The organism is Thalassolituus sp. UBA675, from assembly GCF_002297765.1.
Lineage (GTDB): Bacteria > Pseudomonadota > Gammaproteobacteria > Pseudomonadales > Oceanobacteraceae > Thalassolituus.
In genome coordinates this window covers 1-57,671 of record NZ_DBNJ01000024.1, presented here as the reverse complement: position 1 = coordinate 57,671, position 57,671 = coordinate 1, and the positions used below count along the sequence as shown (strand labels likewise).

47 protein-coding genes, 6 tRNA genes and 2 pseudogenes (1 of these 55 running past the window's edge) are annotated in these 57,671 nt (G+C 51.7%); 36 read left to right on the top strand and 19 right to left on the bottom strand.

What is annotated here, in order from left to right; translation table 11 throughout:
* The 5 genes from B3007_RS09860 to B3007_RS09840 all read left to right on the top strand — a co-directional run.
* Positions 1–1,944: the 3' portion of a bifunctional diguanylate cyclase/phosphodiesterase gene (locus B3007_RS09860; RefSeq protein WP_301378134.1), read on the top strand. It extends 435 nt beyond the left edge of the window; only the last 1,944 of its 2,379 coding nucleotides appear in the window; its start codon lies beyond the left edge, outside the window; its stop codon occupies positions 1,942–1,944.
* A complete protein-coding gene (locus B3007_RS09855) occupies positions 1,941–2,789 on the top strand; it encodes a DUF3034 family protein (protein ID WP_301378133.1) in 849 nt (282 codons plus the stop codon). Before B3007_RS09860 ends, B3007_RS09855 begins: the two co-directional genes overlap by 4 nt.
* A gap of 9 nt (positions 2,790–2,798) precedes the next feature.
* The gene (locus tag B3007_RS09850) at positions 2,799–3,221 is read left to right on the top strand and encodes a group I truncated hemoglobin (RefSeq protein WP_301378132.1); all 423 of its coding nucleotides are present in this window, start codon (positions 2,799–2,801) and stop codon (positions 3,219–3,221) included.
* A gap of 122 nt (positions 3,222–3,343) precedes the next feature.
* The gene (tpx, locus tag B3007_RS09845) at positions 3,344–3,838 is read left to right on the top strand and encodes a thiol peroxidase (protein ID WP_068435157.1); all 495 of its coding nucleotides are present in this window, start codon (positions 3,344–3,346) and stop codon (positions 3,836–3,838) included.
* 98 nt (positions 3,839–3,936) lie between these two features.
* On the top strand, positions 3,937–4,812 hold the full coding sequence (locus B3007_RS09840; protein WP_068435159.1) for an alpha/beta hydrolase: 876 nt from the start codon (positions 3,937–3,939) through the stop codon (positions 4,810–4,812).
* Between the two features lie 71 nt (positions 4,813–4,883).
* Here B3007_RS09840 and B3007_RS09835 read toward each other — a convergent pair whose 3' ends face one another.
* The gene (locus B3007_RS09835) at positions 4,884–6,662 is read right to left on the bottom strand and encodes a sodium:solute symporter family protein (RefSeq protein WP_068435161.1); all 1,779 of its coding nucleotides are present in this window, start codon (positions 6,660–6,662) and stop codon (positions 4,884–4,886) included.
* A gap of 12 nt (positions 6,663–6,674) precedes the next feature.
* Entirely contained in the window at positions 6,675–6,944 is a 270-nt protein-coding gene (locus tag B3007_RS09830; protein WP_068435164.1) for a DUF4212 domain-containing protein, read from the bottom strand.
* A 162-nt stretch (positions 6,945–7,106) separates the two neighbouring features.
* Between B3007_RS09830 and B3007_RS09825 the strand changes: the two genes are divergently transcribed.
* Positions 7,107–7,748, top strand: coding sequence for a MarC family protein (locus B3007_RS09825; protein ID WP_068435166.1), 642 nt, complete (start codon positions 7,107–7,109; stop codon positions 7,746–7,748).
* Here the strand turns inward: B3007_RS09825 and B3007_RS09820 are convergent.
* Positions 7,668–10,001: an efflux RND transporter permease subunit gene (locus B3007_RS09820; protein ID WP_068435168.1), complete on the bottom strand. Its 2,334-nt coding sequence runs from the start codon at positions 9,999–10,001 to the stop codon at positions 7,668–7,670. The two genes, B3007_RS09825 and B3007_RS09820, sit on opposite strands and share 81 nt — an antisense overlap.
* 125 nt (positions 10,002–10,126) lie before the next feature.
* Here B3007_RS09820 and B3007_RS09815 point away from each other — a divergent pair, with 125 nt between their 5' ends.
* Complete coding sequence (locus B3007_RS09815) at positions 10,127–11,506, top strand: deoxyguanosinetriphosphate triphosphohydrolase (RefSeq protein ID WP_301378131.1); 1,380 nt, start codon at positions 10,127–10,129, stop codon at positions 11,504–11,506.
* Here B3007_RS09815 and B3007_RS09810 read toward each other — a convergent pair.
* Positions 11,494–12,510 (bottom strand): alpha/beta fold hydrolase, encoded by a 1,017-nt coding sequence (locus B3007_RS09810; RefSeq protein WP_068435170.1) that lies wholly within the window; start codon positions 12,508–12,510, stop codon positions 11,494–11,496. The two genes, B3007_RS09815 and B3007_RS09810, sit on opposite strands and share 13 nt — an antisense overlap.
* A gap of 180 nt (positions 12,511–12,690) precedes the next feature.
* On the opposite strand from B3007_RS09810, the gene lepB reads away from it, so the two are divergent.
* The 5 genes from lepB (at position 12,691) to B3007_RS09785 (ending at position 17,529) form a co-directional block, all read left to right on the top strand.
* The gene (lepB, locus tag B3007_RS09805; protein ID WP_068442025.1) at positions 12,691–13,521 is read left to right on the top strand and encodes a signal peptidase I; all 831 of its coding nucleotides are present in this window, start codon (positions 12,691–12,693) and stop codon (positions 13,519–13,521) included.
* A 274-nt stretch (positions 13,522–13,795) separates the two neighbouring features.
* On the top strand, positions 13,796–14,191 hold the full coding sequence (locus B3007_RS09800) for a glutaredoxin family protein (RefSeq protein ID WP_068442029.1): 396 nt from the start codon (positions 13,796–13,798) through the stop codon (positions 14,189–14,191).
* Between the two features lie 143 nt (positions 14,192–14,334).
* Entirely contained in the window at positions 14,335–16,386 is a 2,052-nt protein-coding gene (locus tag B3007_RS09795) for a M6 family metalloprotease domain-containing protein (protein WP_301378130.1), read from the top strand.
* Positions 16,387–16,415: 29 nt separating this feature from the next.
* On the top strand, positions 16,416–17,012 hold the full coding sequence (rrtA, locus tag B3007_RS09790) for a rhombosortase (RefSeq protein ID WP_068442035.1): 597 nt from the start codon (positions 16,416–16,418) through the stop codon (positions 17,010–17,012).
* Positions 16,984–17,529 carry an NUDIX domain-containing protein gene (locus B3007_RS09785; RefSeq protein WP_068442038.1) on the top strand — a complete coding sequence of 182 codons (546 nt, stop codon included), beginning with the start codon at positions 16,984–16,986 and terminating at the stop codon, positions 17,527–17,529. Before rrtA ends, B3007_RS09785 begins: the two co-directional genes overlap by 29 nt.
* Positions 17,530–17,587: 58 nt before the next feature.
* Here B3007_RS09785 and B3007_RS09780 read toward each other — a convergent pair whose 3' ends face one another.
* Positions 17,588–18,733, bottom strand: a complete 1,146-nt coding sequence (locus B3007_RS09780) for an AraC family transcriptional regulator (RefSeq protein ID WP_068442040.1) — start codon at positions 18,731–18,733, stop codon at positions 17,588–17,590.
* Between the two features lie 133 nt (positions 18,734–18,866).
* Positions 18,867–19,565 carry a hypothetical protein gene (locus B3007_RS09775; protein ID WP_068442042.1) on the bottom strand — a complete coding sequence of 233 codons (699 nt, stop codon included), beginning with the start codon at positions 19,563–19,565 and terminating at the stop codon, positions 18,867–18,869.
* A gap of 253 nt (positions 19,566–19,818) precedes the next feature.
* Between B3007_RS09775 and B3007_RS09770 the strand changes: the two genes are divergently transcribed.
* Entirely contained in the window at positions 19,819–20,226 is a 408-nt protein-coding gene (locus tag B3007_RS09770) for an STAS/SEC14 domain-containing protein (protein WP_076514102.1), read from the top strand.
* Positions 20,227–20,277: 51 nt separating this feature from the next.
* Here the strand turns inward: B3007_RS09770 and B3007_RS09765 are convergent, their stop codons facing one another.
* Positions 20,278–21,153 (bottom strand): MaoC family dehydratase, encoded by an 876-nt coding sequence (locus B3007_RS09765; RefSeq protein ID WP_068442048.1) that lies wholly within the window; start codon positions 21,151–21,153, stop codon positions 20,278–20,280.
* Positions 21,154–21,331: 178 nt separating this feature from the next.
* Between B3007_RS09765 and B3007_RS09760 the strand changes: the two genes are divergently transcribed.
* From B3007_RS09760 to B3007_RS09745, 4 genes are all read left to right on the top strand, one after another.
* A complete protein-coding gene (locus B3007_RS09760) occupies positions 21,332–22,351 on the top strand; it encodes an AraC family transcriptional regulator (protein ID WP_245820023.1) in 1,020 nt (339 codons plus the stop codon).
* A gap of 131 nt (positions 22,352–22,482) precedes the next feature.
* Positions 22,483–23,583, top strand: coding sequence for a DUF5610 domain-containing protein (locus B3007_RS09755; RefSeq protein ID WP_068442055.1), 1,101 nt, complete (start codon positions 22,483–22,485; stop codon positions 23,581–23,583).
* A gap of 103 nt (positions 23,584–23,686) precedes the next feature.
* A complete protein-coding gene (locus B3007_RS09750) occupies positions 23,687–23,941 on the top strand; it encodes a glutaredoxin family protein (protein WP_068442127.1) in 255 nt (84 codons plus the stop codon).
* Positions 23,938–24,651 carry a hypothetical protein gene (locus B3007_RS09745; protein WP_068442058.1) on the top strand — a complete coding sequence of 238 codons (714 nt, stop codon included), beginning with the start codon at positions 23,938–23,940 and terminating at the stop codon, positions 24,649–24,651. Before B3007_RS09750 ends, B3007_RS09745 begins: the two co-directional genes overlap by 4 nt.
* Positions 24,652–24,734: 83 nt before the next feature.
* Here B3007_RS09745 and B3007_RS09740 read toward each other — a convergent pair whose 3' ends face one another.
* Both B3007_RS09740 and topA read right to left on the bottom strand, forming a co-directional pair.
* On the bottom strand, positions 24,735–25,004 hold the full coding sequence (locus B3007_RS09740; RefSeq protein WP_068440315.1) for a ComEA family DNA-binding protein: 270 nt from the start codon (positions 25,002–25,004) through the stop codon (positions 24,735–24,737).
* 197 nt (positions 25,005–25,201) lie between these two features.
* Positions 25,202–27,931 (bottom strand): type I DNA topoisomerase, encoded by a 2,730-nt coding sequence (gene topA / locus B3007_RS09735; protein ID WP_297530611.1) that lies wholly within the window; start codon positions 27,929–27,931, stop codon positions 25,202–25,204.
* Positions 27,932–28,191: 260 nt separating this feature from the next.
* Here topA and B3007_RS09730 point away from each other — a divergent pair, with 260 nt between their 5' ends.
* Positions 28,192–28,980, top strand: a complete 789-nt coding sequence (locus tag B3007_RS09730) for a hypothetical protein (protein WP_301378129.1) — start codon at positions 28,192–28,194, stop codon at positions 28,978–28,980.
* A gap of 102 nt (positions 28,981–29,082) precedes the next feature.
* Positions 29,083–29,985 carry a pyridoxal-phosphate dependent enzyme gene (locus B3007_RS09725; protein WP_301378128.1) on the top strand — a complete coding sequence of 301 codons (903 nt, stop codon included), beginning with the start codon at positions 29,083–29,085 and terminating at the stop codon, positions 29,983–29,985.
* Between the two features lie 15 nt (positions 29,986–30,000).
* On the opposite strand, the gene B3007_RS09720 is transcribed toward B3007_RS09725, so the two are convergent.
* The gene (locus B3007_RS09720; protein ID WP_301378127.1) at positions 30,001–30,843 is read right to left on the bottom strand and encodes a DUF1853 family protein; all 843 of its coding nucleotides are present in this window, start codon (positions 30,841–30,843) and stop codon (positions 30,001–30,003) included.
* A 97-nt stretch (positions 30,844–30,940) separates the two neighbouring features.
* Between B3007_RS09720 and B3007_RS09715 the strand changes: the two genes are divergently transcribed.
* The 11 genes from B3007_RS09715 (at position 30,941) to B3007_RS09665 (ending at position 44,553) form a co-directional block, all read left to right on the top strand.
* Positions 30,941–31,825, top strand: coding sequence for an NAD(+) kinase (locus B3007_RS09715; RefSeq protein WP_068442071.1), 885 nt, complete (start codon positions 30,941–30,943; stop codon positions 31,823–31,825).
* A gap of 2 nt (positions 31,826–31,827) precedes the next feature.
* Entirely contained in the window at positions 31,828–32,784 is a 957-nt protein-coding gene (locus tag B3007_RS09710) for a metallophosphoesterase (RefSeq protein WP_297530528.1), read from the top strand.
* Positions 32,784–33,620, top strand: coding sequence for a rhomboid family intramembrane serine protease (locus tag B3007_RS09705; protein WP_301378126.1), 837 nt, complete (start codon positions 32,784–32,786; stop codon positions 33,618–33,620). The genes B3007_RS09710 and B3007_RS09705 overlap by 1 nt, the downstream gene beginning before the upstream one ends.
* Entirely contained in the window at positions 33,610–33,855 is a 246-nt protein-coding gene (locus tag B3007_RS09700; protein WP_068442083.1) for a YeaC family protein, read from the top strand. Before B3007_RS09705 ends, B3007_RS09700 begins: the two co-directional genes overlap by 11 nt.
* Positions 33,852–34,694 (top strand): DUF2797 domain-containing protein, encoded by an 843-nt coding sequence (locus B3007_RS09695; RefSeq protein WP_297530533.1) that lies wholly within the window; start codon positions 33,852–33,854, stop codon positions 34,692–34,694. Before B3007_RS09700 ends, B3007_RS09695 begins: the two co-directional genes overlap by 4 nt.
* 1 nt (position 34,695) lies before the next feature.
* On the top strand, positions 34,696–37,311 hold the full coding sequence (gene pepN / locus B3007_RS09690) for an aminopeptidase N (protein ID WP_301378125.1): 2,616 nt from the start codon (positions 34,696–34,698) through the stop codon (positions 37,309–37,311).
* Between the two features lie 14 nt (positions 37,312–37,325).
* Positions 37,326–38,735, top strand: coding sequence for a DUF1329 domain-containing protein (locus B3007_RS09685; RefSeq protein WP_301378124.1), 1,410 nt, complete (start codon positions 37,326–37,328; stop codon positions 38,733–38,735).
* 297 nt (positions 38,736–39,032) lie between these two features.
* Positions 39,033–40,109 carry a YCF48-related protein gene (locus B3007_RS09680; RefSeq protein WP_068442090.1) on the top strand — a complete coding sequence of 359 codons (1,077 nt, stop codon included), beginning with the start codon at positions 39,033–39,035 and terminating at the stop codon, positions 40,107–40,109.
* Between the two features lie 112 nt (positions 40,110–40,221).
* Entirely contained in the window at positions 40,222–42,585 is a 2,364-nt protein-coding gene (locus B3007_RS09675) for an efflux RND transporter permease subunit (protein ID WP_414716222.1), read from the top strand.
* Between the two features lie 87 nt (positions 42,586–42,672).
* On the top strand, positions 42,673–43,530 hold the full coding sequence (locus tag B3007_RS09670; RefSeq protein WP_301378122.1) for a hypothetical protein: 858 nt from the start codon (positions 42,673–42,675) through the stop codon (positions 43,528–43,530).
* 6 nt (positions 43,531–43,536) lie between these two features.
* Entirely contained in the window at positions 43,537–44,553 is a 1,017-nt protein-coding gene (locus B3007_RS09665) for an AraC family transcriptional regulator (protein ID WP_297530539.1), read from the top strand.
* Between the two features lie 440 nt (positions 44,554–44,993).
* Here the strand turns inward: B3007_RS09665 and B3007_RS09660 are convergent.
* The 8 genes from B3007_RS09660 to B3007_RS09625 form a co-directional block, all read right to left on the bottom strand.
* A tRNA-Asp gene (locus B3007_RS09660) sits at positions 44,994–45,070 on the bottom strand.
* 28 nt (positions 45,071–45,098) lie between these two features.
* Positions 45,099–45,174: transfer RNA gene (locus B3007_RS09655), tRNA-Val, on the bottom strand.
* A 190-nt stretch (positions 45,175–45,364) separates the two neighbouring features.
* Positions 45,365–45,441 (bottom strand) — tRNA-Asp (locus tag B3007_RS09650).
* Between the two features lie 5 nt (positions 45,442–45,446).
* Positions 45,447–45,522: transfer RNA gene (locus B3007_RS09645), tRNA-Val, on the bottom strand.
* A gap of 173 nt (positions 45,523–45,695) precedes the next feature.
* Positions 45,696–45,772 (bottom strand) — tRNA-Asp (locus tag B3007_RS09640).
* 42 nt (positions 45,773–45,814) lie between these two features.
* A tRNA-Val gene (locus B3007_RS09635) sits at positions 45,815–45,890 on the bottom strand.
* 76 nt (positions 45,891–45,966) lie between these two features.
* Positions 45,967–49,104, bottom strand: coding sequence for an efflux RND transporter permease subunit (locus B3007_RS09630; protein WP_301376698.1), 3,138 nt, complete (start codon positions 49,102–49,104; stop codon positions 45,967–45,969).
* Positions 49,101–50,258, bottom strand: coding sequence for an efflux RND transporter periplasmic adaptor subunit (locus B3007_RS09625; RefSeq protein ID WP_301376697.1), 1,158 nt, complete (start codon positions 50,256–50,258; stop codon positions 49,101–49,103). The genes B3007_RS09630 and B3007_RS09625 overlap by 4 nt, the downstream gene beginning before the upstream one ends.
* Positions 50,259–50,551: 293 nt before the next feature.
* On the opposite strand from B3007_RS09625, the pseudogene B3007_RS15655 reads away from it, so the two are divergent.
* From B3007_RS15655 to B3007_RS09615, 4 genes and pseudogenes are all read left to right on the top strand, one after another.
* A pseudogene (locus B3007_RS15655) lies at positions 50,552–51,421 on the top strand (ATP-binding cassette domain-containing protein); the annotation flags it as partial.
* Positions 51,410–51,934, top strand: a pseudogene (locus B3007_RS15650) (ATP-binding cassette domain-containing protein); the annotation flags it as partial. The pseudogenes B3007_RS15655 and B3007_RS15650, both read left to right, overlap by 12 nt.
* The gene (locus tag B3007_RS15645; RefSeq protein ID WP_414716221.1) at positions 51,929–52,483 is read left to right on the top strand and encodes a hypothetical protein; all 555 of its coding nucleotides are present in this window, start codon (positions 51,929–51,931) and stop codon (positions 52,481–52,483) included. The pseudogene B3007_RS15650 and the gene B3007_RS15645, both read left to right, overlap by 6 nt.
* On the top strand, positions 52,480–52,974 hold the full coding sequence (locus B3007_RS09615; protein WP_301376695.1) for a hypothetical protein: 495 nt from the start codon (positions 52,480–52,482) through the stop codon (positions 52,972–52,974). Before B3007_RS15645 ends, B3007_RS09615 begins: the two co-directional genes overlap by 4 nt.
* Here B3007_RS09615 and B3007_RS09610 read toward each other — a convergent pair.
* The gene (locus B3007_RS09610) at positions 52,965–53,720 is read right to left on the bottom strand and encodes a hypothetical protein (protein ID WP_301376694.1); all 756 of its coding nucleotides are present in this window, start codon (positions 53,718–53,720) and stop codon (positions 52,965–52,967) included. The genes B3007_RS09615 and B3007_RS09610 overlap by 10 nt on opposite strands.
* Positions 53,721–54,053: 333 nt before the next feature.
* Here B3007_RS09610 and fadB point away from each other — a divergent pair, with 333 nt between their 5' ends.
* Positions 54,054–56,201: a fatty acid oxidation complex subunit alpha FadB gene (gene fadB / locus B3007_RS09605; RefSeq protein ID WP_301376693.1), complete on the top strand. Its 2,148-nt coding sequence runs from the start codon at positions 54,054–54,056 to the stop codon at positions 56,199–56,201.
* A 25-nt stretch (positions 56,202–56,226) separates the two neighbouring features.
* Positions 56,227–57,405 carry an acetyl-CoA C-acyltransferase FadA gene (gene fadA, locus B3007_RS09600; protein WP_301376692.1) on the top strand — a complete coding sequence of 393 codons (1,179 nt, stop codon included), beginning with the start codon at positions 56,227–56,229 and terminating at the stop codon, positions 57,403–57,405.
* Positions 57,406–57,671: the final 266 nt, after the last annotated feature.

Genomic DNA, 57,671 nt, shown 5'->3' with positions numbered 1-57,671 from the left:
ACATTTGCAGACTTTCTGGTCGTTGGCGACGCCATTTATCACATGGCAATAGTGCCCGTACGGGCCCCACGTCTGACCGCGATGGCAGGTATCGGTACCAGAGTGCGCCCGGAAGATATCCGTAAATGGATCGCACAATCGACTATTCACCTGACCTTTACCAACGGGCTTCCCGGTCAACAGGCCAATTGGGTCGTGGAAACGTCTTTGCCAGATCTGAGTTCTGTGGTGGAGGCGATCCGTGCACCAGACAACCTGACGAGTCTCGTGCGTTTGCCATTCCAGCGTGTACAGAAGTATTCCAGTCGGGAGGTCGATCTTTCCACTGACGATAGTTCCGTCAGAGTATTTATGACAGAGGATCTGTCGTCGTACTTTAGATCCTACGAATTCATCAGAAATCAGATTCTTGCGATCGCAGTTCTCGTACTCATCATTGCCGTGATCGGTAGTTTTGTTATCAGCCAACGACTGACGAAACCTTTAGTAATCCTTACTGGAAAAGCGCGTGAAATAGCTCGTGGTGTATACAGCGACATGTCTGAGATACCCGTGACGAGTTCGGATGTTGGTAGTCTGACCCGTGCCTTCCGGCGCATGAAAGTTGATCTGGCCGAGCGTGAAGAGCGCATTCTTTATCAGGCATCGCATGACTCACTTACGGGTTTATTGAATCGTGATGCCATGATTGAAGCCGTCTCGGGAATTGCTGAGCGTGGTGATAGGTTTATTCTCCTCGGCTTAAATCTGGTCGGTTTTAAAACCATCAACGACACACTGGGTATAGAGATTGGTGACGAATGTCTGGTCACCGTTGCTAAGCGTTTACAAAAGGTTGCTTTTGAGGGCATAGCCTCAAGACACTCGGCAGACGAGTTTTCAATGCTGCTGCCAGTAACTGAGGATCAGGAAACGACGGCGCAGAAAATTCTTTCCTGTCAGCGAGTGTTGAACGACCTGGCTGCACCTATGCAAATAGATGATATCAGTCTGACGGTAGACTATCGCGCGGGATTTATTGTTTACCCTGATCAGGCGGAATCGCCGTCACAGCTTCTACGCCGAGGCAAGGTCGCACTAGAGCATGCGATCACCACAGCGACTCCGCTTTATTACTTCCGTGAAGGTCAGGATAAAGTTCACCTGAAAAAGGTGAAAATTCTTAAATACCTGAAAGAAACACTCCAGAACGACGACGACCAGTTGCAGATGTATTACCAGCCGAAATACAACGTGCGTACCGGGGAAGTTGATAAAGCCGAAGCTCTGATCCGTTGGTTTCATCCGGATGAGGGATTTATCCCACCTGATATGTTTATCGAGCTCGCAGAACAGACGGGACTCATTGGCCTGGTCACGTCCTGGGTAATAGGCCGGGTATTGGACGATCAGGCAGATATGAAGCGAGCCGGAATTTCATTGCAGTTATCGATCAATATGTCAGCTCAGGATCTGAGCAACGATAACTTGCGGGTGCTGATTGATCAGAAGCTAATTGAAAATAATCTGGATGCTGCAGATATCTGTCTGGAAGTCACCGAGCGGGACATGATGACGGATGTCGACAAATCATTGGATCTTCTCAATTACTATCGTAGTCGCGGTTTCAGGTTATCCATCGATGACTACGGCGTTGGATATTCAGCACTGTCGAAACTAGCGATGATGCCCGTGCATGAACTGAAGATCGATAAGTGCTTCATTCTGAGATTAGCGAGCCGTGCAGATGATCAGATTATTGTTCGTTCGACAATTTCTATGGCCCATGAGCTGGGGCTGTCAGTAATTGCTGAGGGCGTCGAGGACAAAGAATCGCTCGATTTCCTGGCTACGCTCGGATGCGACTATATTCAGGGATACTTTTTTGCTAAACCCATGTCCCGGGATGCACTGGGGCAATGGTTGCAGGAATTTAATCCAGACCGTCTGGTGGAGGAAAAATGAAGACTAAACTAATCACATTAACAGCGGTAGCCATATCCACTCTGGCCGTCGCTGATGTCAATGCGGGTTCACGCTTGTTAGCGACATCTGGCGTCACTCAGCTTGAGGGTGGAGCTGGCGGTGGTCTGACTCCATGGGCGGTCATCAGCGGCTATGCCGATGAAGGCGAATATTCCATTGGTGCATTTCACACGTCGACCGACGTGCAAGATTTCCGCCTGAAGGTAAATGGGGTTTCAGCCAGTTACGACAATCGGTTTGAAATCAGTGCTGCTCTGCAAAGCTTCGAAATTAAAGGCGTAGCAGGAGATCTGAGGCAGGAAATTTACGGAGCTAAATACCGGATTTATGGGGATGCTATTTATAGTGCTCTACCACAGGTTGCAGCAGGTATTCAGTATAAACGGCTTCTCGATGGCGATATTGCAGACGCGGTAGGAGCCGAAGATAGCGATTCAGGCATTGATTACTACGTATCTGCGACCAAAGTTCATCTGGCGGCTGTCGCAGGCTATCACTTTTTATGGAATGCCACATTGCGGGCAACGCAGGCAAATCAGATGGGACTGTTAGGATACGGTGGCGACGAAGAGTCGGGCTACACATTACAGCCTGAAGTATCCGCTCTGGTACTGCTGAGAGATGACCTGGCTATTGGAGCTGAATACCGGAAAAAGCCCGATAACCTGAGTGCATTCGATGAAGACAGTTTCAGTGATGTATTCATCGCCTGGTTCCCGAACAAAAACGTCAACCTGACTCTTGCCTATGCCGAACTTGGTAGTATTGCCGGTAGTGAAGATCAGGATGGCTTCTATTTTTCGATTTCAAGCTGGTTTAAATAAGGACGTATCATGATTAAAAAGTTGATTTATATTGCTGCCTTGTTTTCAGGCCTGACCTGTTTCAATGTCGCTCAGGCGGATGGTTACTATCAGGAGCTCGGTGGCAAAGAAGGCGTTGAGAAGATTGTTGATAATTTTATTAATGAAATATCTTTCGACCAGAACATCGTAAAGTTCTTCGAAGGCACGGATATCACCCGACTTCGAGAAAAGCTCATTGAGCAGTTCTGTCATGAAAGTGGTGGGCCGTGTGAGTATACCGGTGACTCCATGAAAGACGTTCATGCCGGCATGAAGATAACAAAGGCGGAGTTTAATCGGGTAGTCGAGCTGCTACAGGCAGCTATGGATGATGCAGGAACGCCTCAGACTGCTCAGAACCGACTGATACGCTCGCTGGCGCCTATGCGCCCCGATATCATTCATCAATGAGTTTGTTCCCGATGGTGAAAGAACTGTTTTGTCGCCATCGGGATTTTCTTTACTAAGAATGATTGAAAGACCTATCGAGCCATAGCATAGTAATCGTCCATTTCATCGATGTGAGACGACTCATGGCAACTGTTACTTTGCAAGGCAATCCTTTTTCAACGGCTGGTGAGCTGCCACCAGTAGGTTCAAAAGCGCCTGGTTTTACTCTTGCAGCCGCAGATCTCAGTGATCTGACTCTTGATAGCCTGTCGGGGAAGCGGGTTATTCTGAACATCTTCCCGTCTGTTGATACGCCTACCTGCGCTACTTCTGTGCGTAAGTTTAATGAGAAAGCCGCGTCGCTGGATAACGTTGTTGTTGTCTGTATCTCTGCTGATCTGCCCTTTGCGATGGCGAGATTCTGTGGCGCCGAGGGCATTGATAACGTACTCGTTGGTTCCACTTTCCGCTCCAGTTTTGGCGATAACTACGGCGTAACCTTCGTTGAAGGGCCGCTGACCGGGCTGCTATCACGCTCTGTTGTGGTTGTTGATACGGATGGCTCTGTGCTGCATATCGAACAAGTGGGTGAAACTGCCGATGAGCCGGATTACGACGCCGCTCTGGCCGTTCTTTGATTTACCAATAAGCTGAAAGCTGGCTGCTTACGAGGGCCGGCTTTTTGTATTTCTGATCTGGTTGATGTCGGATCTTTTACTCCTCAGGTTCAGAGTTAATGAAAAAATTGATCTGGCTCCCCATAGCCTCGATCTTAAGTGCATGTAGCCCATTGGGCCTCGTGAACGGAATTTCGAACGTTTACAACGCAGATCTTCGTAAAGACATCGCTTACGGTGAGCATGAACGCCACAAGCTCGATCTGTACCTTCCTGAGAAAAAAGAACGTCGTCCACCGGAAGAGAAGACACCAGTTATTCTCTTTTTTTATGGCGGCAGCTGGAATAGTGGCTCGCGCAGTGACTACCGTTTTGTCGGCCGGCGACTGGCCAGTGAAGGCTATATTGTCGCCGTTGCTGACTACCGTCTCTATCCGGAAGTGCGTTACCCCGAGTTTCTGTACGACAGCGCGGGAGCCGTCCGTAAGTTATCCGAAATAATCCGTTCCGGAGATCTTCAGGCATACAACCCTGACTCTAGAATGACTTTGGTTGGGCACAGTGCCGGAGCCTACAATGCGGCCATGATGGCACTGGATAAGACCTGGCTTGGGCGTGAGAATCTTGATCGTTCAGACGTCTTAAATGGCTGGGTAGGCATTGCCGGACCATACGATCTTTATCCGATCAAAATCGAAGAGGTGAAGCCTGTATTCTTTCATCCGGATTATCCGCCAGACTCAAATCCGATAGAGTTTGCTTCCGAGGCTGTCGTTCCCGCGCTGCTTCTGGTTCCAGAAGATGATGACCTGGTTGACCCGCAAAGAAACAGCTTTGCCATGGCAGACAAGCTTCAGGAAGCTGGTAAAGATGTCGCTATTCAGCAACTGGAAGGTACGTCCCACGTGACGATTATCGGTACCATGTCACCACTGTTGTTTTTTAAGGCAAGCAGTGCTGAGCCTGTTATCGAATTTGTCGAAACGCTGCGCTAACAGGCGATTGAAGATCCAAAAAAAAGCCCCGGCACTGCCGGGGCTTTTTTTGTGTAGAACCACTGCTTTAATCAGTGATCCTGAGCGCCTCCTGCACCTTTCGGTACGCGGATGTCTTCAACCATCTTACGGATATCGTCAGGCACAGGTGCCGTCATGTTCGATACCACAAAGGCCACGATGAAATTGAGCAGGGCACCAAGTGCACCAAACGCCTCTGGAGCAATACCAAGGAACCAGTTATCCGGAGTATTCGCCAGCAGTTCAGTGCCAGGAATAAACAGGAAGCCCTTGTAGCTGAAGATGTAGAGCAGTGTGCTCAGCAGGCCTGTCAGCATACCGGCGATTGCACCTTGCTTGTTCACCTTCGTCGAGAAGATACCCATCATCAGCACTGGGAAGATCGAGGAAGCAGCCAGACCGAAGGCCAGAGCCACTACCTGTGCTGCGAAACCCGGAGGGTTCAGGCCAAGGTAGCCCGCCACCAGAATTGCACCGGCCATCGCGATACGCGCTGATAAGAGCTCGCTCTTCTCACTGATGCCTGTCATAAAGGTACGCTTCAGCAGGTCATGAGAGATCGCTGTTGAGATCGCCAGAAGCAGGCCGGCAGCGGTCGACAGTGCAGCGGCAAGACCACCGGCAGCGACGAGAGCAATCACCCAGTTCGGCAGCTTCGCGATTTCAGGGTTGGCCAGTACCATGATGTCACGGTCGACTTTCACCATCTCGTTACCTTTCCAGCCGTACTCAGCTTCTGCTTTTGCAGCAAACTCAGCATTGCCATCGTTGTAGTACTGAATACGACCATCACCGTTCTTATCTTCGAACTGCAGCAGGCCGGTATTTTCCCAGTTCTTGAACCAGTCAGGACGTTCTTCATACACCAGGTTGCCTTGTGGGTCACCGACTTCACCATGTTGAATAGTGTTGGTCAGGTTCAGACGAGCCATAGAACCTACCGCAGGCGCAGTGGTATACAGGATCGCAATGAACAGCAGAGCCCAGCCAGCAGAGGTACGTGCGTCGCTCACTTTAGGTACAGTGAAGAAACGAATGATGACGTGTGGCAGACCGGCTGTACCCAGCATCAGAGACAGCGTATACATCATCATATTGAAGGTACCACCTTTCTGAGCCGTGTATTCCGCAAAACCCAGGTCAACCAGCGTCTGGTCGAGTTTCAGCAGCAGCGGTGTACCGTCAGCCGTGTCACCGATCAGGCCCAGCTGAGGCAGAGGGTTACCGGTCAGGTTCAGTGAGATAAAGACCGCAGGGACGGTGTAAGCGAAAATCAGTACACAGTATTGCGCGATCTGTGTATAGGTAACACCTTTCATACCACCGAGTACGGCGTAGAAGAATACGATTGCCATACCTGAATACAGGCCGGTCGCGTAGTCCACGTCGAGGAAGCGGGAGAAGGCCACACCGATACCTTTCATTTGACCAATTACGTAGGTCAGCGAAGCGACGATCAGACAGATCACTGCCACGATACGGGCGGTGCTTGAATAGAAACGGTCACCGATAAAGTCAGGCACAGTGAACTTACCGAACTTACGCAGGTAAGGTGCAAGGCAGAGTGCCAACAGCACATAACCACCGGTCCAGCCCATCAGAAAGATAGAGGCGTCGTAGCCTTTAAAGGCAATCAGACCCGCCATGGAGATAAATGACGCGGCTGACATCCAGTCCGCGGCCGTTGCCATACCGTTGGCGACCGGGTGAATACCGCGGCCAGCCGCATAGTACTCACCTGTCGTTCCGGCGCGAGCCCAGATAGCGATACCGATGTAGAGTGAGAACGTCAGTCCCACTACGATATAGGTTAAGGTTTGCAGATCCATATCAGGCTCCTCTTATTCGTCATCATCAACGCCGAACTCACGGTCGAGTTCGCGCATTTTTTTGGCGTAGAAAAACACAATGCCAAGGAACACATAGATGGACCCCTGTTGTGCGAACCAGAAGCCAAGGCCAACGCCACCGACTGGAATTGCGTCCAGCACAGGGCGTAACAGAATGCCGAATCCGTATGAAACGACTGCCCAGATCACCAGCAGTACGAACATCAGATTCAGGTTTTTACGCCAATAGGCCTTTTTGTCTTCATCAGATCGGAAAGCCATAACCCACTCCTCGTTTTTATTGGTACTTCACCAAACTAGCCTTGAGGGATGTCGCAGAACAGCTAGACCTTGGTATTAACGCCCGGATTACGGGCATTCACTGGAGTCGACTTTGGGGGAGTGCTAGAGTCAAAGTTGAACAGGATAAAACAAGGTTGAGTTGTGCTAGAAATCGCTGCAATCACACTGGCCACGCTGTTTGCGACGGTCAGTCCGATTGATATTTCCGCTATTTTTGCGGCGTTAACATCTGAATATTCGGATCAGAAACGTAAGAAAACGGCGATCCGGTCTGTTGTGGTTGCGACTATAGTCTTACTCATTTTCGCCATCCTGGGTGAGGCCTTGTTGTCCGTTCTGGGAATTTCGATGGCCTCATTACGTACTGCCGGTGGCATTATTTTGCTGTTGATTGGCATCGAAATGGTGTTTGCGAGGACTTCGGGGGCCAGCAGTACAACCGAACTTGAGGACGAAGAAACACAGGAGCGTCAGGATGTTTCTGTGTTCCCCATGGCATTGCCTCTGATTGCCGGGCCCGGAAGTATGGGGGCCGTTATGCTGATGATGGCCCACGCCAGCGATATTTATCAGCAAGCCACCGTGGTTGTGTGCATTCTGGCCATTATGATTCTGACGTTGATCTGTCTGTTTGCTGCAACTCCGATTACCCGCTTGCTGGGGGTAACCGGAATGCATGTGATTATGCGGGTAATGGGGGTATTACTGTGCGCTCTGGCCGTTCAGTTTATCTTTGACGGCATCATCGAGAGTGGATTGCTGGCGCCGGTCCACCAGGAGTAGCAGTGGCGGCAACAGCAGAAAGTCGATGATCAGTGCAACGGCAATAGTCAGTGCCAGTAAGAGTCCCATCGCCCGGCTTGGCTGGAAGTGTGAAAACTCCATAACGGTGAAACCACCGACCAGAATTGCTGACGTGATTAGCAAGGCGACGCCGACTGTCTGGAAGGCATACCGAATCGCATCCTCGACATTCCGACCCAGAGTCACGCGCGCGTAGTTGTACTTACTCAGAAAATGCACGGTATCGTCGACGACGATCCCCAAAGAGAGGCAGGCAACCACTGAGGTGGCGGTGTCGACGTGTCCCACCAGAATACCCCAGAGCCCATAGGCCATCAGAGCAGGGAAAACATTCGGCACCATGCTGATGACGCCAAGACGGAACGAGCGCAGCGCGGCAACCATCAATAACGAAATCAATACCAATGCCAGTGCCGTTCCTTCCAGCATCGACGATACATTACGGTGTGTCAGGTTGGCGAACACCACATCCAGACCCGTTGTCTCGGTAATATTAAGCAGTGGCGCATGTGTCTTTGCCCACTCGACCGCGCGTGCTTCCAGCTCCCGGATACTCGCTGAGTCAGTGCGCTCAAGCGTCGCGCTGAGTCGAGTCGCACTGCGGTTACTGGTCATGGTCGTTTCAAGTCCCAGCCCCATTGGTAAAGACAGCTCATACAGCAGAAGGTACTGTGCCGCAGCTTCGGATGATTCAGGTATCCGAAACCACTCATCATTATTCTGATGCAGATTTTTATTCAGGCGTTTGATGGTGTCAGTCAACGAGCTGACATGGACGACACCGGGTTGTTGTTCCAGCCATTGATCAAATCCATCCAGCTGATGTAAAAAATCGACTTGATTAATACCATCATTTTTCTGTGAGTCGGCGACAAAGTAGAGAGCATGAAGCCCCTTCAGTGACTTATCGATATTGTCGACGGTCCGCCGGACTTCGAATGATTCATCAAAAAATTCATGCCAGCGCTCGGTAATAATATTGCGGTTGGCCATAGTGGCACAGCCAGCGACGACCGCCAGCATGACAATGAAGAGTACTTTGTGATGGCGTATAACTCTGTCAGCGAAGGTATCCATCCAACGGTGCTGGCCCTTTGATTTAAAGCGGTCTGGCGCCGGCAGTATCGTTAACGCTGCGGGTAAAAATGTAATGGTCAGGGCCCAGGCGACCATGACGCCGACGGCGATCATATTCCCCATATCGCGGTAGGGGGGAGAATCGCTGGTGTTCAGAGCGAGGACGCCGACCATGGTGGTAATGCTGGTAATAAATACCGGCGCAAAATTAATCCGTAAGCTATTCAGCAGCGCCTCACGTTTTTCTTCACCTTCACGTAAGTGAAAGTAATACGACACCAGAATATGAATGGTATCTGCGACGGCGATGGTCATGATGGCAGTAGGCACAAAACCCGTAGGGGGAGTGAGTGTATATCCCGCCCAGCCGAATAAACCCATAGTGATCAGGACCGACATGCCAATAAGCGCCGTGACCAGAACGACGCCTGAAATGGTTCTGAGCATAACCAGCATAATGACCAGCATCACAGCAAAAGATATGACCAGTAGCGAGCTGATGTCCTGACCGATGGCTTCACCCATAGTCACATTGGACGTTGCAGAGCCGCCTAGCTCGATCAGAAACCCTGGGTAATCCGGGCGTGTAGAATCGAGAAGTTGCCGTGCGGCGTCGACGGCGTCCAGTGAGGCTTGTGAGGATTCTCCATCCGGTAAAAAGAGCGTAAGGTTTATTCCGGTAACTTCACCGTTTTCACTGATGGTTTTTAGTACCAGGTCGGAGTGATTGATGGCTTTTTGTTGAAGCTCAGATAAGTTTTCTGGCAACTCATCCATGCGGTAAAAATTATCGATAATCAGTTCATCGCCATCGACATCCGTATTCTGAAAATTATGAAGTGAATCGACACGCTGTACGTGCGGCAGCGTCCAGGCCTCCTCTGTAAGTAGTTCAATAAGGCTCAGACCTTCTTCTGAAAACAGAGATTGATCGACAGAAGACACGAGAATATAAAGATTATCCTGTCGGGAAAATCGTTTCTCCATAGCTTCAAAGGCGCGTAATTCAGGGTTTTTTTCGCTGAAATACGCGCGAAAGTCGCTGGTGAATGTCAGCTCTTTAACGCCACTGCCAGTAGCAATAAGAGCCAACAGAACAGTAAACAGAGTAATAAGGGGGTTACGAAGTATCAGTTCAAAGTAACGATTCAGCATGTCGCCTGCTTAAAGAATATAGAATTTTTTCTGAGCATAACGGTGATCAGTGCATGAGCAAGGTGATTAAGGGACATATAACTGCAAGCCAGCGCTGAGTGACGTTATACTCCGGAGTACAAGCCATGTCAGTGAAGTTGTTTATGGAATCTCAGGAAAAATCGCAATCGGGCCAGAGAATGAGCTGGGAACGCCTGTTCTCTCCGATCCGCTTTGGTGAACATCAGGGCAGCCTGGCGCTTGAGAGTGGCCGGACGCCATTCCATAAAGATTACGACCGAATAATCTTTTCTTCAGCTTTCCGTCGTCTCGACAGAAAAACTCAGGTGCATCCGCTGAGTGAGAATGATCATGTTCATACGCGACTGACACACAGCCTGGAAGTTGGTTGTGTAGGGCGTTCGCTGGGTATCCGAGTAGGGCAGATGCTGGGTAAGCAGTTGCCCGGTCATGTGGATGCCAGTGACGTCGGTGCTATGGTTCAGGCCGCGTGTCTGGCTCACGATATCGGTAACCCTCCGTACGGACATACGGGGGAAGATGCTATCCGGCATTTTTTTGTCGATCCCCGTAATGCGCATTTTCTTGAGGGGCTCAGCCCTGATGAAGCTGCTGATCTGCAGACCTATGAAGGTAATGCTCAGGGCTTCCGTATTGTTACTCAGGTGGAGTACCACAGATTTGAGGGAGGTATGCGTCTGACTTACGGGACACTTGGCGCTTTTCTCAAATATCCGTGGACGGTCGACTATGTTGTGCGCGGCGAGGAAAAGAAATTCGGCTGTTTTAATACGGAGCTGCCGGTTCTGAAAGAGGTCGCTTCCAGTCTGGGGTTGTTGCCGACAGGTAAAAACGCCTGGTGCCGCCATCCCCTGGTGTATCTGCTCGAAGCAGCCGACGACATCTGCTACGGCCTGATTGACCTTGAGGACGGTATTGAGCTTGGCTTGCTGCGGTATGAGGAAGTGGAGAACCTGATTCAGCCACTTCTGATTGAGCAGTGGGAGGTAATCCTCGATGACCTTGAGAAAGCAGATAACCCTCGTCGTCGCCTGCAGATGTTACGTGGTCAGGCGATGGAGGCCATGGTTAATGCTGTGGCAAGCGCGTTCATCCGCCAACAGGAGGCTTTGCTGACGGGAACACTGGAGGGCAGCATTATTGATTATTGCCCGGACGAGGTCCGGAATCTGGTTGGCGGAGCCAAGCAGATGGCGCGGGAGCGAATTTTTAACGACAGTCGCAAGCTTGCGATCGAGGTCGGGTCCTATGCCACTCTGTCTGTGTTACTGGAAAACTTTCTGGGTGCTGTGCGCGAGAATGTTCAGACAGGCAAGGCGACATTCCGTAACCGGCGGATCATTGAGCTGATGGGACGGTCAGCCCCGGGCGCTGACTGGACCTTGTATGAAGCCTACATGCGGGCACTCGACTACATCTCAGGCATGACCGACAACTACGCCGCAGAAATGGCGCGTCAGTTCAGTGGATATCAGCCGGACTGATCCGGCTTATCCAGTGGCTCGAGCCATTCCATCGGGTCACTGCTGTCTTCATTGGCTGCCTTCTTCGAGGGAATTTCAGTACGCTTTTTCTTCTTCAGCTTTTGCTGCCACTCCGTGTTTGCACGGTTCAGGTGCTTGATCAGTAAGCGACTCAGTTTTGGCACCAGAGCCTCAGGAAAGTCGTGCCCCATGCCAGTAATCACCCTTAGTTTGGCTTTGGATATCAGCGAGGCTGTTTCGATGCCCATGGTGACCGGAATCAGTGGGTCATCAGCACCATGAATCACCAGGGTGCGTGCTTTTATCTTCTGCAGCAGGCGTCGGCGGTCACCGGCGTGAGTGATTGCTACGAGCTGGCGTTTAAAGCCCAGAGGGCTCGATGTCCGCTCCCAGCTGGTTTCTGCCAGACGTTGTATTTCTGCTTCTGACATGGGGTAGCCGGGGCTGCCTATCACCTCGCTCATCCGGGTGATGTATCGGAAGTGCTCATCTCTGTTGCGCTGTAAAGGCCGTCGGGCGAGTTTAAGCATTACCTGTAATTGGCTTACTGGCACTTTTGGCGCTGACGCTGACGACATGATGGAGGTCAGGCTTCGGACCCGTTTGCGTTTCTTCGCTGCCAGAATCTGCGCAATCATACCGCCCATCGAGGCGCCGATGAGATGAGCGCTGGGCAGTCCAAGTTCATCCATCAGGGCTACCACATCGCGGGACATATCCTTGAGGGTATACGGGACGCGCGGCTTACGGTTCAGACGGCGTCCCAGCCACACCCGGATAAGACTTGGGTTGCCGTGCTCGTCGAGAGAGGTCGATGCTCCTGTGTCACGGTTATCGAAGCGGATGACGCGAAAACCGGCGTCGACTATACGCTGACACAGTGAGGTTGGCCATACGTGCATCTGCGCTCCCAGTCCCATAATCAGGATGACGGGCGGCGCATCTTCTGGCCCCATGGATTCGTAGGCCAGCTCTATACCATCTCGAGTACATATTCGGGTCATTAGGACGTTACCTGGCCTGAGCGTGTTTCAGGCCTTATTCGGGTGGCTATCAATTACACCGCCAGTTAGAATGCCAGACCTAACAGCGGACAGACACGCCTGCAAATCTGCGTCCTCAGCAGTGTTGCATGGGCCGACCTCTAGTCTAGCGTAAGCCTGCAGCAGGAATATGACACTTTTATGGAACTTGATTTACCCCTGATTCTCATGGTGGCCACGGGCCTGACGGGTCTTGTCGTATTGGTTGATCGACTTTTTCTTCGCCGTAAACGTCAGCAGCGTGTTGATGCGCTGGAGCAAAGCGGTGCATCTCAGCAGAATATCCTCGAAGCAACGAAAGAGCCGTTTCTGATTGACCAGTCCCGGCAGTTCTTTCCTGTGCTGGCACTGGTCTTTGTCTTGCGTTCGTTTGCGTTTGAGCCCTTTCAGATACCTTCAGGCTCCATGGAGCCCGGCCTTCAGGTCGGTGATTTTATTCTGGTCAGTAAGTTCAGCTATGGCCTGCGGGTGCCGGGGAACGGGTCTACTATTATTCCTGTAGATCAACCTCAGCGTGGTGACGTTATGGTGTTTTTCCCACCGGAAGACTCGCGTTACTTCATTAAACGCGTTATCGGTTTGCCGGGTGACCACATCGTTTACAAGGATCTGCGTTTGACTATCAACGGTGAGCCTGTGCCGACAGAAGTATTGGGCGGCAAACCTGCCTATGCGCCGACCATGGTGCTCGGTGAAGAGACCATGGACAACGCGACCCCTGTGGTTAAGTGGCTGCCCGGGCGTGATCGGGAGACAGGGCAGGCTGCACTCTGGGGTGGTCCTGAAGGTGAGTGGACGGTTCCTGATGGCCACTACTTTATGATGGGCGATAATCGCGGCAACAGCGGAGACAGCCGTATGTGGGGCTTCGTACCGGAGAAGAACATTGTGGGTAAGGCGGTGGCTGTCTGGATGCACTGGGAATCCTGGACGAGCCTGCCATCGTTCGACCGTGTCAAAGTGATTGAGTAATGGCGAAAAAGAAACCATGCAAGTTCTGCCAGCGGTCGCGCTGGCTTCTTGTGGTCACTATGTTGGCCATGATGCTCGGTGTGGTTTTAGTTAATCATTCGACCTTCGGCGCATAATTGACCGAAATTGAATAAATATTTTCCTCAAGGGGTAGTAATCCTTACGCCCATGAATAGAATGCCCGCAGTTGGTGAGCAAAGATGCTTACCGGCACAGGGTTGGCCAGCAGAGCCCTGTTTTTTCAGAATCAGACCATAGGTCCCATGACGCAGTTATGAATCTGACGAGACATATCAAAGGCAAAACACTCGGTCTGGTAGACCGATTCCTTCCGGTTAAGCCGATCGAGCGACCTGCAGAAGAACAGACTCTGCTGAATCGCGAATCCCGCAGAATGCACCTTTACTATTCCAGGCAGTGCCCATCGTCGATATCGGTTAAGCGCTATTTAGAGAGAGCCGGGCTGCATCCAGTGACCAAAGAAGTCGAACGCGCTGATGCCTATCGCAATGAATTGGTGAAAGGCGGCGGTGAGAGCCGGGTTCCCTGTCTGAGAATATGTACCCGAAGTGGCGATCGTTGGATATACAGCCCTGAAGCCATTATTAACTACCTCGAAAAACGTCTGGGAAAACTGGGTACATGTCAGTCCCCGAAGGCGCCTCTATAAGTAAATGATCAATTGTTCAGTTAACGCAATCTGTTAAGTGTTGTGGTCTGGTACCGCAATTGTGTGAAACTGTTACACCCGCCTGAAAAAGTGGCCTGACACGTCTAGAGTTAAAGCGAAGACGTTTTTACCGGGCCTTCTCAATGATTCGAATCATTTTCCTCAGTCTGTTCCTCACTGGGTGGCAGCTGGGGCATGCTCAGACTCCGCCTGCTCTGGAGTGGGCGGATCTGCACTTGCTGAACGGCGATAGCCACAGGGTTATGCTGTTAGGCTCTCGTTCCGCGCCTTACATGATGCTTGAGGACGGGCGTTATCTTGTCGAACAGCAGGGTATTTATTATCTTGCGCGTCTGCAGAACAATCGTTACGCCACAAGTACAGGGGAAGAATTCGGCCGGTCAGCATCCTATCAGGAGCCTGAGGAGAAGGAAGCACGCCAGGCGAGCAGTACTGTCAGCGCTCAAGCCAATCCTCCTGTGCGAACGCCATACCGCTACGAGGGAGGTGCCTTCGAACAGCCGCTGGTTGTTATTCGTGTGGCTTTTTCGGATCAGGGTTTTGAATACAGTGATGCTGAGATATCGGCACGAATTTTCGGTTCCAGCGACAGCGTTTCATCGTATTTCTTTGAAGGATCAGGGCAGCAGTTCCGCATAGTGCCTGCGAGTGAGTCAGACGGTACCAGCGGCGATGGCATAGTTCGTATGACACTCAGTAGCGCACACCCTGACTTCGGTTCTTCCTACGGAACACAAAGCCGTAATCTGGTCACGTCGGCGGTCCAGGCATTGGGCGGCAAAATTAATCTCAGCTCGTATGATCGTAACGGTGATTCCTGGCTGGATCCATCGGAGCTGGGTGTCATTGTACTTGCGGCCGGTTTCGAGCAGGCGTACGCGAGTTCGGCTACAACCCATCCTAGAGTCTGGGCCCACAAGTCTTCGGTGCCTGCAGTAAACACCGGCGGTGTCTGGATTTCTGAATACACCATGTTTGGCGAGCAGCACGAGCAACATATGGCGACGATTGGTCTGATGGCTCATGAACTCGGTCACCTGCTGTTTGATCTGCCTGACCTATACGAGAGCATCGGCCTCGGAGAGTCGATCGGTCGCTGGGGATTGATGAGCTTCGGTATCTGGAACTCTGGCGGTGGCAAAGCAGGAGATAAGCCGGCGCACCTGATAGGTTGGTCACGAGAGTTTCTGGGGTTTACTGACAGTGTGTCGGATACGGGGGGGATTTTCCTCAATTCAGCCAGTGACGGTGGTGAAGTGCTGCGTATTGATCTTGATGAGTATCGTCATGGCAAGCGCCTGATGGTCGAGAACCGAACTCGTCAGGGCTTTGACAGTGGCTTGCCTTCACCAGGTTTGATGATTACAAAGATAGATGATTGGCGAGGGTTCGGGTCATTGTCCAGCCTGACTGCGCGACACTCCCAACGTCTGGTGATCGCCGAAACCACGCATACCGGCTCGAATATAGTGACCGACAGTAGCGGCATCATGATAGAAAGCGCCTCTTCTGTAACTCTGGCTGATGGCAGGGTGACTTTGACGGCCGTCGCCTCAGGCGATCGTGCTCAGTTGAACGTGCAGTCCAGTATCAAACCAAAAGGCTTTGCTATTGGCTATGACGAACTTCCGGCGAACGCAACCTGGGGTGCCTATGGTGGTGACGGTTATGCGCTGGTAACTGTGCCTGTGAGTAGTGATGTACTGAGTATTGATGGCATCGACTTTTACGCTCATGGTTCTGGTACCGTTGAATTCGGCCTCTACACCAGCGCTTCGCGGTATTCGGGTGAAGGACGTCTGGTGGAGAAGACGAGCAGTGTCCAGGAGGGCTGGAATCGTCTGCTGTTTGATTCTCCGCCTGAAATTCCGGTCGATACTATTTACCTTCAGATCATTAGTGAGCCTTCGGGTCAACATGCCCCCTTCCTGGTTGATATTCAGGGGACTCCCAGTGGAAAAACCAAAGTCAAAGAAAGGCTGGATTATGCCTTCGCGGACGCTAGCTTTGACCTGAGCGTGAAGCTGCTCGTCAGTAGCAGCGATCAGCCAATTGAGCGCGCCCCTGCGACGGCCAGTTCTTCCTCGTCTTCGTCATCTGGTGGCGGTGGCTCAATGGGCTTGTTGTGTCTGGTACTTAGTATCGGGCTGCTGAGAAGACGACCTGTTCGGTGATACACTGCCTCTTTTTCAGAGGCTTTTTCGTGCGAAACTATCTGGCCTGGTCCGTATGGATAGGTATCGGGCTTATATCCGTTATTGTCTTTGGTGCTGGTGTCTCAGCCACTGAACACCTGCGTTTTGACCGTGTAGCGATTGAAGCGGGAGAGTGGTGGCGACTGCTTTCTGCTCACTTTGTGCATCTTTCTTCCGGTCATCTCTTCCTCAATCTCGCGGCACTCGCCCTCGCTGCTTATGTCACTTCACCCTCGGCATCACTGCGTCTGCAGCTTCTCGCGTGGGGTTGGCTGTGTCTGGTGACTGGTGTCGGCTTATTTATCTTTGCTGACGACCTTTACTACTACGTTGGCCTCTCCGGTGCTCTTCACGGTGCTATGTTGGTCGCGATTGCTCCATCGCCGTATTATTCACCGAAAGTTCGCCTGATTGTCGTTCTGGTTATTGTTGTCAAAGTGATCTGGGAACAGACTGGCTTCTACGATGACATGGCAAACTCAGAGATGGTGGGTGGAAGAACCGAAGCAAGGTCGCATATGTTTGGTGCAATTGCAGGCCTTGTTTGGATTGCAGTATCACAGAGTTGGAAATACTATGAGCGAAGAAAATCCCTGGAAAACTAAGTCTGTTACAACGACTTATGAAAACCCCTGGATTAAGGTGGAGCATCATGACGTTCTGAATCCCGCTGGTAATCCGGGGATATACGGAACAGTGAGCTTTAAGAACAGAGCCGTAGGCGTTGTTCCTATCGCCGACAACGGCGACACCTGGCTGGTGGGGCAATACCGGTTTCCTCTGCAGGAATATCATTGGGAGATCCCGATGGGCGGCGCTCCTAAGGGAGAGTCCGCCGAGGATTGCGCACTCAGAGAGCTTCGTGAAGAAAGTGGACTCATTGCAGAGTCACTTACGCCAATCGGGCGAGTGCACTTAAGTAACTGCATCACAGATGAAGAAGGTCTGCTGTTTGTCGCACGCGGGCTCACCGAAGGGCCGAGTGACACGGAAGAAACCGAAGTGCTGACGGTGCGACGCCTGCCGTTTGAGGAGGCGTTTCAGATGGCACAGGATGGTCGTATCACGGATGTGCTGTCAGTGCTGGCTCTTACGCGCATCCGTCTGGCTGGAATCGCCTGATCGCGACGAATGATCAGGCGGTACAACTCACTGATAAGGGACCGTCGCCAACCCTTTATCAGTGGACGAGTGCGACTTTCTGGCGGAATCTCTGTCGATATTGAGCCGGTGACATATTCATCTCTTTGATGAATATCCGGTCCAGAGTTCTGCGTCCTGAGAGACCGATATTGAGAGCAATCTGCTCAATTGGATCTTCCGAGTCGGTCAGCATCTTCTTCGCCATTTCCAGGCGAACCTGAGTAACGATCTGTTTCAGCGAGGTATCCTCGCGGTGCAGGTGTCGGTTCAGAGTCCGGGCGCTGATATGAAAGTATCCCGCTACTTCCTGTTGGTTGGCGTTCAGACGAACCTTCTCTTGCAACAGGGCTTTGCGAATGCGGTCAGCCAGGGAGCCGGACCGGGCCAGTTTACGGTATTGCTCTTCGACTTCCCGTTTCATCATATTAAGGATGTGCGGGTTGGTGTTATGTAGCCCCTCATCCAGTGCCCCTGCAGAAAGCAGGATAGCGCACTCTCCGGAGTTGTAATTCAGCTTCGCATTCCATAACTGCGCCTGAGCCTGCTGATATTGGGTTGCAGGATAGGGCAGGTTAATGCCAAGCAAATTCAGTCGATTACCGCACAGTTGACGCATCCAGTTGAGCAGAACACTGAGCATCAGCTCAGAGCGGTGGCGCTGATCAGACATGTACGCAGACTCGCCGACAGGCAGCTTCACCTTGATGGTGCCCTCGCGGGTACGCGTGACATTGATTTCGAGGAGATCGCTCAGCAGGGGAGCAAACTTCTCCATATAGTAGAGTGCTTCGCGCAGAGTATTGCTGCATAGAAACAGATTCTGTAACTGACAACTGCTCTGAGTATTAAACTTGTGCGGCGGGTGAACACACAGCGCTTCATTGCCTGACTGACGGATCAGTTTTGCAATGACATGGTCTGCATCTTCAACCGGAATCCGGCAATCATTATCTTTGAGCTGTTTAACGACGCGCTGTATATCAGCATCCTGCTCGGCCAGCTGATCAATCGACCGGATACCTGAGTTCTCGATCACCGGGCGGATTAACGCTGCTGAGACGTAACCTTTATCCATGTTCATACGCTGGTAACTATTATTGGGATTGTTGTTATTCAACGTCTGCTTTGCCGGACTTTCCTGGTCCCACAGCAGACAACCATTGCATGGTATACCGGGTGACAAAAATTGTCACCTGTTACCTCGAGTAGCACTTTGTAGGCAGCGAGGTACAAACCGGCCTATACGACATCAAATGAAACCCTTAGTTCCCTAAGGGTTATCAATTGTTTGTAGACAAGTTACGCCAATCTATTGATCAGAATTCGTACTGTAGACCGAGGCTGTATAGAAAGAAGCTGGTAGGCTCAATATAAAAGCTGTCGAGAGAGGTGGACTCAATCTCTGCGCGAACATTCAGGCCCGCCCAGGGATTCCACAGGAGGCCGGCACCGGTGATGAGTTCTACGCCGGATGTTTCATTCTTACCAGCATCTTGCTTAAGGCCATACGTGCCGTCACCATAGTATGTGATGCGGGTTTTCTCGACATCAGCCATCCATGCACTGGCGCCGCCTTTGATAAAGAAGTCCAGTGTTTGGGTGTACTCAAAGTTGTAGCGCAGGTTCACCAGGATACTGCGCGCCTGATAGCTTTCGGGGCCAGTGTAGATAGTTTCACCCGGGATGCCATTATCATTGCTGTTGCGGTCGGTATCTCCCTGACTGGCGCCGCTCAGTAGTGGGGCGATCGTCGGGTCATCCTCAACCAGAATTGGTGAAGGGTCTTTATATGACATTTCACCAAAGTCCATCAGGCCGAACTCCAGAGACAGGTTCTCGGTAATGTTAGGACCGAAAACGATTTTTGCTGCGAAATCTGTTTCGTCGATGTCACTGGTCTGGATGTATGACCCAGTCATCCCCAGAAATCCCCCAAAGCTTTCTGGTTCAGCAGCACTGGCTGTAACACCAGATATTGCCAGAGTGAGCGCTGTCAGTGTGGCAGAGATACGCATGATGTATATCCATTCTTGTTATTGTTGGGCCATCTTCCCACTAAAACTCGTTCAGGTTTCAGTAGTCGGCAGTACACCGCATAATAACAATGATGTGATTAACTTACAGTCCCCAGAGCGCATTATTTAACCTGTTTTGAAGATTGTCTTCCGAAGTTGGTATTTAATAATGAGAAAGTGCATCCGGATGGTTTTCATTTTCGCTATTTCACGATAGGTTGAGGTCATTCATTTTTTTATAACTGATTAAAATATGACAATTCGAGACACTGGCGCAGGGGCCGCGCCGGAAATAAGAGTTGAAAATGATATTGTGGTACATGACCTGAGCGGGATCAGCCACTTAAGTCTCGAGTTAATGCGCACTCTTTATAAGCAGCGTGTACATAGAGTAGGTAAGTCACCTAAGTCTGTCGCCATCATCGCTTCGGATGTTCTGACTGTTGATTTCGAAGTTCAGATATACGCCTCGAACCCACTGGTGCAAGCCTCGACGCAGGCTGTCGCAGTGATCGGTGATTCTTTTATGCTGCAACATCTGACATCGATGTTTCTTTCCTACCACGCGCCTTCTTATCCCGTCAGGCTTTTCGGCAATATTGGTGATGCCATGCGGTGGTTGTCTTGTGGAAACGCAGAGAGCGCTGAAGAGGAAGCCTGAGCGGCAGAGGACAGCTAAGCGCCCGGCCAAGACCGGGCACTTAAGTTCGGTTTACAGGGCTTTAATGTAGCCTGCAAGGTGAACGTCGTCGTTACGGGTCGCTGCCACTTCAAAATCAATTTCCTGACCTTTTTTACCTGAGTGCAGCTCTACTTTTGCCGGCAAGAAAATCGGACGTTTAAATTCAACGTAGATTTCTGCGGCATCGGACCCCAGCATTTTGTGAACACTTGCAGCGGCGCGTCCTTTGGTCCACATACCGTGTGCGAGGTGGCGTTTGAAGCCGAATGCCTTGGCAGCGATTACGCCCCAGTGAATTGGGTTTGGATCACCGGCAACCGGGCCGTACTTCAGACCGAGGTTTGATGGCAGCGTCCAGGTTTCACTTTCACTGTATTCAGGGTTCTCAGGAAGCAACTGCTCTGCTTCTTTCTTCTCGATACCTTTGCTTGGCAGCAGCGCCAGATAAGTGCTCAGGCCTTCCCAAACAAGCTCCATGCCGATGCGGATTTCGGTACGAAGGCTGACTTCCAGACCCTTGTGCGTGCGGTTGGAGCCGGCAAAGAACGCACGAACGTCCAGAGCTTCGCCCAATTTGATACCGCGGTGCTGAGTAATCTTATTGGCTACGTGAACCATACCCATGATGCCCAGAGGGAAGGTACGGTGCAGCATCAGCTCCATGTGTAGCTTGAAAGCAGCAACATGTGGGTAAGTGATTGGCAAAAATTCGCTTTTGGTGTCAAAGCCGCAGATGCTGGCGTAGTCTTTGACATTCTTTTTGCTCGGAACGTGGCCGTAAATGACCGCATCCATGTTTGGCAACTCAGGGTTGCGGATGTTTGTGTTGCGCGAAAACGCAGAGCGCACAGTGTGATTTGCGACGCTCGGAAGCTTTTTTAATTCAATACGGGTAGCGTGATACATAAATAAAGTCCTGAAAAAACTCTTTTCTGACACATATCAAGCCAGATAGTAGGCCGGCCAGAGCAGCTCACCATTGGCGCAATCACGCGGGTTCTGCGTCAGATCGGTCAATAAGGCTTGCAGACGGCCGAGTATCTGGCAAAATCGCACTCTCTTCTTTTTGGAATATCAAACACTTATGTCTGGTGGAATGGCTGAATTGCGCGACTCCGGCATTATGATCCAACTGGCGCATCATGCGATGCTGAAGATGGGGATCAATGCTGATGACGTCTGGCAGCGCCTGGGTGTCACACCCGAGGTACTGCAGGACCGCAATCTGCGTACCCCGCATGACGCCCAGATTATTTTCTGGAGCGTGATGGAGGACGTATCCGGTGACCCGGACATTGGTATTCACCTCGGCGAAAACATGCCTGTCTACAAAGGACAGGTGTTGCAGTACCTCTTTTTGTCGAGTCCAACTTTCGGAGAAGGGTTGAAACGGGCGTTGAGTTATCAGCGTCTGTTGAGCGATGCTTCTCAGGCGAGTATTGAGATCGATAGCCATCAGGCATCTGTAAAAGTCGAATCAGCGAGTGACAAAGTGACCGGCCTGCGTCACCTGAATGAATGCATGGTTCTTGGGCTGGTGCGCTTCTTTGAGTATGTGACCGACGAGCAATTCCGCCCGGCAGCAATTGAATTTACGCACCCTGCGCCAGAGAATTGCGAAGAACACCGCCGTATTTTTGATTGCGATGTGCGTTTCGGGTGCAGCGAGAACCGTATCCGGTTTGATGATAGCCTGTTGGATCTGCCGTCACTGCATGCCGAACCTGAGTTACTGCAACTGCATGAAAAACTAGCCAGTGAGCACGTTGCCAAGCTGGAGCGTCAGGACGTCGTCTCGCGCGTGTACAAGGTTTTTGGTGAAGTTCTTGAGACAGGTCAGGTTAACCTTGATGATGTGGCGGGGCGTCTGGACATGAAGCCGCGCACATTAAGAACGCGTCTGACTGAGGCGGGGACCAACTTTAATCAATTGCTCGCGGACTACCGGTGCAACCTGGCCAAGCGCCTGTTGTCGGGTACCGATGAAAGCATTGATGAGATCGTCTACCTCACCGGCTTTTCTGAACCCAGTACCTTCTATCGGGCCTTCAAGCGCTGGACAAATCAGACGCCGGTTGAGTATCGCAACAGCCGTCGTAGCTGATTGATCTGCGCCATCCGGGACAGCACACGCCAACTTAATGTAAATATTCGCTGAACAGGCGGTTTCTACTCAAGAAAGCAGCTCCTTGACCGATATAGAAGTCACACTCATCGGTTACAGCGGAGCTTGCTATGAACATTCCGTCTTTTTCATCATTCTCCAGTGCGGGTTTTCAGAACTTCGGCAAGAGCCTGGGTAATCTCCAGCGGTCTCCACAGGAGTCCACTCAGTCGCAAGGTGCAGCAAATCGTTCGGCTCAGGCCAATAAACCTGCTGAGGTGGCGGATACCAAGTCAGTCCAACCTGTTTCTACGCAAAGTCCGGAAGTCACAGCGACCAATATACTTCGCCATGTCTATCAGAGTGTGGAAGGCCTTCGCGCAGAAGGAGCCTCCGAGGAACGCATTGCTGAACGTCTGGAGGCGGCCCGAGAGGGGATCGCTAAAGGTTATGGTGAAGCGCGTGCAATTCTTGAAGACTTAGGTCGCCTTGATGAGTCTCTGGCAGCCGATATCGATAAGGGCGAAGCGCTCATTGCCGAAGGGCTGAAGCAGATTGAGGCCGGAGAGAAACCAGATTTACTGACACCCAAAGTCCCTGAGCGTGATGACGCTCCGCAAAGCGCAACCCCCACAGGTTTTACTCTTGCTGGCACCAGATCATCACAGAGCCTGTCGCTTGAGGTCGTGACCCGCGACGGTGACAAGGTGACGGTGAATTTTCGTCAGAAAGAGGGTGGCATCAGCCTGACTACGCCGGGAATGAGCCTTACCGCGAGTGCATTTTCCAGCCGGTTTGATATGCAGATTGATGGCAATCTGGATGAAGGAGAGCTTAATGCCCTGCAAACCCTGTTCGACGATGTGGGTAAACTGAGCGAGACTTTTTACGGTGGCGACCTAGGTGCGGCACTCGAAGAGGCCATGCAGCTAGGCTTTGATGGCAATGAACTGGCTTCTATGAGCCTGGAGCTGCGCCAGCGAAGCTTCTCGAGCGTTTCTCGTGCCTACGGGGAATCTGGTCCGTCGTTACCAACGCAGCGCCTTGAGTCGCAGCAGAACATGATTACCGACTACGTCAAGAGCTATACCGAAGCCCTGGATCGCGCGAGACCGCTTGCTGAGCCAAAAGATACCTTGCAGAAAATGCTCGAGGCGCTGGCTCCGGACGAATCTCGGCTGGACGCATTGCGCCAATTTAACGATGGTCTGAGTAAGCTGCTTAATCGTTGATTCTCTTCTAGCCGGATAGAAACCGGCCAACATGTCGCCAGATAGGATTACACGTCTGGCGGCGGTATACTTTCCTACCTGTTTTTATTTCGGTAAACCAACCTTGAGCTACGTTCTTCTTGGTACTTCCGAGTGCCACCTGTGTGATCAGGCTGCTGCAATTGTGACTGAGGGCGCAGAGGGCCTTGCGGTGACCGTATACATTGAAGATATTACCGATATTGAAGGTGGCGTAGATCTTTACGGTCTGCGGATACCGGTCCTTCGTAACGAAATAACGGGCGAAGAACTTAACTGGCCGTTTACGGCACTTGAGGTCCGCGCTTTGTTCAGCGCTTCAGATAAGGAATCAAAATGACCAGAGCATTGTTTTCTGTTTTTGCGGCAGCGGCCTTTTTGACGGGTTGCGCAAGTAACCAATTCTCTCCCAAAGGGGACGCTATTTTTTACGCGCTTCAGGCCGATACCATGATGAATACCTGGCGTTATGAATGCGCTGCGGTTAGTGGTCGCGCTAATTACGCCGCGGAAACTGCACGAGCAGACTGGTGGCAACGCAACGGTGATGCTGTCGAGGCTGCGGACTTCGGTCTCGCTTACAACCTGATTACCGTGACTGATACCCGTCTGGATACGGGAGCCCGGGTCGCCATGGGGCTCACCTGGGAAGTACAGGAACGCGCCGTGCAGACGGTTCGTAACAAGCTCGACGGCGCTTCCGATAAAGAAGCTCTGTGTGTGAAGATCCTTGGAGAATATCAGGCAGGCAAGTGGGATATTAAAGGCTCAGAGGATATTCAGCAGGCTCTAGCCAGTCTGGAGGCTACCGCTGCGAGTGAGCAGGGTACTTACCGTGAGCGCAAAGGCATAGTTGAAACAGCAACTGGTAAGCGTTACGGACGTTCGCTCTACGTTGTTGAAAAGCTGTCTGACCAGCAAAGCTGCGACCGCTCAGGTGTAAGCCTGATTAAAGGTGAGTGGCCTTACGAAATCTACAACGTTGAGTGTGATGATCAGCCTCTGAGTATTGTGCGTTGCGAGTGGGGTCGTTGCACTTTCGTTGAATAAGCTCCAGAGAGCTTGGGTTAAAAATATAAATAAAAGTAAAAAGGAGGCCGTAGCCTCCTTTTTATTGCCTGATTTTTCAGGTTTTACTCGAGGCTCAGCAATGGGCGGTTAGACTTCAGAATCGATTCGCCAATCCCTTTGACTTGAGTAAGGTCTTCGACCTTGCTGAACTCACCATGCTCGTTGCGGTGAGCAACGATGGCTTCTGCTTTCGTTTTACCAACGCCTTTTAATTCGCTGAGCTCTTCAGCAGAGGCTGTGTTGATATTGACCGGGCCGTTTGGCTCTTCGGCATGAACTGAAGAGAAGGCCAGGGAGATGGCAAGAGCGAAGAGAGCAATAAATCCTTTCATTTTTTATGTTTCCTTTTGTGATATCCGAAACCTGCGAACAGGTAAGTAGTTCTCTGAACTCAGAGACTTTCAGACTACCAGTGAGAAAACGATGAAAGATATAAGAAGAAATTATTAAAAAAAGGCCGCATTTAAGGCCTTTTTATGGGGCTTAAGGCGCCTTGATAGCACCTTTGGCCGTTCTTGTTGCAAGTGGCTTATTCAGCAGACTTTTTATCCGCCGCTTTTTTAGCCGCTGCCTTCTTAGCGGTAGTTTTCTTCGCAGCGGTTTTTTTCGTTGCAGCTTTTTTCGGGGCCGCTTTTTTCTTTTCAGTGATGTTCCACTGTTTGCCGTCCCAGGTTGCGCTCCAGCCGGTCGCTTTCCCTTCGCTTTCCGTCATCACGTATTGTTCTTTGGACTTACGGCTGTAGCGAATAATGGTCGGATTGCCATCGCTGTCTTTTTCCGGCGCACTCATCAGGAAGTGGTACTTAGGATCGATCTCATCTTTGTGAGGAATGATCTCTGATACCAGTGGTGCACGGGTTTCACGTTTGCGTGGGAACTGGCTGGCTGCGAGGAAAAGACCGCTGGCACCGTCACGTAGTACGTAGGTATCTTCCACTTTTTCGCATTGCAGCTCCGGCATCGGGACCGGGTCCATCTTAGGCGGCGCAGCTTCACCGTTTTTCAGCAGTTTACGCGTGTTCTTACACTCGTCATTAGTGCAGCCAAAGTACTTACCAAAGCGGCCAGACTTGAGCTGCATTTCAGAACCGCACTTGTCGCACTCGAGCGTTGGACCGTCGTAACCTTTGATGCGGAATTGACCTTCCTCAACTTCGAAGCCTTCGCAGTCCGGGTTATTGCCGCAGATGTGTACTTTGCGTTTTTCATCCAGCAGGTAACTTTCCATGGCGGCATCACAGATCTTACAACGACGCTTATCCATCAGGCGGCGGCTTTCTGCCTCGTCATCTTCGTCAGCGCTGATGACTTCATCACCGGGAATCAGGTTCAGTGTCTGGGTGCAGCGTTCCTTCGGTGGCAGGCTGTAACCTGAGCAGCCGAGGAATACACCGGTAGAACCATTACGAATCTGCATATGGCGACTACAGGTAGGACACTCAATGTCCGTGTCGACAGGATCGTTCGGACGCATGCCATTTTCACTGCCAGCTTCTTCCAGCTTATCGGTGAAGTCGTTGTAGAAGTTGTTCAGTACCGCCTTCCAGTTAGCATCACCGTCGGCGATTTCATCCAGCTTTTCTTCCATCGTGGCAGTAAAGCTGTAGTCCATCAGGTCGGTGAAGTTTTCTGTCAGACGACTGGTGACAATATCGCCCATCTTCTCAGCGTAGAAGCGTCGTCCTTTCAGGCTGACATAACCACGATCCTGAATGGTCGAAATAATCGAAGCATAGGTAGAAGGTCGGCCAATGCCACGCTTCTCGAGTTCTTTAACCAGCGCTGCTTCAGAGAAGCGTGGAGCAGGTTTAGTAAAGTGCTGCTTCGGTTCAAGCTCTTCCAATTTGAGAACATCACCTTCCTGAACGTCAGGGAGCAGAACATCATCGTCGCCCTTGCTGCCAGCAGGTGGCAGTACTTTAAGGTGACCGTCGAAGCGGATGACGCGTCCTTTCGTGCGAAGCTCATAGTCACCAGAGTGGACCGTAACGGTAGTGCTGGTGAATTTGGCATCGTTGGTCTGACAGGCGACAAAGCGGCGCCAGATCAGGTCGTACAGACGCTCGGCGTCCGGCTCCATGGAGGACAGGTCACCGGAACGCAGGCGGACATCAGAAGGGCGGATGGCTTCGTGCGCTTCCTGTGCGCCTTCTTTGCTGCTGTACTGGCGAGGATTATCCGGCAGGTACTCCGCGCCCAGTTTGTCGTTGATGTAGTCGCGAACGCTGGCCACGGCATCCTGGCTGAGGTTCGTTGAGTCCGTACGCATGTAGGTGATGTAACCGGCTTCATACAGGCGCTGAGCCAGTGTCATTGTTTTCTTAACGCTGTAGCCCAGACGGGTACTCGCGGCCTGCTGCAGCGTCGATGTAATAAAAGGTGCCGCAGGGCGGGAACTGGTTGGCTTGTCTTCGCGCTTGGTGACCTTGAAAGGCCCTTTGCGGATGATATCCAGTGCTGACGTTGTATCAGCCTCGTTGTTCGGGCGGAATTCTTTGCCGGCGGCTTTTACCACCTGGGCCCGCAGATCATCGCCACTGTCTGATTTCAGATTGGCAAAGGCTTCCCAGTACTCTTCTGGAATAAAGGCACGAATTTCACGTTCGCGTTCGACAATCAGGCGTACAGCAACGGACTGAACACGCCCCGCAGACAGGCCGCGGGCGACTTTTGCCCAAAGTAGAGGGGAAACCATGAAGCCAACAACACGGTCGAGGAAACGACGCGCCTGCTGAGCATTCACACGGTTGATGTTCAGCTCTGAAGGCTGTTCAAACGCCGCCTGAATAGCCTTCTTGGTGATTTCGTTAAACACCACACGACGGTATGGTTTTGATTCGCTGCCGATAACTTCCCGCAGGTGCCATGCAATGGCTTCCCCTTCGCGGTCCAAATCCGTTGCGAGATAGATCTGGTCGGCATTCTTGGCCAGACGTTGCAGTTCTTCGACGACTTTTTCTTTACCCGGGAGCACTTCGTAGCTGGCTTTCCAGTCGTTATCCGGATCAATACCCATCCGGTTAATCAACTGATCATGAGCCTTCTTCTTTCTATACTCGGCTTTCTCGTCGGGTGACATCTTGCGCGTCAGGGCAGCCTGTCGGGCACGTTCTTTCGGATCTGACTTGGTTGCTCCCCCCGAAGTGGGCAGGTCGCGGATGTGGCCGACACTGGATTTTACGATGAAATCTTTGCCGAGATACTTATTGATCGTCTTCGCCTTAGCAGGCGACTCCACAATCACCAGTGATTTGCCCATAGTCCGTTCAGATACCTTAATAGGGCGCGGGCACAGGATGCCAACGCCTGAAATTCCACTGACCGGCTTGATGAAGTCACCGGACAGGCTCAATTAGGCGACACTTTAAAACCAAAACATGGGGTGAGGTCAAGTCTCATGATCAGCGCAGTAAATCAGCGGACACTCAGAAACTTGCTAAACTTTGGTAGATCAACACCCTTTATTTAACTTTGCCACCTGTTGTCAGGAATAGCACAAAACATACGGAGTTGGAAAATATGTCGGCAATCGGACTGGTTCTGGCGATCGCTGTACCGCTGGCGTTACTCATGCTGGGTGCCGTTGTTTACAACCGTAACCTGCAGAAGAAGCAGGCGAAGCAGAATCAGGCGCGACTGATCCGCCAGAAGGCTGGAGACCTGCTCGAGGCGCTGGAGTACCTGATGCTGGTCGACAGTCACCGCGACATTCAGTCTGCCGTGCTTGAACGGGTGAAAGAGCTGTACGCGCTGGCAGCAAGCCAGGCTGGGGCCGAAGCAGGTAAGGGGGACTTTGATGCTGAACCTTACGAACAGAAAATCAAAGCGGATGGCCCTTTTCGCCGTGTTCTGAAGAGCGACCGCGAGCTGAAATACGGCCGCCGGCAATTCTCGGCAGTGCTCAAAGCACTTACCCTGATGGCAAAAAAGAAGCAGATTTCCGAGACGGCCATGGTCGAGTATCGGCGTTACCTAAAGATGACCCTGCTGGAGCGCGAGGTAGATACATACACCGCTCAGGGCGATGTTGCTGCTGGGCGTGGTGATATAGTGACTGCGGCCAACTATTTCAAAGCTGCGCGTAAACTCCTGATCGAATTTGATATTCAGTTTCCGGAGAAAAACCAGAGGGTGAAGGCCATTGCCGAGAAAACGGCTGCGCTCTATCGCGGTGAGAAAAATGAGGTCCTCGACGAGCCTGAAGGTCCGAACGACAATCTGTCCAAAGCACTGTCAAAGGAGGCTGCAGCGGAGACTAATGAGTTTGGCATGCCTACCGACCCGAGCGCAGTCAAAAAACGCTACTGAAGTGAGATTGAGCCTCCGCTGTGCGAGGTAGCATGACAGCGAGGATTACATCTGGCATCTTAGTTACTTCTACTCTCTACAAAATTTATCTGCTCTTCCGCTGTGTCTGATTTCACTCATTTGCTCGAACGCTTGCTGCCTACTACCGACCTGAGTATGGGTTCTGGACTGATTGCACGTCATAACGTTCGAGGTCTTGATTTTGAATGCCTGCACCTTGAGCAGATTGATCCTCTGATGTCCGGTAATAAAGTCTTTAAACTGCTCGGACACCTCCAGGCGTGGGAAGAATCGGGAAGGTCATCCCTGATCAGCTTTGGCGGCCGCTGGTCTAATCATCTGCATGCGCTGGCATTTGCTGCTCAACGGCTCAACATCCCAGTGGAAGCCTGGGTGTTGGGCTACCCCGAGCAGCCTCTGACGCCCACCTTGCAGGACTGCATCGATGCTGGCATGAGAATACGCTTCTGCGGCCGTGATCAATACGCTATGCGTTACGACGAAGTGTGGAGGACTCAACTGGCGGTTGAGTCAGATGCCTGGGTGATTCCCGAGGGGGGCGACGGTCCAGGAGGCAGGGAGGGATTCGGCCTGCTTGCGTCGCTGTTCGAGCCCTACGACGAAGTCTGGGTTGCTGCGGGCACCGGGACGACGGCGCAGGGAATTGCTGAGCAGTTAAGAGCAGATCAGACCTTAGTAATCGTCAATGCTGTTCAGGATCAGGGAGCGCTTGAGGCACAGTTAAAAGCGAGCTCCTATTCCCCTGAAATACGTTTTGCGCACCAGCCAGAAAACCTGCGATTCGGTAAATTATCTCTGGCGCTCAGGGAACTGATTGCCGATGCAGACCGGGCGGGCCTGATGCTTGACCCTGTCTATACCGTACGTTTGCTCGCGGCCTGGCTCATGGCACAGGATACTGAGCCAAGACGCAGCCTGCTGGTTCATAGTGGCGGACTGCAAGGTCGCCGCGGTGTATCGGGTCTTAGGTACTCAACGTTATAGATGTATCGTTTGGGGTTAACTGTGCCAGTCAGGCGCGACCATCATCCAGCGTTCAGTTTCTCCCCAACCGTTCTGGAGCTTCTCCATCCGGGCAATCGCAAGAGGGATGCTCAGATATTGATAAGCACGGGTGAGGTATTTCAGAAGCTCATCCCGCGTGATCGCAAACGAAGAGAACACCGGGCTTAGCCAATCCTGTTTTGATAAAACGTACCAGTGTCCTTCGGGTAAGTAGTGAGCCTGCTCAATCGGGCACCAGTAGCCCGACCAGTGGTCTGGGCTGATCTCGACAGGCAAAGGTGCTGCCGATACATCATGCGCTGGCGCAAACAGGCAGCCACGCATAATGGCGAAAGATTGCACGGGGGCAGGGGCAAGCTGCTTGATTTCACTCAGAGCGACCGGGTTCTGAGCCAGTGGCAGCTGATGCTCGAAGGTGTGCTGTATTTTACGGCTGAGAAGATCCCGGCGATTCGGGCCGACCCAGTCATCCTCAACGCCAAGGTAGAATTTGAGCGCAAGCTCAATGTGCAGGGTGCTTTGTCCGCGCGGAATCAGCAGATCCAGTTCGCCGAGGGTTCTTCCTTCATCGGTAATCTGCTGGTTGGCGATGAACGGAATATCTGAGCTGCTTAATGCGGATTGCCACAGTTGCTCGAAACGGAAACCAAGGCGTGGGCTCTGAAAATCGGGTGACAGAGTGGTCCCTTTCAAACGGCTTTCGCTCAGCTCTGGCAATATTTCTGTTAGCGGCGGTGTTACGCTGCTGCTCAGGAGAGACGGGCCAAAGATGCTCCAGAGCAGATCGCGCTTGTTCTTATCCTGAATATCGAAGAATGCTTCCGGGGTGGTCGCCATGGGGTCAAGCCTGGTGTTCTGCGGTATAGTATATAAAAAGATGCTGCAGCAGGATGGTGACTGCAGCCCGTGATTTGTTGAGGTTACCAGTTTTCTGATGGAAGAGTTCCGCAATATCGGTCTGATCGGCCGACTGAACAGTAATAAAGTGATAGATACTATCCGTCGTTTGTCGCGTTATCTGCTCGATGAGGGGTATCACACCATTCTGGACGACCGTATCGCGGAGGTGATGCCGGGTCACGGAATGCAGGTCAGCAATGTGAATATGCTGGGCGAGATCTGCGATCTTGTGATCGTAGTGGGCGGTGACGGCAGCCTTCTTGGTGCTGCGCGGGCTCTGGCTAAGTTCAACACACCGGTACTGGGCATTAACCGTGGTCGTCTTGGGTTCCTGACCGACATCAGCCCGGATGAAGAGATGTGCGAAGCAGTTCAGGCGGTACTCGACGGCGACTATATAGAAGAAAGACGTTTCCTGCTGGATGCGGAAATCAAACGGGATGGTAACCCGATTGGCTCAGCCACCGGCTTGAACGACGTGGTTCTGCACCCGGGTAAGTCAGCCCGGATGATCGCCTTTGACCTCTATATCGAAGGTCAGTTTGTTTATCACCTGCGTTCTGATGGTCTGATTGTTTCAACACCGACTGGATCTACCGCCTATGCTTTGTCTGGGGGTGGCCCGATTATGCATCCGCGTCTGGATGCACTGGTTCTGGTGCCAATGTTTCCGCATACGCTGTCGAGTCGACCGATTGTGGTTGACGGCAAGGCAGAAGTGAAAATAGTTGTGGATGCGAGCCAGGGGCTGTATCCGACGATCAGTTGTGACGGCCAGACACACATTCCTTGTGCACCGGGTGACAGCATCACTATCCGTAAAAAAGCGCACAAGCTGAAACTGATCCATCCGAAAGGTCATAACTTTTACGAGATCTGTCGTACTAAGTTGGGCTGGAGCAGTAACCTCGGAGACTGAATATGCATCAGGGATATGACCTGATAGGCGACATTCACGGCTGTGGCCTGACGCTGATCGACCTGCTCGAACAGATGGGTTACAGCAAGCGCAATGGGGTGTATCAGCATCCGAAGCGCAAAGTCGTTTTCCTCGGGGACATCGTTGACCGTGGGCCGAATATCCGGCTTGCCTGTCATATCGTGCGAGACATGGTGGAAGCCGGGCACGCCGATATCGTTATGGGTAATCACGAGTACAACGTCGTCACTTATCTGAGTGAGGCGCCGGCGGGCATGCGCCAGCCGTTTCTGCGTCCGCACACGCCGCGCAACAATTTTATTGTTGAACAGACATTAGAGCAGTTTGCGAATTACCCGCAGGAATTCAATGAAATGCTCGATTGGTTCCTGACTATTCCCTTGTTCCGTGAGTACGAACACTTCCGGGTGGTCCATGCTTGCTGGGATCATCAGATGATCGACGAGTATCTGCGCCGTTATGGCTCGAATCACATAACGAAAGACATGCTACCTGAGTCTGTGCAGACGGATTCATTTCTGTACCAGTTTCTGGATCGGATGTTACGCGGAACCTCGCTGAAATTGCCTGATGGTCGTTCAATGACGGCAAAAGACGGCATGGTCAGACAGTTCTTCAGAACCAAGTTCTGGGCGGGAGACCCGCAGCGCTATAACGATGTGATTTTTCAGCCTGACCCTCTGCCTGAAGATCTGCAGCATGCGCTACTCAGTGAAGACGAGAAAGAGCAGTTACTGTTTTACGGGCCTGATGAAAAACCTCTGTTTATCGGACATTACTGGATGTCAGGCTTGCCCGAGCCCATCGTACCCAACATCGCCTGTCTTGATTACAGTGCAGTGAAGTACGGTCGCCTGGTCGCGTATCGGATGGATACCGAACGTCATCTGCAGAAGGGCAAATTTGCCTGGGTCCGCGTTGAAAAGAAAGAGCGCTGATGCAACCGCTGGCCGTATTAAGTGCTCCACTGGAGACTGACCTGTCGCCTCTGACACGGCATTTGTGGTCAGAGAAAATAGTGCATCGCGTTGTCGAGGAAGGTAATCAGCAGGTGTTATTGATTGCCGACCCCGACGATATCGAGCGTATCAAAGAGCTGCTGGACGACTGGAGAGAAGGCTCATTAGCGGAGCCAGTGGCTGTCGGGAGTTCTGGCCCTTCGATCATCCAACGGCTGACCGCAGTGCCGTTAACGGTTGCTCTCATAGTGCTGGTGGCTTGCGTGTTTGGCTGGCAGCATGTTTCGAATGACTGGCACGCATGGCTGGAGAATAGCCAGTCTCTCTGGCCCGACGCCCGAAATCAGCTTTCTACCTATCTGAATATGTCGTTCTGGGAAATGTGGCGGCCAACGCTGCTGCACTTTAGTGTGATGCATCTGCTGTTCAATACCTTGTGGATCTGGGTACTGGCCGGAGCCATGGAACGTCAGGGCGAGCGTTTCGGAATTCTGGCATTGCTTGTACTGTGCGGCATTAGCGGAAACCTGTTGCAATGGTGGCTGGCTGGTCCAGCGTTCGGTGGTATCTCGGGCGTTGTCTATGGTTTAGCGGCCTGGACCGGGCTTCGTCAGTACCGTTACAGAATTAATTATGGCGTTCCTCCGGCCTTGTTGGGGGTAATGATTTTCTTTATGGTGATTATGCTGTTCGGCGACACCGTGGTGCCGGGCCTGTCGGGGTCTGCTCATGGCGGGCATCTGGGCGGTTTATTGTGTGGCTTCCTGCTGGCCGTGATCTGGCCAAATCCTAATCGGAGAAATAATGAATCTTGAAGATCTGATCCGTTCGCTTACACCCGAAGTGTACGAAAACCTGAAAAATGCTGTTGCAACCGGGCGTTGGCCAAATGGCCGCAAGCTTGAGGATGGGCAGCGGGAATTATGCATGGAAGCCATCATCTATTACGAAAACACCCACGATGTGCCTGCCGATCAACGAGTAGGATATCTCGATCAGGGGTGCAAATCTGGTAAAGACGACGACACTCAACCGCTGAATATCCAATGAGCAAGTCAGAATTTTCCGGCCATCTGGATAAGATGCGCATTCGCCCAGCGGCAACGGTGGCATACTCGCTGGTGCTCAACAATGAAGAGTACCCGATCAACGATTTTCTCGGAAAAAGCCTGTCCCTCTCGTGGGAGGGCGACATCCATTGTCGTGCCTGTAACCGGCCAACCAATAAAAGTTTCAGCCAGGGATATTGTTACCCCTGCTTTACCAAACTGCCGGAATGCGATTCCTGCATCATGAGCCCTGAAAAGTGCCACTTTCACCTTGGTACCTGCCGGGATGCAGCGTGGGGTGAGCGCGTTTGTTTTAACGATCATATCGTTTACCTGGCCAATTCGTCGGGCATCAAGGTCGGCATTACGCGGATGAAGAACATGCCTTCCCGCTGGCTGGATCAGGGCGCTGCGCAAGCCTTACCAATTGCGAGAGTCGCAACACGACGACTGGCAGGGTTGGTCGAAGATATTATCCGCCGCGATATCGCCGATAAAACGAACTGGCGGGCAATGCTGAAAGGCGATTCGCCAGAACTGGACCTGGTCGCAGAAAGAGACCGCCTCAAAGAACATTTTGCTGAAGAACTCAATCAGCTTGAGCTGGAGCAGGGTCCTGGCTCAATTACATGGTTGACGAACGAGAGCGTCCGGCACTTTAATTACCCAGTAATTGAATACCCGACCAAAGTAAGTAGTCATAATTTCGATAAAACCGCAGAAGTATCGGGGCGCCTGATGGGCATGAAGGGGCAGTACCTGATTCTCGATACTGGAGTCATCAATGTGCGGAAATTTACCTCATACAACGTCAGAGTGACAGTGAACAGGGAGTCTTAACATGCGTGACGCTCAACCGAAGGCGATTCAGTTAGCGGACTACCAAGCACCCGCCTATCAAGTGACGGATACCCATCTTAAATTTGAGTTAAACGATGGCTATACACAGGTGCATTCCGTTCTGACACTCAAGCAGGCCGGGGACGGTAATGAACTCGTACTTAACGGGCAGGACCTTGAACTTCTTAGTATCCGTCTTGACGGAAACGAACTGACGAACGATGACTATGTGGTGGGTGAGGAAACACTGACTCTCAGTAGCTTAGGCGCTTCACATACTTTGGAAATATCTACTCAGATATATCCAGAAAAAAATACAGCATTGGAAGGGCTGTATCGTTCAGGCGGTATGTATTGCACACAGTGCGAGGCCGAAGGCTTCCGTCGTATCACTTACTACCCGGACCGCCCGGATGTTATGTCAGTGTTTACAACTGAAATAATCGCCGATGCTGAACAGTTCCCAGTGTTGCTGTCGAACGGCAACCCGGTGAGTGAAAAAACTGAAGATGGCAAAAAGCACGTCGTCTGGCACGATCCGCATAAAAAGCCGGCCTACCTGTTTGCGCTGGTGGCAGGGGATCTTCAGGTTCGTGATGATCACTTCACTACCTGCTCAGGTCGTGAAGTGCTGCTGCGGATTTTTGTTGAACCTCAGAACGTTGATAAAACAGAATACGCACTGGACGCTCTGAAGCGCTCTATGCGATGGGACGAAGAAGTCTATGGCCGCGAATACGATCTGGATATTTTCATGATCGTCGCCGTTGATGACTTCAACATGGGGGCCATGGAAAACAAAGGTCTGAATATTTTTAACTCGTCCTGTGTTCTCGCTAACCCAGCTACCGCGACCGATGCCGCGTATCAACGTATCGAAGCCATTGTGGCTCACGAATATTTTCACAACTGGTCGGGCAACCGCGTTACCTGTCGCGACTGGTTTCAGTTAAGCCTCAAAGAAGGTTTTACTGTGTTCCGGGATGCCTGTTTCTCCGCGGATATGAATTCACCCACTGTGAAACGAATTGAAGACGCCAGTATGCTGCGCACTGTTCAGTTCGCGGAAGACGGTGGGCCGATGGCGCATCCGGTGCAACCAGACTCCTACATCGAGATTTCCAACTTCTACACAGTGACCATCTATGAGAAAGGCGCTGAAATTGTTCGTATGTTGCACAAAATTCTGGGCGCCGAAGGATTCCGTAAAGGTTCTGATCTGTATTTCGAGCGCCACGATGGTCAGGCTGTCACCATCAACGATTTTGTTCAGGCAATGGAAGACGCCAATGGCGTTGATCTCAGCCAGTTCCGCCTCTGGTACAAACAGTCGGGTACGCCGGTGGTTGAAGTACTTACCCAATACGATCATGCGGCAGAACGCCTGACTATTAATCTGCGCCAGAGTATCCCTGACACACCAGGGCAAACGAATAAGAAGCCGCTGTGGATTCCTGTTCAGTTGGGCTTTATTGCTCAAAGCGGCGAAGATATGGAAATTCGCCCGGACAAAGCCGATTCGTGGACCGAAGAAAGCCAGGTTCTGCATTTCCGCGAGGCCGAGCAGACCTTCAGTTTCGGTGGCGTGATCGAAGAGCCTGTTGTGTCACTGTTCCGCGATTTCTCCGCGCCGGTGCGTATTAATTATCAGCACAGCCAGTCTGCGTTGCGCTTCATGTTGCAGCACGACAGTGATGGTTTTAACCGCTGGGATGCCGGACAGCAACTGATGCTGCACTGGATTGCGCTGGCGGAGAAAGGGCGTTTTAAGCTCGTTAAAGAAGACATTGACGCACTGCACAGTGTAATCAGTGACGAGAGTCTGGACCCGGCGATGGTTGCTTACCTGATGGCATTGCCATCCGAGGCGTACATCGCAGAAACGCGGAAGTCTTATGATCCTGTCGCTATTCACAATGGTCGTGAGCAGGTTCTGTCTGAGGTGGCTGAAGCGTTAAACGAAGACTTTAAGGCTTGCTACGAACGCTTGAATGTCCCTGCCGAATACCAGCCTGCACCGGCTGATATGGCGCGTCGCTCGCTGAAAAATCTTGCGCTTTCGTACTGGGCGCGCGCATCTTCGGATGGTATCGAAGCGGCTAAGGCGCAGTTTAACAGTGCAGACAACATGACCGATCAGATGGCGGCACTGCGTGTTCTCGTGACATGCGGTGATGAAGCTGAAGCGCAGGAAGCACTGAATGCGTTTTACGAGCAGTGGAAACACGATTCACTGGTTGTAAATCAGTGGCTGACAGTCCAGTGTGGCTCTTCACGATTGGGCTCGCCGGAGCATATTGAAAAAATGCTGGAGCACGAAGCATTCGACTGGCGCAACCCCAACAAGGTGCGCTCAGTCATTGGTGCGTTTGCGAATCAGGCACTGTGTCATTTTCATAGTGAAAATGGCCGTGGTTACCGTCTGCTGGCAGATGCAGTTATCCGTTTGAACGCAAGCAACCCTCAGATAGCTTCACGACTCCTGACGCCACTGACCCGCTGGAAGCGTTTAGTGCCAAGTCAGTCACACTTGATGAAAGCTGAGTTGCAACGAATCATGGATGGCGGCAGTCTCTCGAAAGACGTGTATGAAGTTGTTAGCAAGAGTTTGGTTTAAGGAAAACTGATCTGATGGATCTTTCAGGTATCATCCGTGTAAAACGCGGTTTCTCATTGCTTGCCACGCTATGCGTGGCGGGTGGTATGTTTGTGTCGCAGGCCTATGCCTCTGTCTCAGTTTCTGAAGCCGAACGGCTTAAGTCTGTCCTCACTCCCATGGGTGGGCAGCGCGAGGGCAACGGCCGTGATATTCCCCCATGGCGGGGTGGACTGACTCTGCCGCCGGTTGAATATAAAGAGCCAGGGCAACATCACCCTGATCCATTTCCGGACGACCAGCCTCTGTTTACTGTGACTGCTCAGAACATGAATCAGTACAGCAATAATCTGACAGAAGGGCAGAAAGAGATGTTCAGGACATACCCTGACACCTTCAAAATGCCTGTGTACCAGACTCGTCGTACAGCTGCAGCACCTGAGTGGGTATATGAAAACACCTACAAAAATGCGTTACGTGCCGAATTAGCAGACGGTGGTAACTCGCTTCTTTATTCGTACGCGGGTATTCCGTTCCCCATCCTGAGTGATAATAAAAATCAGGCGGGTGTTCAGGCGGTCTGGAATCACATTACTCGCTGGCGTGGCACCTACCTGCAGCTGCAGGCTTCAGAGGTTGCAGTTCATCAGGACGGCAAGTTCACACCGACTACGGTAGAGCAACAGGTTGAATTCAACTACTACCGTCAGGATAAAACGATTGAAGAGCTGGATAACTTACTGTTCTATTATCTGTCTGTGACCAAAGCACCAGCGCGTCTCGCTGGTGGTGCGGTACTGGTCCATGAACCTCTTAACCAGGCAAACGATGCCCGGCAGGCTTGGGGTTACAACGCTGGTCAGCGTCGTGTACGTCGTGCCCCTAACCTTGCGTACGACACGCCTATTGCCGCTGCCGATGGCTTACGCTATGCCGACGACACGGACATTTATAACGGTTCGCCGGACCGCTATAACTGGAAACTTATCGATAAACGCGAAATTTACATTCCATACAATAACTATCGTCTCACCTCGAATGAGGCAAGTTACAACGATATTCTGCGCCCAGGGCATCTCAACCCAGAATACACCCGCTATGAAAAACATCGTGTCTGGGTCGTTGAAGGTACGCTTAAAGATGGTATGAGGCATGTTTACAGCAAAAGAGTGTTCTATATTGATGAAGATACCTGGAGCATTGCGGTAGCAGATCAGTACGATATGAATGGCCAGTTGTGGCGTGTGAGCATGGCCTATATTAAGACGTATTATGAGCTACCGGTGACCTGGACGGGCATGGATGTGTTCCATGATCTTCGCGACCGCCGCTACCATGTACAGGGCTTGATGAACGAAGAGCCCGAAGAAATTGACTACAGTAACCCACCTCCGGGTGACCGTTACTTCACACCGGCTGAATTGCGTCGACGCGGACGCCGATAACACCTCCCCGGTAATTTTCACTGTCAAGGGGGCGTAGCAGTAAGGTGCGGGAAGCGCCAGTTTGGTTACATAACGTAACAAGAGCGTGTTAGTCAGTGGTAGGGCTGTCCGCTAGACTAGCGCCGCTTTAATAATGCTAATAATACGGGGTTTTATATGTTTTCTGATTTGGTCAGGCCATGGGCAGGCAACCAAAAGAGCGGGCTAAGCCTCCTCTCGGGTCTGTTCATTAGCGGGGCTCTGGCTACATCAACCGGAGCATTCGCAGAGTGGCAGGATCCTCTCCAGACACCTGCAATGTCGTCCGACAAGGCGCATGAATCATTGTTACTTGATGTTACAGATCGTGGTCAAGCGCTTGTCAGTGTTGGTGCCTACGGCCACGCTATCGTTTCAACAGACAACGGCTTCACCTGGAGTCAGGGTAGCGTTCCTGTAACCACAACCTTAACTTCCGTTGATTTTGCTGATGAACAGAATGGCTGGGCTGTCGGCCATGACGGCGTGATTCTCAACACGATGGACGGTGGATCAAACTGGACGAAACAGTTTGACGGCTTCAAAGCCAATGAAGCGATGCTGAGGTCGGCACGGAATAACCTGACAAATGCGGAAGAGCGCTTAGAAGCAATTCAGGAAACGGGCTCCGATATGGATGTAGAGCAGGCCATGACTGCTCTGGAGAATGCAGAATTTGCATTTCAGGATGCTGAGTACGATCTCGAAACTGGCTCGACCAAACCCTTCCTTGATGTGTATTTCTGGTCAGCGAGAGAAGGTATTGCAGTCGGTGCGTACGGGATGGCCTTCCAGACGATGGACGGTGGCAATGAGTGGTTTGAAATCAGTTCAAGACTGCCAAACCCGAATCGCTTGCACCTCAACGCAATTACCCGCGTCGGCGAACGCTCACTGACAATTGTCGGTGAAATGGGGCTTATGCTTCGATCAGACGACATGGGTGAAACCTGGGTTGGTCAGTCAGCACCTTACGACGGCTCTCTTTTTGGATTGCTCGATGAAGGGGATACCCAGATTCTTTTCGCTCTGCGCGGACACACCTACCGCTCCGATGATGACGGCATTACCTGGCAAGTGCTCGATACCGGTTCTGAGCAAACTCTGCTGGGAGGTTTCAGTTCAGATCGAGGTGCGATGCTAGTCGGAAACGGCGGTAGCGTGGTGACGCTGAACGCTCAGCTATCAGGAGCAGAATCGACAATCATCGCTGGCCGCAAAGGCGCAGCATCAGTTATTCGCAGTGAAGCCGGGCATTTCGTTATTGCCGGCGACGCTGGCATTCAATTGGTAAGCAGAGAGGGCAAATTGTTGCAACGTCAGGCAGAAATGAGCGGGGAGAAAGGCAATGAGTGAACAGAAGCACCATTACTCCTCTGAGCCAGAGCACTACATTCTGTCTTCAGAATCGGAGCCGTTTCTTGAACGCCTGATCTTTAACAATCGCTCGCTGGTCATCGTCGTACTGATGGCCCTGACTGCGTTATTTGGCTATGGCCTGAGTAAGGTTACGCTGGATGCCAGTATCGAAAAGTATATCCCTCTGAACCACGAGTACATCCAGAACTACCTTGTTCATAAAGATGAGATGAAAAGTGGTGTAGCCAACGTAAAAATTGCTGTCGAAACAACTGACGGTGACATTTTTACCCAGGACTACATGGATACTCTGAGTAAAATCAGTGACGAAATCTTTTTCGTTAAGGGTGTCGACCGCTCCGGAATGGAGTCTCTCTGGACACCGAACGTCCGTTGGATGGAAGTGACCGAGGAAGGTTTTCAGGGCGGCCCGGTTATTCCGAGCACCTATGATGGTTCTCCTGACAGCCTCGAACAGGTTCGTCAGAATGTCTTGAAGTCGGGTCAGGTTGGTCGTCTGGTGGCGAACAACTTCGAGTCTTCGATCATTAATGTTCCACTGGTTGAGTACAACCCGGACACGGGTGAAAAACTAAGCTACGCAACGTTCAGCGCGGACCTTGAAGAGAAAATCCGCAATAAATACGGCAGTGATCAGTACCGTATTTATATCACCGGTACGCCTAAAAAACTGGGTGACCTGCTCGAGGGGGCACAGTCGATCGCGCTCTTCTTCCTTGCCGCTATGGTGATGACTGCGATTCTTCTTTATCTCTATTCCCGCTGTATCCGCGGCACCATCGTTCCTATTGTGGCATCTCTGATTGCAGTGGTCTGGCAGCTAGGTTCACTGGCGCTGATGGGATTCACCATCGACCTGTATTCTGTTCTGGTGCCTTTCCTCGTATTCGCGATTGGTATCAGTCACGGTGTTCAGATCATCAACGGCATTGCGATTGAATCCGGTAAAGGGGCATCGCCTGCTCAGGCGGCTCGTCACGCATTCCGTGGTTTGTATGTCCCAGGCATGCTGGCACTACTCAGCGACGCGATTGGCTTCCTGACGCTGCTCTTTATTGATATCGGCGTAATTCAGGAACTGGCAATCGCAGCGAGTGTGGGTGTCGCAATGATCATCGTGACCAACCTGGTACTGTTGCCAGTGATCATGTCGTACATCGGTATCAGCCAGCCGGGTATCGACCATGCGTATAAAGCATCTCAGAGCAAGGCGCCGCTATGGCGTGGCCTCTCTGCCTTTGCCAGCCGTAAGGTTGCACCATTCCCAATTGCTATCGCTATCGCAATGGGGATCGGTGGTTACTATTACAGTCAGGATCTGAAAATTGGTGACCTTGATAAAGGTGCGCCAGAACTTCGCGCTGACAGCCGTTACAACAAAGACAACGCCTTTATGGTCGGGAATTACTCCACCAGTTCAGACGTATTTGTTGTTATGGTCGAGACGGCTCCTGAGCGTTGTAATGCTTATAAAGTCATGGACGCTATGGATCGCTTTATGTGGTACATGGAGAACGTTCCGGGCGTTCAGTCTGCGACCTCTCTGGTCACTGTGTCCAAGCTGGTAACCAAATCGATGAATGAAGGTAACCTGAACTGGTCAGCGTTGTCGCGCAACCAGACAGTTCTGAATACCTCCATTCAGCGCGCACCGGGCGCACTGCTGAATTCAGACTGCTCCATGGCGCCTGTGATCATTTACCTGAATGATCACAAAGCTGAGACGCTTGAGACTGTGGTCGCCGCTGTCGAAAACTTTAAAGACAGCTACGACGATGACGTCGATATGAAGTTCTACGGCTATCGTTACAACGAGCTCGGGCTGGCGATCGAAGAGGGTGAAATTGATTCGGTGCCTGTGCGCTTCCAGTTAGCTTCTGGTAACGCGGGTATTGAAGCGGCGACGAATCAGGTGATTGCTGATGCGCAGGGCACTATGTTGATCTTCGTCTACGTGGTTGTTTTTGTACTCTGCTTTATCACCTTCCGTAGCTTGCGAGCTGTGGCTTGTATCCTGATCCCTTTGGCGTTGACCTCTATTCTGAGTCAGGCGCTTATGACGTACCTGGATATCGGTGTGAAGGTGGCAACGCTGCCAGTGATCGCGCTGGGTGTCGGTATCGGTGTCGACTACGGTATTTATATCTACAACCGCCTCGAAGTTATGATTCTGGCTGGTAAGTCGATGCAGGAAGCCTTCTTTGAAACCCTGCGCTCTACGGGTAAGGCCGTTAGTTTTACCGGTGTGACTCTGGCCATTGGTGTTGCCACCTGGATGCTCTCGCCGATTAAGTTCCAGGCCGATATGGGTATTCTGCTGACCTTTATGTTCCTCTGGAACATGCTTGGTGCTTTGATACTGCTGCCTGCTCTGGCGAGCTTCCTGCTCAAACCAGAGAGCATGCTGGCACGTCACAAGAAAAAGCACGGTGATGTGCCGCCTGCGGGATAATACCGCCGAAAGCAGGTAAACTAATGCCCCTGACAGAGCCTCTGTTCAGGGGCATTTTTTTAGCACTCGTTTGTCGTTGGAGTAAGAATGAAAAGTCCGCTTGGCCTGGAAGCCAGAATCCCGGTATTTGAGCTGTTCAAAGACGCCTTGTTTTTGCTATGGGCAAAGCGCGGTCGCTTATTGAGTATGTTCCTCCCCATTATTCTTGTACTGGTGGTTCTCGATAGATATAGCGCGGCTATTACTGAACCGATTATGGCTGCGATGGGACAGGAAGGCGGAAATATGGAGATGGGCTTTCCTTTGGAATTCTGGATAGTCACGGGCATATCCGGGCTATTGAGTGTCCTTCTTGCAACCACTGTACACCGCTTCACTTTGCAGGATGCGTCTCACTGGCCAAGCAATGCACTGCGAGTTCCTAATCGCTCAGACTGGCGTTACTTACTCCGCTCATTACAGCTGGTTTTTGTCTCTGCAGGGGCTGGCCTTGGCGTGACGGTTGTCGCGATGGTAATTCTGGGAGTCGTGACCGGCGCCAGTGATCCTGCGGCGATGCAGCAAGTGGTTGGTCTGGCATTTATTCCGGCCTTCATGTTGATGCTTTACATCCTCGCACGTTTGTCGATTACCTTGCCTGAAATTGCTATCGGCACAGAGGGCTCTGATCTAGGGCGGGCCTGGCGGATGAGCAAAGGAAATGGCACTCGCCTGGTTATCGTAGCGCTGGCTCTGCCTTTGTTGGTTAACCTTCCATTTCTACTGTTAGTGTCGCTGGAGAATGTGGTGACGGATATCGTGGCTGCCTTTGGCATATACAGTATGACACTGATATCAATCACCGTACTCTCGCTCAGCTACCAATTCCTGCTTGAGTTTTACGAGCCGGATGAAGGTGAAGAGGTCACTCCTGAGAAGGATGACGATGATGGAATGGACGCCTGATCAAACATGAAGCTGGGTGATCTGAGCATTACCTACGTCGAGGTGATTGCATCCACCATGCGCACCCTCGGTGCTGACCCGGATGCGCTGCTGGGTCAGTACAATATCCTTCCTGAAACGCTGGCATCGCCTGATACCCGAATCAGTATTCCTCGCTTTATGCGCATCGGGCACGATGCCATTCAGCAAACCAAATCCCCTTGGTTTGGTTTAGAAATGGGCCGCCATACCTGGCCAGCTCAATTGGGTTTGGCGGGCCTGGTCGCTATGACCGCTCCGGATCTCCGCCGCGCCTGTCAGGCGATAGCAGGCTTTGAACTACTGTCGAGTTTTAATGCGCGTGGTGCGAGTTCGTTCACGTTAGAAGAGGGTAAGCCCGCGCTTAAGTTCTACTCTGTTAGCCCCTACAACGCCTATAACCTGTTTGTGGTCGACTCGGTGCTTTCGAGTTGGGCACACATCCTTGGTGTCATCAGCGGGCAAACCGATGGCATCCTTGAGTCTGTCGATATCGAGTTTTCAGATCCGGGGTATGCAGATGTTTATCGTCGCTACTTCAAGTGTCCGGTGAATTTTGGCGCCGGTTCTAATCGATTAGTGCTCCAAAATGAAGCACTGAATTTACCCGTGATCCAAAGTTGCCACTCTATCCATGAAGGGCTGAAACGACAGGCGGAACGCGAACTGGACAGAGTAAGGCTCGGTCTTAGCGTGACAGAGCAGGTGGCCCGCACTGTGGCGCCGCTGTTGGACGGTGAGACCCCCGAGCTGAGTAAGGTTGCCAGTCGACTGAATATGGCGCCCTGGACGCTTCGCAGGCGCCTTCAGGCTGAAGGAAAGACCTATCAGGATGTGCTCAACGCAACGCGCAAAGATCTGGCGGTAAGTTATATCAGGGATACGTCACTGACGTTGGGGGAAATAGCGTATTTGCTGGGGTTTGGTTCTGCTGCGGCATTCCAGCGCGCATTCCGGCGCTGGACCGGCGAGGCGCCGGGCCGCTATAGGGAAAACTGCCGCTAGGGCAGAGCCGCAGTTACATCTCTACGGCGTCATCACAGTCGTCTTCGTAATCGTCAAAGCCGACATCTAACAGATCTTCAATGTAATCAGACATTTTCGATCTCCTTTTTGTTGTTAATCCAATCCTGTTGGTTTGCCACTACAGGAACACTTCCCGAGCGACAACTTAAAGTACACAGCTGATCGTGAAGAAAGTACTCAAACGAATCTAGCATATATCGTGCCACTTAAAGTAAATATAGTCGCTGCTGGAGAAAAGACCAGGCATCCTTGCCCGAGTTCCCAGACTTCCCTGCGACTATGTGTAAAAGATAGTCAGCCAATATGACGTGGATATGACATTGGCTCAGAAACTCTGATAGCGGAGCGTAAAGATCTGTCGGAGATGAAGAAGACTAATTAAGAACTATCGAGTGAAGTAGGGGGATCTAAAAAGTAGATGGCGGACTGGACGGGACTCGAACCCGCGACCCCCGGCGTGACAGGCCGGTATTCTAACCAACTGAACTACCAGTCCGCATTGTATTCACTTTATTGCAAAGTGATGGTGGGTGATGACGGGATCGAACCGCCGACCCTCTGCTTGTAAGGCAGATGCTCTCCCAGCTGAGCTAATCACCCATATTGTCGGGTGCTTATATTTTCCAGTATTACTTCGTTGTTCCTCGCTCGCCCCTTCGCCTACCAGTAGGTATGTCTCAGGGTGCTCGCTGCGGTACGCCTTGTACTACAGAAAAATCTTTCGCACATCAGAAGAGTATGAACAGTAAAGCCGTTTAACTCTTCTTACTTCTACATTTAGAGAAGTATATGGCGGACTGGACGGGACTCGAACCCGCGACCCCCGGCGTGACAGGCCGGTATTCTAACCAACTGAACTACCAGTCCACATTTGGTGGGTGATGACGGGATCGAACCGCCGACCCTCTGCTTGTAAGGCAGATGCTCTCCCAGCTGAGCTAATCACCCAAACTTGTTTATCGCTTCGTTGATTGAGTTGCTACTGCGTTGTTCCTCGCTCGTCCCTTCGCCTACCACTAGGTATGTCTCAGGGTACTCGCTGCGGTACGCCTTGTATCATTCTCAATCATCAAACCGCTTTGAGGCAGTAGATGCGATGAAACAAAAACTGTTTTTGAAGATGGCGGACTGGACGGGACTCGAACCCGCGACCCCCGGCGTGACAGGCCGGTATTCTAACCAACTGAACTACCAGTCCACTTTCAAAAACTGAGTCTTTTCAGACTCTTGCATCAGGATTTGGTGGGTGATGACGGGATCGAACCGCCGACCCTCTGCTTGTAAGGCAGATGCTCTCCCAGCTGAGCTAATCACCCATGCCCTGAAGCGAGGTCGCATTCTACTCGCGTCAGGGCGGATGTCAAACTCTATATGCAATTTTTTCTACTTTTTTCAGTGACTTGCATTATGTTCGTGGTCGCGGTCCTTATTGCGGTCGCGCCAAACCAGCAATGCCGGGGTAAAGATCAATGTAAGCACGGTTGCGAAGGTCAGTCCGCCTGCAATCGCGGTCGATAACTGGGTCCACCATTGCGACGAAGGAGCGCCCATACTGACTTCTCTGTGGATCAGGTCGATGTTCCACTGCATCACCATAGGAATCAGGCCGACAACCGTTGTAACAGCCGTCAGAAGCACAGGGCGCAGACGTATGGCCCCCGTGCGCATAGCTGCGTCAAAGGCGCTAACGCCGGTCATACGGATCTGGTTGTAGGTATCAATCAATACGATATTGTTATTCACCACGATGCCCGCCAGCGAAATCACACCCACTCCGCTCATTACAATTCCGAATGGCTCACCACGGATCAACAGTCCCATGAGTACGCCTGCAACCGACAGAATAATCGCGCTCATAATCAGGCCTGCCTGATAGAAGCTATTAAACTGGGTCACGAGCAAGGTCACCATCAGGAAGATGGCAATAGAGAAAGCGCTCATCAGGAATATGCCGGTTTCCATCTGTTGCTCAAAGTCACCGCGGAATTTCGGTTCAACCTCAGCTTCCAGCCAGTCGAATTCTTTCAGTTTTTCACCAAGCTCAGCGATTTTTTCGTTTGAGTTGACGCCTTCGGCGACGTTCGCCGTGATCAGGTAACGACGTTTGCCGTCGACGCGCACAATATCGCCCGTTTTATTAATCGGTACGCGGGTAACAAACTGGCTGAGAGGTACCAGGCCTTTTGCTGTCTTGATATTAATATCGGTGAACAGGTCGATCGTGCGTTTCTGCTCTGGGTACCTCAGAAGAATATCGAGTTCTTCGTCGGCGTAGTCAGGCTGGAACTGAGTAATGACCTGGCCACCGGTAATCATCCGGATCAGTGAACCGATTTCCGCAACACTCGCACCAAAGCGAACGGCTTCTTCGCGATCAATATCCAGACGCCATTCGACGCCATCAAGAGGACGGTCGTCGCGCACGTCTTTCAGCTCAGGGTCTTCCTTGAGAATGGGCAATATCTTTTCCATCATCGGAATAATATTGCTTTCACTGCGGCTGCTGAGTTGCAGCTGAATCGGTGGGCCGCCTGCCGGGCCGCCTTCTTTTTTGCGGGTCTCGATAATAATACCCGGCAGGTGCGCCGTGCGCTCTTCGATTTCTGCAAGAATGTCGTCAGCGGTGCGGCGTGACTGCCAGTCGACTAACTCCAGCTGAATACGGCCAACCAGATCGGGCGGAGATGACTCCATACCACCACGCGGTGCCGTTACAAATACGGAGGTATAAATCGCATCGATTTCTTTCATGTCGAAGATTTCATATTCGACTTCTCTGACCAGCGCTTCGCGCTCGGCGAATGAGAGATTGCCACGGGCACGAACATCTACCATAGCGACATCCATATCTACCTCGGGAAAGAACTCGGTGCCGTGCCCACCAATGCCATAAATTCCGAAAGAAGCGGTAACAAACGAGAGAACAATGAGACAGGTTTTTCCTGGGCTTTCCAGAGCCTTGCGCAATACCTTCACGTAGCGGGCAGAGAACCCGCTCATCTTATGAAAGTCTCCGTTTTCAGCAGCGACAATCACATCCAGTGCTTCCTGATCATGATGCCCAGCACGTCCGAGCACCTTGCCTACCGCAGGAATCACAATCAGTGCCATGACCAGCGAGCCGGTGAGCGTAAAAAGCAGTGTCAGCGGCAGGTATTTCATAAACCCGCCCATAACACCCGGCCAGAAGAGCAGGGGAAGGAAGACCGCTAAGGTCGTCGCCGTTGAGGCAATAATCGGCCAAGCCATCCGGCGGGCGCCTTCGTTATAGGCATCGCGCGCCCGCATGCCTTCAGCCAGACGTCGGTCGGCGTACTCAACCACAACGATGGCACTGTCGACCAGCATGCCGACAGAGAGAATCAGCGCGAACAGAACAACCATGTTTAGCGTATCGCCCATCGCGTTGATGGCCATAATCCCCATCAGGAAGGCACCGGGAATGGCGAGGCCGACGAGTATGGAAGAGCGCACACCAAGGCTGCCGAGAATCAGCAGGAATACAAGAAGCGTAGCCACCAGAACACTGTTGAACAGATCGTTCAACATGGTACGGATTTGTTTCGACTCATCCTGAATGATGCCGAGTTTTATTCCCTCAGGAAGCATATCTTTGGCAGCATCTGTAATGACCCGGACTTCATCCAGCGTCTCAATAATATTGGCGCCGATACGCTTTTTAATTTCCAGGGTAACGGCCTGGTGGCCGTTTACGCGTGCACCGGTAGAAGGGTCTTTAAAAGAAAGGCGACCTACGGCCACGTCCTGAAACAGAACCACTTCGTCACCGACAGATTTAACCGGTAGCCTCAGAAGCCCTTCAATATCGTTAATCCTGCCCGGAATTTTTACACTGAAGCGCCCTTGTTCATTATTAATGTCTTCAGTTGCAACGAGCAGGCTGTTGTTACGTAGCAGGTTACCGACTTCGGTAAGAGACAGACCATAGTTGTCCATTTTTGCAGGGTCGATAATCAACTCAGCAACCTGTTCGCGCTTACCTTTAATATCGACTTCCAGTACGCCCGGTAATGACTCAATGCGTTTTTTCAGTTCGTCCGCAGCCAGATAGAGAACGTGTTCGTCGACATCTCCTGCAACGGTAACCACCATCACCGGAAAAAGCGCAACGTTAATCTCACGGACAATAGGTTCTTCACTGTCGGCAGGCAGCTCACCAACGGCATCATTGACTTTGTTACGTACGTCTTCGAGTGCATTGTCGATATCGACGTTGCTGTAAAACTCTAACTGAATAGACAGGTGCCCGAAGGTCGCGGTAGACACCATTTCTTTCAGGCCCTCAAGACCCTGCAGTTGAGTTTCCAGGGGTTCATAAAGCAAAGTATCGGCATCTTCAGGAGAAATACCATTATGAATGACCGACACGTAGACGTTAGGGATGGTTACGTCAGGCGAGCTTTCTTTCGGAATCGTAATAAGTGTTGCTGTGCCGGTGATCAGCATCAGCACAAACAGCATAATGACAGTGCGGTGCCGGTTGATAGCGGCTTCGATCAGACTTCTCATACGTCAGCGGCCTTCTGCTGATTATCGCCTGCGTCGTCATCCTGCTGAGTGCTATCGGTGTCTTCGTTTTTCTTAGAACGCGAAGATTCCTGTTCTTTGGCTTCGACTTTCTGGCCGATGTCGACGAAGCCCTGACCCACCGTAATAAGACGAATGTCGCCCTCGGGGCCGTAAATCCAGATACCGTCGGTACCGGCTTCGAGGATATCGACGCTGACAATGACCACCCGGTTATCTTCATCAAGTAACTTAACCCCGAGGCCACCGTCTTCGGCGATAATCAGCAGGGCAGGCGAGATCTCGTAGGCATCCTGTTTACCTTGAGGAATTATTAATGTTGCGGTCTGGCCATCATAGAGGCCCGCGCGGTCACCTGTGACTTCCATCTCTACGGCGTATGTGCGGGTGTCTGCCGAGGCGGACGCAGCAATAAAGCGGATAGTGCCTTTTACACGCTTGCCGGTTGGTAATTCTGCGTAGGCTTCAGAGCCAACACTCACGTCATTAATCGACTTTTCAGACAGAGCACCTTTAATCAGCATGGTGCGGTTATCAATGACGCGCACCAGCGCTGTACCTGGTGATACGTACTCACCTTCTTCGACGTAGCGTTGGTCATAGATACCGTCAAAAGGGGCTTTTACGCGCGTGGCATCGAGATCGAGTTTAATGTCGGTCAGCGCGGCTTCCGCTTCTGCCAGTTCGGACTCTGCGATCACTACCGCAGACTGGTTCGTCAGGTCACGATCAAACAGGTTACGTGTGCTTTGCGTTTCGAGTTTACGACGCTTGAGTTGTGCTTCTGCCTGTTTCAGGCGAGCGGGCAGGTTGCGCTGATCGATCTCAAGCAATAACTGGCCTTCATTTACCTGCGTGCCTTTTGTTGCTGGCAGGCCGGTCACTTTTCCGCTGACCTCAGCCACAATATCCACCGCGCGGTTAGCTGCGACATGCGCAGAGACTTTTACCGAGCGTTCTTTGGTTTCAGGTTTGAGTACTTTATAAGCCACCATCAGGTTGAGCTCTTCCTGAGAGAGCGGCCGCTCTGTGACATCTTCAGTATGTGCAGGGCCGGTTGCCACCCACAGGACAAGAATGAACAGGATCGCCAGTGCGACTTTGTGTGAGAAGCTCAGCTTCAGTGCGTAACTCATAATACTTTCCTGAAATCCGGGGGCGCCAATACGGCATTCCCTCTGTCTTAGCCGCCATGTTTTCGAAACGGGACACGCCGGTGGCCGTTTTTGTACCTGCGGGATTTGTTTAAAACAATGGCCGACCATAACATTTAACGTTACAGATTGTTGCAGATGCAGGACAATCATAGTTGAAGATCCCACTCAGGTCTCATCATTACGTTCGCAGGCACGCTCGCTCGCTGATACTATGCGCGCCAGCTAATTGGGCATGGTTAGCATGCCACAACATATTTACAAGGCTCTAATGAATGGTATTAGTCAGACTACAGCAGGTTGAGCTGGCATTTGGTGACCATGTTCTGCTGGATAAAGTCGATCTCGATGTACAGAGCGGTGAACGCCTGTGTGTCGTCGGTCGCAATGGTGAAGGCAAGTCGACGCTGCTTAAAATCATCAACCGTGAAATTACCCCGGACGATGGGGTGGTTCAGTATCGGGATACGCTGCGTGTTGCCGCTTTGCAGCAAGAGCTTCCTAAAAGTGTCGACGAGTCAGTCTACGATGTTGTCGCCGATGGCATTGGTGACCTTGGAGCGGTACTGGCGCGATATCACGAAGAAACGGCTCGTGGTGCCGACGCTGACCTGAAAAAGCTGGAGACACTTCAGACAAAAATCGAAGCCGCTGATGGGTGGCGTATCCAACAGCGTGTAGATGCCATGATTCAGCGCCTGAATCTTCCTGCAGAAAGCCGCTTCAATGAGTTATCTGGCGGCTGGCAGCGTCGTGTCATGCTGGCGCGGGCACTGGTGACTGATCCTGAATTACTGATCCTCGATGAGCCAACCAACCACATGGATGTTGAAACCATCGAGTGGCTGGAAGAACAGCTCAAGCAGTTTAACGGCGCTTTGGTATTTATCAGTCACGACCGGGCATTTGTTCAGGCGTTGGCTACACGTATCGTCGATCTGGACCGGGGTAACCTTTATAACTGGGTGGGTGATTACCGCGGCTTCTTAGAGTTTCGTGAAAAGCGTCTGGAAGATGAAGCCACCCAGAACGCCTTATTTGATAAGCGCCTCGCCGAAGAAGAAAAGTGGATTCGCCAGGGCATTAAAGCTCGTCGTACGCGTAACGAAGGCCGCGTTGAGCGCCTGAAAGAAATGCGCAAGCAGCACTCGGCGCGTCGTGACCGCGTTGGTACAGCCAACATCAGCATGACCGGCTCTGAGAACTCAGGTAAGCAGGTATTCGAACTGACCGACGTCAGCTACGCCTGGAAAGACGTCAGCCAGGTCAAAGATTTCTCGACCTTAGTCATGCGCGGTGACCGTATCGGCTTAGTCGGCCCGAACGGGGTGGGTAAAAGTACCTTATTAAAGCTGTTACTCGGAAAGCTGCAGCCTCAGTCAGGCAATATCCGCACGGGCACCAAGCTCGAAGTTGCGTATTTCGATCAGTCGCGTGATGTGCTGGAAGAAGATAAATCCATTGCCGACAACGTCGCAGATGGCAAAGACCACGTAGTCGTAAACGGTCAGAGCCGGCATGTGATTGGTTATCTGGGCGACTTCCTGTTTCCACCAGAGCGGGCGCGTACGCCGGTTAAAGCGTTATCCGGCGGTGAGCGTAATCGCGTGATGCTGGCCAAGCTCTTTCTGAAACCCTGCAATCTGCTGGTGATGGATGAGCCGACCAACGACCTGGATATCGAAACGCTGGAACTGCTAGAAGAGCGTCTGATCGATTTCGACGGCACGTTATTACTCGTATCGCACGACCGTGCCTTTATCGATAACGTCGTGACTCAGCTTTGGGTCTTTGATGGCAGTGGCCATATTGATGAACATGTCGGTGGCTACAGTGACTGGCATGAGCGTACCGGTGGTCATAAAAAAGTACAGAAAGCCGAAGCACCGGGGCAGAAATCCGCTGATAAAAAGCCAGAAGCACAGCCCGAAACTAAGTCGGAAGCGCAGTCTGACAAGAGACCTGCTGAAAAAGCGGAAAAGAAAAAGCTGTCGTACAAGCTTCAGCGTGAACTGGATATGCTGCCCGAGCAGATTGCCACGGCGGAAGCTGAGCGGGATAACATTGTTGCCGTGACCGAAGCGGCAGATTTCTACAGCGGTGATCAGGATCACGTGCAGGCAACACTGGCAAAACTCGCTGAGATCGAAGAGCAACTGGAGGCGCTTGAAATGCGCTGGCTCGAACTTGAGGAGATGACCGAATGATCTGGCCAATAGCAATACTGGTAGGGCTGGTCGTGTTTGGCTCTATCTATTGGTTGAAACCGAGTCCGCGGGATAAGCGTCTGGCAGATCTGCGTCTGGATGCCATAAAGCGCAAGCTGCATGTGCGCCAATACACCTTTAAACCTGACTCGGCGAAAACCGGGATTCGTGACGCCTTTACAGGGACGAACTACACCCTGATGGACCCGAAACCGAAAAAGCGCGATAGCGGTGAGCTTCTGTGGCGCGTCGTTGGTCAGCAAGGTTGGGATAATGGTGGATTACCCGAAGGGTTTGCCTGGCATGATCAGGGCAGCGAACAGGACGCTCAGTTACTGACACGCCTTGTAAAAGAACTGCCAGATGATCTCTTGTTGCTTGAGGTATACAGCAACCGGGTGACCATGATGCCGGCAGAAAACAAGACGGCCAACGCAGCCGCTTATGAATCGTTTCTTACCGAAATACTGAACTTAGTCGTTCACTCGTAAGAAGCGGCAAGTTGGTGGAGCGCTTCAACGATACTGTCGTTGTAGTTAACCACCAGAAACGGCACCGAGTTTTCGTTGTAGTTCGAAATCGAACGACGCAGAAATTCCCACTTGTGACGGATGGCACTGACGCGCAGTTCGTCTTTCTCTGGAATAACCGCATCAAGTTTGTTCAGAAGATGTTCAAAGTCTTCTGCCATCTCTTTCGGGCTCTGTTCCTGATACCCGACAAATACCTGCCCAAGGTAACTCGTCCCCCGACCTGTGTACTGAGACGTTATGTCAGACATACGGAAGGCAAGGGCGCGAGCCAGACGAGTCACTTCACTAACTTCGCCGGTATTTTCTAACTGATCCGCCGCGGTGATTAATGCCAGGCAAGCGTCGCCCATATCGTTCACCAGACGCATGTCCGGGTATCCGCGGGTAACGATATCTTTGCGGTTGGCAGCCATCAGGCCGTTGAAGTAGTCCCAGCGCTTCACAAGTTGGCTTGCGGCATCAGGTGTAATTTCTTCTTCTGTACCGCTGATAATACGGCTGGCGGCGGCGTATGCCGAAGTCATGGATTCGTCGATTCTATTGGCATATTTCAGGTCTGCCTCCAGGCCCTGATACATGTAAAAACTGGCCATCGCATTGGTAACCTGAACCTTGAGCGTATGAATATCTGCAGGGTCTGAAGCAATAGCACGAAGGCTGAAAATAAGGCTGGCAACAAAAAGGGTGACGTGGGTCTTGTTCATAATGTGTCTCTGGTGACTTTCTAACAAGCAATCCCGTCAGTTTATTCTTAACTTACAATCCAGCCCATAGACGCTTACAAAGGGTAACAATTCTGGCCTGATCAGCAGCGGTGCCTACGGCTCATGAACGTCAATATCCCGACATGCCCCCATTCTGAATCTGGCGTGATCTATTGACTTTCATGCGCCTCTCTGGGAAGGTGTGCCTCTCAGATTCAAACGCTCGTATGAATTGTTTGTTTTTTAAGCAATTGAGCCTTGTTTCACCAACCGGCGCGGTACCCCAAAGGGTATCTGGCTGCCAACAGCTAACCACCATGTGGAGATCAGTTGATGATTTACGAAGGTAAAGCCATCACGGTAACCCTGATCGACGGCGGAATCGCCGAACTGAAATTCGATCTGCAGGGCGAATCAGTTAACAAGTTCAACCGCGTAACTATTGAAGATCTGGACGCTGCTGTCAAAGCAATCCAGGGCAACAGTGACGTTAAAGGTGTTCTTGTTACTTCTGGCAAAGACGTATTTATCGTAGGTGCGGACATCACCGAATTTGGCGAAACGTTCAAGCGTAGCGAAGAAGAAATCGCTGCCTGGACCCTTGAAGCCAACCAGATTTTCAACGCTTTCGAAGATCTTGAAGTACCAACTCTGACAGCGATCAACGGCATCGCACTGGGTGGTGGTTTTGAAATGTGCCTTGCTTCAGACCTGCGCATCATGTCTGACAAAGCCAAGGTCGGTCTGCCTGAAGTTAAACTGGGCCTGATGCCTGGCTTCGGTGGTACCGTTCGTCTGCCACGCGTTATCGGTGCAGACAACGCCATCGAATGGATCTGCATGGGCGCTGAAAACCGTCCGGACAAAGCACTGAAAGACGGTGCTGTTGATGCAGTCGTTGCAGCCGACAAGCTGCAAGAGCAAGCAGTAGAAATGCTGAAATCAGCCATCGCTGGTGAGATCAACTGGCAGGCACGTCGCGAAGAGAAGAAAGCTAAGCTGAAGCTCAACGCGATGGAAGGCATGATGGTATTCGAAACCGCTAAAGGTTTCGTTGCTGGTCAGACCAAAGGTCAGTACCCAGCGCCAATCGTTGCGATCAAGACTATGCAGAAAGCAGCTAACTCGCCACGCGACAAAGCACTGGAAGCAGAAGCAAAAGGTTTCGCTCAGCTGGCTAAAACTTCAGAGAGCAACGCTCTGATCGGTCTGTTCATGAACGACCAGCTGCTGAAGAAAAAAGCAAAAGAGTACGACAAGAAAGCCAAGCCTACTAACAAGGCTGCGGTACTTGGCGCAGGTATCATGGGTGGCGGTATCGCTTATCAGTCTGCACTGAAAGGCACCCCGATCATGATGAAAGACATCAACGAAGCAGGTATCGAGCTGGGCTTGAACGAAGCCAACAAGCTGCTGGCCAAGCGCGTTGAGAAGAAGAAAATGAAGCCGGCTGCAATGGGTGAAGCGCTGAACCGCATTCGTCCTACTCTGAGCTATGGCGATTTCGGTGACGTAGACACAGTTGTAGAAGCTGTTGTTGAAAACCCGAAAGTGAAGAAGGCTGTACTGGCAGACCTGGAAGATCAGGTAACTGAAGACACCATCATCACCTCTAACACCTCTACCATCAGCATCGACCTGCTGGCGGCAGACCTGAAGCGTCCTGAGAACTTCCTGGGTATGCACTTCTTCAACCCAGTGCACATGATGCCTCTGGTTGAAGTTATCCGTGGTTCTAAAACTTCAGAAGAAGCGGTTGCTACTGTTGTTGCTTACGCGAAGAAAATGGGTAAAACCCCAATCGTTGTAAACGACTGCCCAGGCTTCCTGGTTAACCGTGTACTGTTCCCTTACTTCGCTGGTTTCGCTGGCCTGGTACGTGACGGTGGCGACTTCACCAAGATCGACAAAGTGATGGAGAAGTTCGGTTTCCCAATGGGTCCTGCATACCTGCTTGACGTTGTTGGTATCGACACTGGCGTTCACGCCAACGAAGTGATGGCTGAAGGCTTCCCAGATCGCATGAAGGCAGACTTCAAGTCAGCCATGGACGTGATGTTCGAAAACGAACGTTACGGCCAGAAGAACGGCAAAGGTTTCTACGTGTATGAAACCGACAAGCGTGGCAAGCCTAAGAAAGTTGTTGATGAAACAACTTATGAGCTGATCAAGCCAGTTGTTGCCGACGCAAAAGAATTCGACGCAGAAGAAATCATCGCACGCTGCATGATTCCAATGTGTATCGAAGTAGCACGTTGTATTGAAGAAGGCATCGTAGACACTGCTTCTGAAGCAGATATGGGCCTGATCTTCGGTATCGGCTTCCCTCCATTCCGTGGTGGTGCATGCCGTTACATGGATTCCGTTGGCATGGCTGACTTCGTTGCACTTTGCGACAAGTACGCTCACCTCGGCAATCTGTACAAAGCAACCGATCGCATGCGTGAAATGGCAGCGAACGGCGAAAGCTACTTCGGTTAATCAGCGCACCAGGAGAATTTAAACCATGTCTTACAATCCAAAAGACGTAGTTGTAGTAGATGCAGTGCGCTCACCAATGGGTCGTTCCAAAGGTGGCGTATTCCGCAACGTACGTGCAGAAACCATCTCTGCTAACCTGATCAACGCTCTGTTTGAGCGTAACCCAGACGTTAACCCAGCGCTGGTCGAAGACATCATCTGGGGCTGTGTTAACCAGACCAAAGAGCAAGGCTTCAACGTTGCTCGTCAGATCGGTCTGATGACTGTAGTGCCTAAAGAAGCAGGCGCACTGACTGTTAACCGTCTGTGTGGTTCTGCAATGTCTGCGATCCACACTGCGGCGCAGGCTATCCAGACTGGCAACGGCGACGTATTCGTTGTTGGTGGTGTGGAGCACATGGGTCACGTCGACATGCAGCACGGTTTCGACCACAACCCAGAAGCGTCTAAGTACTCTGCAAAAGCATCCAACATGATGGGTCTGACTGCAGAAATGCTGGGTAAAATGCACGGCATTACCCGTGAACAGCAGGACGAATTCGCAGCTCGCTCACACCGCCTGGCGCACAAAGCGACTCAGGAAGGTAAGTTCGAGAACGAAATCGTACCTATGTACGGTCACGACAAAGACGGCAAAGAAGTACTGGTTACTCAGGACGAAACTATCCGTCCAGAAACTACTGCAGAAAGCCTGTCTGGCCTGCGCCCAGCGTTCGATCCTAAAGGCGGTACCGTAACTGCAGGTACCTCTTCACAGATCACCGACGGCGCTGCAGCTATGCTGCTGATGAGCTACGAAAAAGCTCAGGAACTGGGCCTCAAGCCACGTGCACGTATCGTGGGTATGGCCGTTGCTGGTGTTGACGCTGCAATCATGGGTTACGGCCCAGTACCAGCGACTAAGAAAGCACTGAAGCGCGCGGGTCTGGACGTGACTGACATTGACTACTGGGAACTGAACGAAGCGTTCGCAGCACAGTCACTGCCATGTGTTAAAGACCTGAAGCTGACTGATATCGCAGAAGATCGCATCAACATCCACGGCGGCGCAATCGCCCTGGGTCACCCACTGGGCTGCTCTGGTGCACGTATCTCTACCACGCTGATCAACGTTCTGGAACAGAACAACGGTAAGTACGGTGTGAGCACTATGTGTATTGGTCTCGGTCAGGGTATCGCGACTGTGTGGGAGCGTATGGACTGAGCGCTACTGCGCTCGTCTGGCCTTTGTTAAAGGCTCTGAGTATGTGACTGCCATGGATGGCAGGAATGGAGATTTTGCAGGAGCAAAAATCTGCCTCATGTAGGCTAACTACACTCCGCTTGCTCAGAGATCTTTGCCTCGGTCAGCCATCGCTCGCGACGCGCTCCTAACCCGAGACGTTGCAAAAAGAACCGGCTATTTGGCCGGTTTTTTTGTGCCTGAGATTTGTGAGAGAGCGGAGATTTGTAGGAAATGAGATGGACCCG

Bases quoted from the DNA above. Each gene is read 5' to 3' on its own strand.
- B3007_RS09685 (WP_301378124.1), top strand. From the start codon at position 37,326: ATGGATCTTTCAGGTATCATCCGTGTAAAACGCGGTTTCTCATTGCTT.
- fadB (WP_301376693.1), top strand. From the start codon at position 54,054: ATGATTTACGAAGGTAAAGCCATCACGGTAACCCTGATCGACGGCGGA.
- lepB (WP_068442025.1), top strand. From the start codon at position 12,691: ATGGAACTTGATTTACCCCTGATTCTCATGGTGGCCACGGGCCTGACG.
- B3007_RS09770 (WP_076514102.1), top strand. From the start codon at position 19,819: ATGACAATTCGAGACACTGGCGCAGGGGCCGCGCCGGAAATAAGAGTT.
- B3007_RS09760 (WP_245820023.1), top strand. From the start codon at position 21,332: ATGTCTGGTGGAATGGCTGAATTGCGCGACTCCGGCATTATGATCCAA.
- B3007_RS09820 (WP_068435168.1), bottom strand. From the start codon at position 10,001: ATGCTGAATCGTTACTTTGAACTGATACTTCGTAACCCCCTTATTACT.
- B3007_RS09630 (WP_301376698.1), bottom strand. From the start codon at position 49,104: ATGAGAAGTCTGATCGAAGCCGCTATCAACCGGCACCGCACTGTCATT.
- tpx (WP_068435157.1), top strand. From the start codon at position 3,344: ATGGCAACTGTTACTTTGCAAGGCAATCCTTTTTCAACGGCTGGTGAG.
- B3007_RS09615 (WP_301376695.1), top strand. From the start codon at position 52,480: ATGATCTGGCCAATAGCAATACTGGTAGGGCTGGTCGTGTTTGGCTCT.
- pepN (WP_301378125.1), top strand. From the start codon at position 34,696: ATGCGTGACGCTCAACCGAAGGCGATTCAGTTAGCGGACTACCAAGCA.
- B3007_RS09830 (WP_068435164.1), bottom strand. From the start codon at position 6,944: ATGGCTTTCCGATCTGATGAAGACAAAAAGGCCTATTGGCGTAAAAAC.
- B3007_RS09775 (WP_068442042.1), bottom strand. From the start codon at position 19,565: ATGCGTATCTCTGCCACACTGACAGCGCTCACTCTGGCAATATCTGGT.
- B3007_RS09680 (WP_068442090.1), top strand. From the start codon at position 39,033: ATGTCGTCCGACAAGGCGCATGAATCATTGTTACTTGATGTTACAGAT.
- B3007_RS09765 (WP_068442048.1), bottom strand. From the start codon at position 21,153: ATGTATCACGCTACCCGTATTGAATTAAAAAAGCTTCCGAGCGTCGCA.
- B3007_RS09840 (WP_068435159.1), top strand. From the start codon at position 3,937: ATGAAAAAATTGATCTGGCTCCCCATAGCCTCGATCTTAAGTGCATGT.
- B3007_RS09675 (WP_414716222.1), top strand. From the start codon at position 40,222: ATGGCCCTGACTGCGTTATTTGGCTATGGCCTGAGTAAGGTTACGCTG.
- B3007_RS09625 (WP_301376697.1), bottom strand. From the start codon at position 50,258: ATGAGTTACGCACTGAAGCTGAGCTTCTCACACAAAGTCGCACTGGCG.
- B3007_RS09755 (WP_068442055.1), top strand. From the start codon at position 22,483: ATGAACATTCCGTCTTTTTCATCATTCTCCAGTGCGGGTTTTCAGAAC.
- B3007_RS09785 (WP_068442038.1), top strand. From the start codon at position 16,984: ATGAGCGAAGAAAATCCCTGGAAAACTAAGTCTGTTACAACGACTTAT.
- B3007_RS09695 (WP_297530533.1), top strand. From the start codon at position 33,852: ATGAGCAAGTCAGAATTTTCCGGCCATCTGGATAAGATGCGCATTCGC.
- B3007_RS09815 (WP_301378131.1), top strand. From the start codon at position 10,127: ATGTCAGTGAAGTTGTTTATGGAATCTCAGGAAAAATCGCAATCGGGC.
- B3007_RS15645 (WP_414716221.1), top strand. From the start codon at position 51,929: ATGGATGAGCCGACCAACGACCTGGATATCGAAACGCTGGAACTGCTA.
- B3007_RS09610 (WP_301376694.1), bottom strand. From the start codon at position 53,720: ATGAACAAGACCCACGTCACCCTTTTTGTTGCCAGCCTTATTTTCAGC.
- B3007_RS09800 (WP_068442029.1), top strand. From the start codon at position 13,796: ATGAATCTGACGAGACATATCAAAGGCAAAACACTCGGTCTGGTAGAC.
- B3007_RS09720 (WP_301378127.1), bottom strand. From the start codon at position 30,843: ATGGCGACCACCCCGGAAGCATTCTTCGATATTCAGGATAAGAACAAG.
- B3007_RS09665 (WP_297530539.1), top strand. From the start codon at position 43,537: ATGAAGCTGGGTGATCTGAGCATTACCTACGTCGAGGTGATTGCATCC.
- B3007_RS09745 (WP_068442058.1), top strand. From the start codon at position 23,938: ATGACCAGAGCATTGTTTTCTGTTTTTGCGGCAGCGGCCTTTTTGACG.
- B3007_RS09850 (WP_301378132.1), top strand. From the start codon at position 2,799: ATGATTAAAAAGTTGATTTATATTGCTGCCTTGTTTTCAGGCCTGACC.
- B3007_RS09855 (WP_301378133.1), top strand. From the start codon at position 1,941: ATGAAGACTAAACTAATCACATTAACAGCGGTAGCCATATCCACTCTG.
- fadA (WP_301376692.1), top strand. From the start codon at position 56,227: ATGTCTTACAATCCAAAAGACGTAGTTGTAGTAGATGCAGTGCGCTCA.
- B3007_RS09710 (WP_297530528.1), top strand. From the start codon at position 31,828: ATGCATCAGGGATATGACCTGATAGGCGACATTCACGGCTGTGGCCTG.
- B3007_RS09835 (WP_068435161.1), bottom strand. From the start codon at position 6,662: ATGGATCTGCAAACCTTAACCTATATCGTAGTGGGACTGACGTTCTCA.
- B3007_RS09730 (WP_301378129.1), top strand. From the start codon at position 28,192: ATGTCGGCAATCGGACTGGTTCTGGCGATCGCTGTACCGCTGGCGTTA.
- B3007_RS09795 (WP_301378130.1), top strand. From the start codon at position 14,335: ATGATTCGAATCATTTTCCTCAGTCTGTTCCTCACTGGGTGGCAGCTG.
- topA (WP_297530611.1), bottom strand. From the start codon at position 27,931: ATGGGCAAATCACTGGTGATTGTGGAGTCGCCTGCTAAGGCGAAGACG.
- B3007_RS09670 (WP_301378122.1), top strand. From the start codon at position 42,673: ATGAAAAGTCCGCTTGGCCTGGAAGCCAGAATCCCGGTATTTGAGCTG.
- B3007_RS09740 (WP_068440315.1), bottom strand. From the start codon at position 25,004: ATGAAAGGATTTATTGCTCTCTTCGCTCTTGCCATCTCCCTGGCCTTC.
- B3007_RS09700 (WP_068442083.1), top strand. From the start codon at position 33,610: ATGAATCTTGAAGATCTGATCCGTTCGCTTACACCCGAAGTGTACGAA.
- B3007_RS09810 (WP_068435170.1), bottom strand. From the start codon at position 12,510: ATGACCCGAATATGTACTCGAGATGGTATAGAGCTGGCCTACGAATCC.
- B3007_RS09715 (WP_068442071.1), top strand. From the start codon at position 30,941: ATGGAAGAGTTCCGCAATATCGGTCTGATCGGCCGACTGAACAGTAAT.
- B3007_RS09705 (WP_301378126.1), top strand. From the start codon at position 32,784: ATGCAACCGCTGGCCGTATTAAGTGCTCCACTGGAGACTGACCTGTCG.